The sequence below is a fragment of the Pacificibacter marinus genome, assembly GCF_900109555.1.
Taxonomy (GTDB): Bacteria; Pseudomonadota; Alphaproteobacteria; order Rhodobacterales; family Rhodobacteraceae; genus Celeribacter; species Celeribacter marinus_C.
This window is the reverse complement of record NZ_FNZV01000002.1, coordinates 57,461-113,999: the sequence shown is the minus strand read 5'-3', so window position 1 is coordinate 113,999 and position 56,539 is coordinate 57,461. Positions and strand designations below refer to the sequence as shown.

57 protein-coding genes and 2 pseudogenes (2 of these 59 cut by a window edge) are annotated in these 56,539 nt (G+C 52.4%); 13 read left to right on the top strand and 46 right to left on the bottom strand.

The genetic code is table 11. The features are described from left to right. The 17 genes from cysE to BM025_RS03675 form a co-directional block, all read right to left on the bottom strand. Window positions 1-13: the start of a serine O-acetyltransferase gene (gene cysE / locus BM025_RS03755; protein ID WP_085847855.1), read on the bottom strand. The gene continues 800 nt to the left of window position 1, outside the view; the window shows 13 of its 813 coding nt (coding positions 1-13); its start codon is at window positions 11-13; the stop codon falls past the left edge of the window. A gap of 170 nt (window positions 14-183) precedes the next feature. Next, window positions 184-894, bottom strand: coding sequence for a DUF2793 domain-containing protein (locus tag BM025_RS03750; protein ID WP_170842111.1), 711 nt, complete (start codon window positions 892-894; stop codon window positions 184-186). Beyond that, the gene (locus BM025_RS03745; protein WP_085847857.1) at window positions 887-4,792 is read right to left on the bottom strand and encodes a baseplate multidomain protein megatron; all 3,906 of its coding nucleotides are present in this window, start codon (window positions 4,790-4,792) and stop codon (window positions 887-889) included. Before BM025_RS03745 ends, BM025_RS03750 begins: the two co-directional genes overlap by 8 nt. A gap of 3 nt (window positions 4,793-4,795) precedes the next feature. Beyond that, window positions 4,796-5,239, bottom strand: coding sequence for a C40 family peptidase (locus BM025_RS03740; RefSeq protein WP_085847858.1), 444 nt, complete (start codon window positions 5,237-5,239; stop codon window positions 4,796-4,798). Continuing rightward, window positions 5,236-6,144 carry a DUF2163 domain-containing protein gene (locus BM025_RS03735; protein ID WP_085847859.1) on the bottom strand — a complete coding sequence of 303 codons (909 nt, stop codon included), beginning with the start codon at window positions 6,142-6,144 and terminating at the stop codon, window positions 5,236-5,238. The genes BM025_RS03740 and BM025_RS03735 overlap by 4 nt, the downstream gene beginning before the upstream one ends. Beyond that, window positions 6,144-6,776 (bottom strand): DUF2460 domain-containing protein, encoded by a 633-nt coding sequence (locus tag BM025_RS03730; protein WP_085847860.1) that lies wholly within the window; start codon window positions 6,774-6,776, stop codon window positions 6,144-6,146. Before BM025_RS03730 ends, BM025_RS03735 begins: the two co-directional genes overlap by 1 nt. 57 nt (window positions 6,777-6,833) lie before the next feature. Continuing rightward, complete coding sequence (locus BM025_RS03725) at window positions 6,834-7,496, bottom strand: phage tail tape measure protein (RefSeq protein ID WP_085847861.1); 663 nt, start codon at window positions 7,494-7,496, stop codon at window positions 6,834-6,836. Next, window positions 7,489-7,725 (bottom strand): rcc01693 family protein, encoded by a 237-nt coding sequence (locus BM025_RS03720; RefSeq protein WP_085847862.1) that lies wholly within the window; start codon window positions 7,723-7,725, stop codon window positions 7,489-7,491. Before BM025_RS03720 ends, BM025_RS03725 begins: the two co-directional genes overlap by 8 nt. Window positions 7,726-7,730: 5 nt before the next feature. Further along, on the bottom strand, window positions 7,731-8,045 hold the full coding sequence (locus BM025_RS03715) for a gene transfer agent family protein (RefSeq protein WP_085847863.1): 315 nt from the start codon (window positions 8,043-8,045) through the stop codon (window positions 7,731-7,733). Window position 8,046: 1 nt separating this feature from the next. Next, on the bottom strand, window positions 8,047-8,460 hold the full coding sequence (locus BM025_RS03710; RefSeq protein ID WP_085847864.1) for a phage major tail protein, TP901-1 family: 414 nt from the start codon (window positions 8,458-8,460) through the stop codon (window positions 8,047-8,049). Window positions 8,461-8,483: 23 nt separating this feature from the next. Further along, window positions 8,484-8,894: a DUF3168 domain-containing protein gene (locus BM025_RS03705; RefSeq protein WP_085847865.1), complete on the bottom strand. Its 411-nt coding sequence runs from the start codon at window positions 8,892-8,894 to the stop codon at window positions 8,484-8,486. Next, entirely contained in the window at window positions 8,891-9,232 is a 342-nt protein-coding gene (locus BM025_RS03700; protein ID WP_085847866.1) for a head-tail adaptor protein, read from the bottom strand. The genes BM025_RS03705 and BM025_RS03700 overlap by 4 nt, the downstream gene beginning before the upstream one ends. Then, complete coding sequence (locus tag BM025_RS03695) at window positions 9,232-9,828, bottom strand: head-tail connector protein (RefSeq protein ID WP_085847867.1); 597 nt, start codon at window positions 9,826-9,828, stop codon at window positions 9,232-9,234. Before BM025_RS03695 ends, BM025_RS03700 begins: the two co-directional genes overlap by 1 nt. A 168-nt stretch (window positions 9,829-9,996) precedes the next feature. Further along, entirely contained in the window at window positions 9,997-11,223 is a 1,227-nt protein-coding gene (locus tag BM025_RS03690) for a phage major capsid protein (RefSeq protein ID WP_085847868.1), read from the bottom strand. A 49-nt stretch (window positions 11,224-11,272) separates the two neighbouring features. Beyond that, window positions 11,273-11,860 carry an HK97 family phage prohead protease gene (locus BM025_RS03685; RefSeq protein ID WP_085847869.1) on the bottom strand — a complete coding sequence of 196 codons (588 nt, stop codon included), beginning with the start codon at window positions 11,858-11,860 and terminating at the stop codon, window positions 11,273-11,275. Continuing rightward, window positions 11,853-13,097 carry a phage portal protein gene (locus BM025_RS03680; RefSeq protein ID WP_085847870.1) on the bottom strand — a complete coding sequence of 415 codons (1,245 nt, stop codon included), beginning with the start codon at window positions 13,095-13,097 and terminating at the stop codon, window positions 11,853-11,855. The genes BM025_RS03685 and BM025_RS03680 overlap by 8 nt, the downstream gene beginning before the upstream one ends. Window positions 13,098-13,576: 479 nt before the next feature. Next, window positions 13,577-14,998, bottom strand: a complete 1,422-nt coding sequence (locus BM025_RS03675) for a DNA-packaging protein (RefSeq protein WP_085847871.1) — start codon at window positions 14,996-14,998, stop codon at window positions 13,577-13,579. Window positions 14,999-15,478: 480 nt separating this feature from the next. Here BM025_RS03675 and BM025_RS03670 point away from each other — a divergent pair, with 480 nt between their 5' ends. Continuing rightward, window positions 15,479-16,288, top strand: coding sequence for a potassium channel family protein (locus tag BM025_RS03670; protein ID WP_244515437.1), 810 nt, complete (start codon window positions 15,479-15,481; stop codon window positions 16,286-16,288). A 6-nt stretch (window positions 16,289-16,294) separates the two neighbouring features. Here BM025_RS03670 and BM025_RS03665 read toward each other — a convergent pair whose 3' ends face one another. The 3 genes from BM025_RS03665 to fabF form a co-directional block, all read right to left on the bottom strand. Further along, complete coding sequence (locus BM025_RS03665; RefSeq protein WP_085847872.1) at window positions 16,295-17,485, bottom strand: hypothetical protein; 1,191 nt, start codon at window positions 17,483-17,485, stop codon at window positions 16,295-16,297. A gap of 66 nt (window positions 17,486-17,551) precedes the next feature. After that, window positions 17,552-18,727 (bottom strand): endolytic transglycosylase MltG, encoded by a 1,176-nt coding sequence (gene mltG / locus BM025_RS03660; RefSeq protein ID WP_085847873.1) that lies wholly within the window; start codon window positions 18,725-18,727, stop codon window positions 17,552-17,554. Then, window positions 18,727-19,989: a beta-ketoacyl-ACP synthase II gene (fabF, locus tag BM025_RS03655; protein WP_085847874.1), complete on the bottom strand. Its 1,263-nt coding sequence runs from the start codon at window positions 19,987-19,989 to the stop codon at window positions 18,727-18,729. Before fabF ends, mltG begins: the two co-directional genes overlap by 1 nt. A 266-nt stretch (window positions 19,990-20,255) precedes the next feature. Between fabF and BM025_RS03650 the strand changes: the two genes are divergently transcribed. After that, window positions 20,256-21,533 (top strand): PilZ domain-containing protein, encoded by a 1,278-nt coding sequence (locus tag BM025_RS03650; RefSeq protein WP_170842110.1) that lies wholly within the window; start codon window positions 20,256-20,258, stop codon window positions 21,531-21,533. Between the two features lie 82 nt (window positions 21,534-21,615). On the opposite strand, the gene BM025_RS03645 is transcribed toward BM025_RS03650, so the two are convergent. The 3 genes from BM025_RS03645 to fabD form a co-directional block, all read right to left on the bottom strand. Beyond that, window positions 21,616-21,849 carry an acyl carrier protein gene (locus tag BM025_RS03645; protein ID WP_009571390.1) on the bottom strand — a complete coding sequence of 78 codons (234 nt, stop codon included), beginning with the start codon at window positions 21,847-21,849 and terminating at the stop codon, window positions 21,616-21,618. A gap of 291 nt (window positions 21,850-22,140) precedes the next feature. Beyond that, window positions 22,141-22,878 carry a 3-oxoacyl-[acyl-carrier-protein] reductase gene (gene fabG, locus BM025_RS03640; protein WP_085847876.1) on the bottom strand — a complete coding sequence of 246 codons (738 nt, stop codon included), beginning with the start codon at window positions 22,876-22,878 and terminating at the stop codon, window positions 22,141-22,143. Window positions 22,879-22,930: 52 nt separating this feature from the next. Then, the gene (fabD, locus tag BM025_RS03635; RefSeq protein WP_085847993.1) at window positions 22,931-23,863 is read right to left on the bottom strand and encodes an ACP S-malonyltransferase; all 933 of its coding nucleotides are present in this window, start codon (window positions 23,861-23,863) and stop codon (window positions 22,931-22,933) included. Window positions 23,864-24,181: 318 nt separating this feature from the next. On the opposite strand from fabD, the gene rpsF reads away from it, so the two are divergent. From rpsF to BM025_RS03615, 4 genes are all read left to right on the top strand, one after another. Beyond that, window positions 24,182-24,535, top strand: coding sequence for a 30S ribosomal protein S6 (gene rpsF, locus BM025_RS03630; RefSeq protein WP_085847877.1), 354 nt, complete (start codon window positions 24,182-24,184; stop codon window positions 24,533-24,535). Between the two features lie 26 nt (window positions 24,536-24,561). Next, window positions 24,562-24,789, top strand: coding sequence for a 30S ribosomal protein S18 (rpsR, locus tag BM025_RS03625; RefSeq protein ID WP_005852865.1), 228 nt, complete (start codon window positions 24,562-24,564; stop codon window positions 24,787-24,789). A gap of 13 nt (window positions 24,790-24,802) precedes the next feature. Next, window positions 24,803-25,429 (top strand): 50S ribosomal protein L9, encoded by a 627-nt coding sequence (rplI, locus tag BM025_RS03620; RefSeq protein WP_085847878.1) that lies wholly within the window; start codon window positions 24,803-24,805, stop codon window positions 25,427-25,429. Window positions 25,430-25,613: 184 nt separating this feature from the next. Next, entirely contained in the window at window positions 25,614-26,102 is a 489-nt protein-coding gene (locus tag BM025_RS03615) for a lytic transglycosylase domain-containing protein (RefSeq protein ID WP_085847879.1), read from the top strand. Window positions 26,103-26,278: 176 nt separating this feature from the next. On the opposite strand, the gene tig is transcribed toward BM025_RS03615, so the two are convergent. Beyond that, on the bottom strand, window positions 26,279-27,607 hold the full coding sequence (gene tig, locus BM025_RS03610; protein WP_085847880.1) for a trigger factor: 1,329 nt from the start codon (window positions 27,605-27,607) through the stop codon (window positions 26,279-26,281). A 587-nt stretch (window positions 27,608-28,194) separates the two neighbouring features. Between tig and BM025_RS03605 the strand changes: the two genes are divergently transcribed. Continuing rightward, on the top strand, window positions 28,195-28,695 hold the full coding sequence (locus tag BM025_RS03605) for a MarR family winged helix-turn-helix transcriptional regulator (RefSeq protein WP_085847881.1): 501 nt from the start codon (window positions 28,195-28,197) through the stop codon (window positions 28,693-28,695). A gap of 23 nt (window positions 28,696-28,718) precedes the next feature. Here BM025_RS03605 and BM025_RS03600 read toward each other — a convergent pair whose 3' ends face one another. Together BM025_RS03600 and BM025_RS03595 are read right to left on the bottom strand one after the other, a co-directional pair. Beyond that, complete coding sequence (locus tag BM025_RS03600; protein WP_085847882.1) at window positions 28,719-30,686, bottom strand: TonB-dependent receptor plug domain-containing protein; 1,968 nt, start codon at window positions 30,684-30,686, stop codon at window positions 28,719-28,721. Between the two features lie 438 nt (window positions 30,687-31,124). Next, a complete protein-coding gene (locus BM025_RS03595) occupies window positions 31,125-33,638 on the bottom strand; it encodes a cation:proton antiporter (protein WP_085847883.1) in 2,514 nt (837 codons plus the stop codon). Window positions 33,639-33,968: 330 nt separating this feature from the next. Here BM025_RS03595 and BM025_RS03590 point away from each other — a divergent pair. Beyond that, a pseudogene (locus BM025_RS03590) lies at window positions 33,969-34,186 on the top strand (phosphopentomutase); the annotation flags it as partial. Between the two features lie 198 nt (window positions 34,187-34,384). On the opposite strand, the gene BM025_RS03585 reads toward BM025_RS03590, so the two are convergent. The 5 genes from BM025_RS03585 to BM025_RS03565 all read right to left on the bottom strand — a co-directional run bounded on the left by BM025_RS03585 (window position 34,385) and on the right by BM025_RS03565 (window position 39,137). Beyond that, entirely contained in the window at window positions 34,385-35,626 is a 1,242-nt protein-coding gene (locus BM025_RS03585) for an extracellular solute-binding protein (protein ID WP_170842109.1), read from the bottom strand. Between the two features lie 70 nt (window positions 35,627-35,696). Next, window positions 35,697-36,515, bottom strand: a complete 819-nt coding sequence (locus BM025_RS03580; protein ID WP_085847885.1) for a carbohydrate ABC transporter permease — start codon at window positions 36,513-36,515, stop codon at window positions 35,697-35,699. Beyond that, the gene (locus tag BM025_RS03575; RefSeq protein WP_085847886.1) at window positions 36,512-37,393 is read right to left on the bottom strand and encodes a carbohydrate ABC transporter permease; all 882 of its coding nucleotides are present in this window, start codon (window positions 37,391-37,393) and stop codon (window positions 36,512-36,514) included. Before BM025_RS03575 ends, BM025_RS03580 begins: the two co-directional genes overlap by 4 nt. After that, window positions 37,393-38,496 (bottom strand): ABC transporter ATP-binding protein, encoded by a 1,104-nt coding sequence (locus tag BM025_RS03570; RefSeq protein ID WP_085847887.1) that lies wholly within the window; start codon window positions 38,494-38,496, stop codon window positions 37,393-37,395. Before BM025_RS03570 ends, BM025_RS03575 begins: the two co-directional genes overlap by 1 nt. Further along, a complete protein-coding gene (locus tag BM025_RS03565) occupies window positions 38,493-39,137 on the bottom strand; it encodes a TIGR00725 family protein (protein WP_085847888.1) in 645 nt (214 codons plus the stop codon). Before BM025_RS03565 ends, BM025_RS03570 begins: the two co-directional genes overlap by 4 nt. A 354-nt stretch (window positions 39,138-39,491) precedes the next feature. Between BM025_RS03565 and BM025_RS03560 the strand changes: the two genes are divergently transcribed. Then, window positions 39,492-40,217: a DeoR/GlpR family DNA-binding transcription regulator gene (locus BM025_RS03560; protein ID WP_170842108.1), complete on the top strand. Its 726-nt coding sequence runs from the start codon at window positions 39,492-39,494 to the stop codon at window positions 40,215-40,217. Window positions 40,218-40,311: 94 nt separating this feature from the next. On the opposite strand, the gene BM025_RS03555 is transcribed toward BM025_RS03560, so the two are convergent. The 3 genes and pseudogenes from BM025_RS03555 to BM025_RS03545 form a co-directional block, all read right to left on the bottom strand. Next, window positions 40,312-40,737 (bottom strand): COG3904 family protein, encoded by a 426-nt coding sequence (locus BM025_RS03555; protein ID WP_139204529.1) that lies wholly within the window; start codon window positions 40,735-40,737, stop codon window positions 40,312-40,314. A 146-nt stretch (window positions 40,738-40,883) separates the two neighbouring features. After that, a pseudogene (locus BM025_RS03550) lies at window positions 40,884-41,249 on the bottom strand (hypothetical protein); the annotation flags it as partial. 230 nt (window positions 41,250-41,479) lie between these two features. Continuing rightward, a complete protein-coding gene (locus tag BM025_RS03545) occupies window positions 41,480-42,079 on the bottom strand; it encodes a DUF2306 domain-containing protein (RefSeq protein ID WP_085847891.1) in 600 nt (199 codons plus the stop codon). 100 nt (window positions 42,080-42,179) lie between these two features. Here BM025_RS03545 and BM025_RS03540 point away from each other — a divergent pair, with 100 nt between their 5' ends. After that, window positions 42,180-42,779 (top strand): TetR/AcrR family transcriptional regulator, encoded by a 600-nt coding sequence (locus tag BM025_RS03540; RefSeq protein WP_170842107.1) that lies wholly within the window; start codon window positions 42,180-42,182, stop codon window positions 42,777-42,779. Window positions 42,780-43,249: 470 nt separating this feature from the next. Here BM025_RS03540 and BM025_RS03535 read toward each other — a convergent pair whose 3' ends face one another. After that, the gene (locus tag BM025_RS03535) at window positions 43,250-44,359 is read right to left on the bottom strand and encodes a DegT/DnrJ/EryC1/StrS family aminotransferase (RefSeq protein WP_085847893.1); all 1,110 of its coding nucleotides are present in this window, start codon (window positions 44,357-44,359) and stop codon (window positions 43,250-43,252) included. Window positions 44,360-44,981: 622 nt separating this feature from the next. Between BM025_RS03535 and BM025_RS03525 the strand changes: the two genes are divergently transcribed. The 3 genes from BM025_RS03525 to BM025_RS03515 all read left to right on the top strand — a co-directional run bounded on the left by BM025_RS03525 (window position 44,982) and on the right by BM025_RS03515 (window position 47,830). Beyond that, window positions 44,982-46,019, top strand: a complete 1,038-nt coding sequence (locus tag BM025_RS03525; RefSeq protein ID WP_085847895.1) for a glycosyltransferase — start codon at window positions 44,982-44,984, stop codon at window positions 46,017-46,019. A gap of 19 nt (window positions 46,020-46,038) precedes the next feature. Then, window positions 46,039-47,055, top strand: coding sequence for a glycosyltransferase family 2 protein (locus BM025_RS03520; RefSeq protein ID WP_139204528.1), 1,017 nt, complete (start codon window positions 46,039-46,041; stop codon window positions 47,053-47,055). A 370-nt stretch (window positions 47,056-47,425) separates the two neighbouring features. Then, window positions 47,426-47,830 (top strand): sugar 3,4-ketoisomerase, encoded by a 405-nt coding sequence (locus BM025_RS03515; protein ID WP_085847897.1) that lies wholly within the window; start codon window positions 47,426-47,428, stop codon window positions 47,828-47,830. A gap of 309 nt (window positions 47,831-48,139) precedes the next feature. Here BM025_RS03515 and BM025_RS03510 read toward each other — a convergent pair whose 3' ends face one another. The 11 genes from BM025_RS03510 to BM025_RS03460 all read right to left on the bottom strand — a co-directional run. Then, entirely contained in the window at window positions 48,140-48,940 is an 801-nt protein-coding gene (locus BM025_RS03510; protein WP_085847898.1) for a crotonase/enoyl-CoA hydratase family protein, read from the bottom strand. Then, complete coding sequence (locus BM025_RS03505) at window positions 48,937-50,196, bottom strand: CaiB/BaiF CoA transferase family protein (protein WP_085847899.1); 1,260 nt, start codon at window positions 50,194-50,196, stop codon at window positions 48,937-48,939. The genes BM025_RS03510 and BM025_RS03505 overlap by 4 nt, the downstream gene beginning before the upstream one ends. An 8-nt stretch (window positions 50,197-50,204) precedes the next feature. Further along, window positions 50,205-50,534 carry an NIPSNAP family protein gene (locus BM025_RS03500; protein WP_085847900.1) on the bottom strand — a complete coding sequence of 110 codons (330 nt, stop codon included), beginning with the start codon at window positions 50,532-50,534 and terminating at the stop codon, window positions 50,205-50,207. Continuing rightward, window positions 50,531-50,719, bottom strand: a complete 189-nt coding sequence (locus BM025_RS03495; protein WP_085847901.1) for a hypothetical protein — start codon at window positions 50,717-50,719, stop codon at window positions 50,531-50,533. The genes BM025_RS03500 and BM025_RS03495 overlap by 4 nt, the downstream gene beginning before the upstream one ends. A gap of 19 nt (window positions 50,720-50,738) precedes the next feature. Further along, window positions 50,739-51,110: a YciI family protein gene (locus BM025_RS03490; RefSeq protein WP_085847902.1), complete on the bottom strand. Its 372-nt coding sequence runs from the start codon at window positions 51,108-51,110 to the stop codon at window positions 50,739-50,741. Between the two features lie 61 nt (window positions 51,111-51,171). Further along, window positions 51,172-52,131: a Bug family tripartite tricarboxylate transporter substrate binding protein gene (locus tag BM025_RS03485; RefSeq protein WP_170842106.1), complete on the bottom strand. Its 960-nt coding sequence runs from the start codon at window positions 52,129-52,131 to the stop codon at window positions 51,172-51,174. A gap of 68 nt (window positions 52,132-52,199) precedes the next feature. Next, window positions 52,200-53,699 carry a tripartite tricarboxylate transporter permease gene (locus BM025_RS03480; protein WP_085847904.1) on the bottom strand — a complete coding sequence of 500 codons (1,500 nt, stop codon included), beginning with the start codon at window positions 53,697-53,699 and terminating at the stop codon, window positions 52,200-52,202. Beyond that, complete coding sequence (locus BM025_RS03475; protein WP_085847905.1) at window positions 53,699-54,169, bottom strand: tripartite tricarboxylate transporter TctB family protein; 471 nt, start codon at window positions 54,167-54,169, stop codon at window positions 53,699-53,701. Before BM025_RS03475 ends, BM025_RS03480 begins: the two co-directional genes overlap by 1 nt. Before the next feature lie 57 nt (window positions 54,170-54,226). Continuing rightward, complete coding sequence (locus tag BM025_RS03470; protein WP_085847906.1) at window positions 54,227-55,261, bottom strand: Ldh family oxidoreductase; 1,035 nt, start codon at window positions 55,259-55,261, stop codon at window positions 54,227-54,229. After that, the gene (locus BM025_RS03465) at window positions 55,258-56,145 is read right to left on the bottom strand and encodes an alpha/beta hydrolase (RefSeq protein ID WP_085847907.1); all 888 of its coding nucleotides are present in this window, start codon (window positions 56,143-56,145) and stop codon (window positions 55,258-55,260) included. The genes BM025_RS03470 and BM025_RS03465 overlap by 4 nt, the downstream gene beginning before the upstream one ends. A 37-nt stretch (window positions 56,146-56,182) precedes the next feature. After that, window positions 56,183-56,539, bottom strand: the 3' portion of a protein-coding gene (locus BM025_RS03460) for an NADPH-dependent FMN reductase (RefSeq protein ID WP_170842105.1). 201 nt of this gene lie beyond the right edge of the window; 357 of the gene's 558 nt are visible here — the last part of the coding sequence; the start codon falls outside the window, past its right edge — the gene reads right to left on this strand; its stop codon occupies window positions 56,183-56,185.

Below are 56,539 nucleotides of genomic sequence, written 5' to 3'. Positions count from 1 at the left end.
GTGTCTTTGCCATCAAGCCGATCCTCTTTTCTCAAGTCTACTATAGATAGGCTCGCTGTCAAAAACACAAGTCCGCGCGCGAGATGAAATACACGCAAAACGATGTAGATATGCGTAAAGCCCCCCATACCAAACAGGCACAGGGGGTTTTAAATTTTAGTATTCCACTTTAAAATCAAACACCTAAGCGGCGGGCAAAGAAAACTGCGCATAGTGGATCGCCAAACGGATTTCACCCGTCGCAAAATCTCCACCTTCTGCCGTCAAAATCAAATCTTCGCCAGAATAATAGGTCAAGGGCGTGCCGGTGAGACCCCGCATCCAACTGCCAGCAGACAAAGACAGACCCGCCCCGTATCTATTTGTCGACCCAGACACCCCAACAGAATACCCCGTCAAAGTGCCCGTAATATCGTCCAAAACGCGGCCTGTGACACCGTATACAACGGCCTGTCCCGGCAACGCAGACGTCAACGCAGACGTGGCCCCAGCACCGATAATATGGTCGATTTCAGTGACTTTATGCTGCATCCCTGCACCGTTGCCAGACAAGGTTTGCATGCCCATGATCCAAGCCGTGCCATCAAACGCGGCCCAGCCATTTTGATCGTTCACATAGGCCCGCATGCCAAGCGTTACGGGCACGAAAACCCAACCATTGTTGACAAACAAAGCGATCTCGCTGTCGCGTCCAGCCCATTCATTAACGGCAGAGGTCGCAACACCGTATGCGTCCCCCTCTTGTGGAGAAAGCGGTGGCGTTGCGTCTGTCACGGACAACAAACTCAATTGCATCAGACCATCAAGGCGGGTCAAAGCTTCATTAACGGTGACATGTTTTTGCGCCTGAGCGGCCTGCAAAAGGGGTAGTGAAAAACGGGTTGTATCACTCATTGAGATCAATCCTTTTGAAAAGGCCCGCACCGAAACTATCGGAAATTTGGGCGATTTGAATGGTGTAGAGGCCAGACAGGCCATCTGCAGTTTTTTGAGACGCGAGGTACGTCCACGATGGGCTGCTCACGATGTCTTCGCGCACAACACTGCCGCCTTGCACAACTTGAACGACATAGCTTTGCGAACTTTCCCCCAAAGGCACCTCGACAGATTGCCAACTGTCACCATCAATGCGCGTGCGGCGCACCCACGTGAGGGTCGTATCCCCAGATGCATGGGGCACAGCGCGCAGATGTGCCGGCGCGTAGGGGCGCAGCCCGATGCCGTCAAAGGCTTGAACTGTATGCGCGTAGCTTGGATCATCATAGGGGCGCTGCGATGGACCAATCCGGTAATGCCGCGCAAGACCACGAGCGGACTGCGCGATATCAATCTGGCGCAGAGCGTCGTTGATCAACACAAAGCGCGATCCAATCGGCCATTCCGCCTGTAACGCATCCGTCCCCGCCTGCCCGCGCAAACGCAGGGACACCTCATAGGTTTCTGGCGCGACAAGTTCGGCAGTGGCGAACTGAAACACTTCCCATTTTGTGCTAGACCCATCGCCGATGACAGCAACATTCGCCCCATTTAGCACATCCGCTTGTGACACCGAATTCAACGTGCCCCGCACCAATTTGACCCGCAGCGCAAGACCACGATCCCAAAGGGCGGGGTCTGCGGTAGACAACTCAGTCTGTGTGGTGCCGATCGTCGCCCAACTTGGTACCAGCTTGTTCAACTCATACCCGCTGTCGGAACTTGAGCCATAGACAGCCGCCGATCCTGGCCAAGGGCGCGCAGTTGCACCGATGTAAGGCGCATAGGGCGTCTTGTCCCCTGTCAAAAGCGGCAAATCCAAGAACTGTGACACAACAGGGACAGGCGCGTAAAAGGGTTGCGCCTCAACAATTTCTTCAACCGTATCAGAGGGTTCATAAAGCTCTTCTTCGACACGCACAGCTTCCACTTCACGTACTGACCCCAAGGTCGCATGATCCACACGGTAGCGGGTTTTGCCCTCATCGCCCTCAAGTTCGATCACATCCCCCGCCCCAAGCGCGAAATCTGACGGGGCCAAAGCAAAGCGTGCCGTGTCTCGCGCCACCCGCGATTCTGCCAACCAACGTTCAACAATCTGGCGGCCTTCAGTGCGGGTCAGCGCCAAAGGCAACTCGGATTGAGACACCAAACGGCTGTCTTCATCAGGGAACATCGCTTCTTCTGCACGCGCACTGTAATCCGCATCAGCATCCACAAATGTCAGACGCACTTTACCCGCAACTTCTGCTTCGGGGGCGCGTGTCAATTCAAGCGCGCCCTCTTTGTCAGATGTCATAGCAAGTTGGCTTTGCTCAAGCGTTCTTTGTGATTTGCCATCGCGCGAGCGAAACGTCAGCACGCCATCGCGTTCAATCGCTTCAAATCCAAAGGCCAGCATCAAGGGCTGCAACGCTGAGCGCCCGCCTGAGATTTCACCCACAGTGTACCCGCGCACAATGCCGTAGAGTTCGGATGTTTCAACGTCGCGCACCCCAGAGCGGTCGCAGATTTCAGTGACCACATCCGCCAAAGATCGCGCTGTAGAACGCCCGTTTAACCAATGCCCTTTTGCGTAGTTTCCACCATCGCTCCACAAGGATGTCACAGATGGGAACGCAGGATAAGGACGCCCATCCCATGCCCAAACATGAGCACGGCTCATGTCAATCATCTGCCCGCCATAAATTTCAGACACTGGATTGGTATCGCTTTGGGCCCAATATTCGACCAGTGAGCGAACATATTGAAGCTGGATAAAATCATCACGGCGACCGTTTGAATAGGCTGGCAACGCGCTTTCAGATGATTTGGCATCCAAAAATTTGTTCGGTTGATTGGTGCCTTTGTCAATCGCGGCACAGCCAATTTCGGTGAACCAGATCGGTTTCGATTTTGGCTCCCAAAGTGTTGGTGTCTCTATGCGCACACCTGCAATGCGCTCGTGGTGGTCGTTTTCCCACCAGCCGCGAATATCTTTGTAGCGCCAAACCCAATCTTCGCCATATGCGCCATCTTGAATCGGAGTCCGAATTTGCGCTTTTGCGTGCTCATCAAAGGCGTAATACCAATCATAGCCTTCGCCACCTTCGATATTGGATTTCAGGTAGTCTAGATTATAGATCGACCCATAACTTTCATCCGCATGGCCATCTTCATCGCGCCAATCCGACAGGGGCATATAGTTATCGATGCCGACAAAATCGATGTTGTCATCGGCCCAAAGCGCATCCAGTGGATAATGCAAATCGCCGTTCAATGTATAACCAGAATACTCTGACCAATCAGCGGCATAGCTGATTTTACATGCCGCCCCCAGAACGGCCCGCACATCGGCGGCAAGCTGCACCAAGGCATCCACAACCGGAAAACCACTGGCCCCACGAATGCGTGTCAATCCGCGCATTTCAGACCCAAGACAAAAGGCTTCGACCCCGCCTGCCGCAGCGCAAAGATGCGCGTAATGCAAGATCATGCGGCGGTAAGATGCCTCATCAGGCCCCGCATACACAACAGTTTCACCGACAATATTAAAGTCATTGACCTGAGCCGCGCCCATAAAGGCGGCAACCTGTGCATCTGCCCCAGAAGTGCCATCTGGACTGCCAGCTTGTTGCGGGGCCAAGGATGTCGTAATGCGCCCACGCCATGGCAAAGCAGGTTGATCCGCCGCGCCAGACCATGGGTCTTGCAAGCCATTTCCGGCCAGTTGTTCCATCAAGATAAAGGGGTAAAACATCACCTCTTGGCCTGCGTCCTGAAGCGCTTTGATGGCTTCAACGACGGACTGATCCGACGGGGTTCCACCGTAGACAACGCGGTCATCCGTATCGCGTGGCAGCACCTGAGCCGTCGCACGCGTAAACCCGCCTGCGGTCCACGGCATCGATGCGCTGTCCACTTCGGCTTGTTCCACTTTGGGCAACAAATTACAGGTGCCACAGCGCAAATCATCACCGAACCAAGACACCACCAAAGAGGTCGATCCACAATTAGGCAACTCGTCTTTGAGTGCATCCACAGAGGTGTCAAAATCGGTTTTGCCCGACCCTGAATTCATATTGGCCGCAACAGTTTCACCAAGTCCCCCCGAAATATACACAGGCGATGTGGCCAAAGCATATTCCCCCGTGCCAGGGATCATCGCCACAGCGTTGACCAAATGGGTCAAATCGCTTTTGGGGCCTGTCGCCTGATCTGGGCGCATCACTTCGAATGTAAATTGCGGCACACGGTTGCCAAACCGCTCAAGGTTGAGATCCTCAAACACAACATAAGCAATGCCGCGATACGCAGGCACCTGACCCGCGCCCTCAACGGCTTCCATTTTCGGGTCAGGCAGTTGGTCATTGTCCCCAGCGTACACCCGCATGGTCATGTCTTCGGGGGCAATTTCGATGCCATCCGCCCAAATACGACCAACGCGGGAAATTTCGCCTTCGCACAGCGCGATGGCCAACGAAATCGAATAGCTATACTGCGTGACCGTCGGTTGAGATGGCCCGCCTTTGCCTCCGCCGCCCGTCGTGGTGCTTTGTTCGTTGAACTGTGTGGCCCAAATGATCTGGCCACCAACCCGCATACGGCCATAAACCTGCGCGATGGCAGTGCCCTCAGATGCGCCCGTTAAGCGAAACCGATCCACTTTGCCGGTTTCCACAACTTGGCTGCCCACGCCCATAACGCGCTGATCAATCGCACGCCCGATGGTGGCCCCAATCGCGCGGCCGATGACAACAGACGACAGGCCAAATATGCCGCCGCCAACAGAAGCCCCCGCCGCGGCCCCAACTGCAGAAAGTACGATCGTCGCCATGATTTAGCCTCCGAGGTTCGCAAATGAGAAACAAGCCGCCACACGGCGACGCCAAGGCAATGTCAGCGCGTTCTCGACAACGCTGTGCCCGCTATAGGCGTGAATAAATGTCGGTGCCTCGCCCGCCATCCCAACGATTCCAAGATGCTTGGCCACACCGCGCGCGCGCATCCGAAACAGCAACACGTCACCGGCAGCCAAATCGTCGATCGGCTTGCGCAATAGGTGACGATTGGCGGCTGAAAACAAACGTTCTTCGCGCTGCGGCTCAGACCAATCGGGGGTATAGGCGGGCACCAATTCGGGTTCCTGCCCATAGAGTTCACGCCAAATTCCGCGCAGCAAACCAAGACAATCGGTCCCTGCACCTTTGCACGATGCTTGATGCACATAGGGCGTGCCAATCCATGCGCGGGCATGATCTGCGACTGCTTTACCATCTATCATGCGTCACCATCCGAACCGCTGCCGTACAAGCTACCGCCTTCATTCAGGTCACTTGAGACGGGATAGGATGTTAGCCAATCTTCGCCTGGAATATGAGGGAAGCCCTGAAAGTTTTCGAAATTATCGAACTTGAGGCGACAGGTTTTTGCACGGCGATCACAGCCCGCCTCGATCCGAATTTGATCACCTGAGGTTAGCTCTGCCCGTAGGCTTTCCCACAGTTCAATCCGGCGACCATCAGCGCTCAATCGATCATTTTTGACAACGCCAACAAGGCCTTGCGCGGCACCGCTGAGGACAACAAATTTGCCGCGCTCGAACCAACGGTCATCAAATTCCGTCAGATTGGCAAAAGAAAACACCTTGGTATCTTCAACAGTTTCCACCGTAATTTCAGTGCTATACCCCAATTGATTGGCATCGAACCCACAGCTGGCATCGCCCAGAACAGCCGAACATCCGGACTGGTACACGCGCCCTTGCGGTTGATTCAAAGCCTCTGTCAGGCCACGCAATTCAGCGCGAAACCCACCAACTGCACGGGTGATTTCACCAAATGTGCCGTTGAACTGCAAAACACGCTCGTCCACATTGGCCCAATTGACCAACCATGATCGAACCGAAGCACCATCAAACCGCCCAGCTTGGATATCACTTTCGGTCACAGCCGCTGACGACAACGCGCCAAGCGCTTCGGTGTTGTCCACAGACAAACCCGTGGATTGCTCAAGCGCATTTGCCGTCATGCCGGTATCAGCGCCAAAGGTGATCTGCTCAAACGCAAGGTTTGTGTCATGATCAGTGAACCCATAGGTTTTCCCATCTTTTCGTACCACAGCCCAACATCGGCATACCGTTGTTGTTTTGCTTGCCAGATGTGCGCCAAGTGCAAAATTATCAGCCATCACACACGCACCTCAACGATAGGAACATTGGGCACTTCGCCGGCTTGAAAGGACGACACAGAGGTCGCGATACGGTCTGTATCAAAGCGAACTGGCACATCGAATTCGAACCCTGCGGACACCGCAATGCCCTCTTCTGGGGGTGTTTGAAATGTGACAAGTCCTGTTGTCGTATCGACATCCCAACCGATAGACTCTTGCATTTCAACACCTTGGGTGCCGACCTTAATCGTGCCTACGACAGGTTTGGTTACTGGGCGTACATAGGTCGCACTGCCCGAACTGTAACTTTTGTTCAGTTGAAACACAGTGGTTTCGCCATCGCCGATAGCGATATTTTGGTCTTCAAAATGGACCGCCTCTGATGACTTAGATGTCTTAAAATCCGACCAATCTTTCCACCGAAAGCCATAAAGCTGCCCTTGGCGTGCTTCAAAAAAAGCGATCAAAGCTTCGATGTCATCCAATGAACGCATGCCCAAACCCGCGTCATATCGCCTGCGCGAGTGAGCCCAAGGCGTGTTACGCTCTTCAAATCCGTTCGCCAAAGTGACGACTTCGGTGCGCCGCTCGGGGCCACCCACGGAGCCAAAACTCAGGTTCGCTGGAAATCTAACATTGTGAAAACCCATGTGTTTTCCCCTCCATCGGATGGTTGTACGGGCGACAGCCCTGCTTTGAAATTTGCGTTACTGGTTGCGCTGACCGCGCCCCATCGCGCGGCTCAGTTGAGCTGCGATTTGCGATTGCGACCGTTTGAATCCCGCAACATCTGGCGTCGAAATATTCATCGTGACATTGACGCTTCTGGCCCCGCCTTCTGCGCGCACCCCCAGCTTGCCGTTTGCCCCGCGTGACAAGGGCATAATCGCCTCGGGTCCCGCTTCGCCCATCAATCCCGTGCCGCCGCGCATCGGAAAATAGGTCGGGCTGGACACCACGCCCCCCGTTGCAAAAGGCGTCACGCGCCCTTGGGCAAAACTGCCACCATTTTCAAACGGCAAAAGCCCTTGAATGATGGCTTCAAGTCCGTTGCCCAAAGCCGACCCAACATGGTTGGTCACGGGTTTGACAGCGGCGTTATATGCAGCATCCAACATCGACTTCCCGACACCGCGCATCGCTTGTGCCAAAGTGTCTCCGTCGAAAACCAGCCCGTCTATGGCACGTTTCAGCCCGCGTGAAATCCCACGCTCCAACGTACCAACTTCGCGATGAGTTTCAGCTACAGTGGCCTGTAAGCGCACCATCTCTTGGTTAAACGCAGATGCCATCGCTTCTGCGCCGCCAATCGCATCTTCCATTTGCGACAGCTTGTCGTCGAATTTATCAAGACCGTTAATGTCAGCCATTTTCTTGCCCTTTCACCGCGGCACTATCCGACGTTTTATCGGGATAGGCCTGTGCCAATTCATCAAGTCGCGACCGACTGAGCGGTGCGGATCCAGATCCTGCGCCAAGCATCAACAAAAGCTCTGCGGGGGTCAGCGCCCAAAACTCATCCGGTCTAAGGCGCAGCCCATTCATCCCTGCCCGCATCAAGGCAGGCCAATCAAAACCACCATTTGAAATCAAAGACATATGATCTATCCTGGCACGGTAAAGGCGCGTGCGATCAGCGCAGCCCCCACCCGTGCTGCTTCCAAAGGGCCGCCCGATATTTCAGCCGTCAAAATATCATCGTAGCCGCCGTTCCAACCGCCCCCACGCAGGCCAGCAACGACCAGTCGCAACACGTCAGAGGTGGAAAAGTTGCCCACTTCATAGCGCTCAACCATCGCCACCAAAGTGTCTGTTTCCAGACCGGCCTCAAGCTCAGCCAAAGCACCAAGTGTCAGTTTAAGCACATAGCGTTTGCCATCCAGTGTCAGCGCCACTTCGCCTGCATAGGGGTTCGCCATCTTACACCGCCGTGAATGTCAAAGCGCCAGCAGAGGCCATGGACAGCTCATAGGTGGCCTCGCCATTGTGCGAGCCTGCGTATTCGATGGACGTCAATTGAAACGCGCCCTCGACAGTGCCAAAATCAGGAATGATCACTTGAAAATTGGGCACTTCGGCGTCAAAGAAAATCTGCCGCGCGCGCTCGTCGGTGTTTTGGTCTTTGAACACACCAGACCCTGAGATAGACGCGGATTTGACCCCTGCTCCACCCAAAAGCTCGCGCCAACCGCCAGAGCTTTCCAGCGATGTCACATCAACACTTTCGGTGTTGAATGAAATGCGCGTGGCCCGCAGACCCGCGATGGTTTCAAACTGACCAGCACCAGTCATATCGAGTTTGATAAGTAGATCTTTTCCGTTTTGAGCAGCCATTGCATAAGCCCCTTTAATGAAAATTAGATATCTTCGACGCGCGCCATGAAACGAATATCGATTCTGCGCACATCGCTGTCTTGAACGCGTCGCGCTTTGGCGGACACGAAATAAAGCCCGATCAAACTGCCGCGAGAGAGCGTTAAATCCGCATCGACCAGCACATCTGAAATCGCTGCAGCCACGCCTTTTGCAGTTAAAAATCCCGCAGTATCAGACACAACGCTGACCACAAATTCATGGCGTGCGCCGTGGCCTGTTTTGTCAGAGGCATCGACCACATCTTCAGGACCAAGGCTCACATAAAGCGAGGGCACAGTCCCTGCAGGAGCTGCATCGTAAATTGCGCTACCGACTAAGCTGCCGAGCGTCACATCATCGGAAAGTGCTTGAAATACAGCCGTTTGTAAGGCTGCTGAGACGCCGTAGCTCATGATGCAACCTCCTCACGCGATTGACAGACCAAGTAGTGCGCTTGCGCGTTCAACTCGACGACAGACAAGATACGAAACACGCGCCCACCCTCGATAAAACGCTGATCAGGCTTAGGGCGACGCGGCGAACCTATTGGGGCGCCACGCACAATGACTTTCATCGGAACACGGGACACAGTGAGAAAATCCTCAGAACGCTCCGTCCCCGTGCCGGCCTGAATAGACGCCCAAAGGGTGCCAAGCTGCGTCCATGTTTCCACATAGCCGCCAGCCCCATCCGACGTGCGCTGCGCCTCTTGCAGCACCAATTTACGATTGAGATGAACCCCTGCTGACATCAGCCGCGCCCTCCAAACAACCGCACGTTACGGTAGCGATCTAGCAAAGCGTTGACGCCAAATGGCATAGGCCCTTCACTGGTGCCCGCTTCATGGCGGTGCTCATAATAATGAGCCGCCAAAAGCATCACGGCATGGGCAAGATCGCTGGGCAGATCACCCCATGCGGGGCCAAATCCAGCGGTAAATTCAATCCGCACAGAGCCTGCGACAGGCACAGAAGGCAAAACAAATCCACTGGACACAATCCGCGGACGGTGTGTGTCTTTATCCAGCAAATATTTTCCTGCATCGATCACAGTTTCTGCGCTTAGGCGATCCACAATTACCAGTGCGGTGATCGTGGAAACGGGGGCAACAGGCAGCGTTTGCGCGCCAAGATCGCGCCACGCTGACAAGGTCCAAGCAAAATCACGTTCAATCAAAACTTTACCAGTCCGCGCCTCGACTGCTGCGAGTGCGACACGCAAGTACGTCTCAAGAACCCCATCCTGAACCCCGTCATCGCCAAAGCCTGTGCCCAGTCTCAAATGATCTTTGAACTGTGCGATCGGCAGCACCACGAGGGGTACTTGGCTTTGCTCCATTAACATCATGGTACATCTCCGATTTCCGGGTCCCCCTGCCACTTGTGATGATGGATGCGCGCCCCCGTGTTGCTCGGACGGAGGGGGAGCAGCTAGACAACACGTCAAACGAGACGCGCACCCACCGCTCGTGCCTGATCCGATCAGGACCAAACACGAACTCGTTCTTTCCGGGTCTTAAGCGATTGAGAACTTAAGCAACTTGATCGCCGCAAAGTCACTCACATCACCACCAACGCGTTTTGTGGCATAGAACAGTACATGTGGTTTCGCAGAAAACGGATCACGCAAGATGCGCAGATCAGGACGCTCAGCCACAGTGTAGCCTGCGGCGAAATCACCAAAGGCAATGGCAGCCGCATCTGACGCGATGTCTGGCATGTCTTCTGCGATCAACACGGGGTAGCCCATGAGACGTGCAGGTTCACCAGCGGCCAGACTATCAGACCACAAGAAACGGCCATCCGCATCTTTAAGCTTGCGCACTTGACCCGCTGTTTTGGAATTCATCACGAATGTCCCGTTGGCGCGGTACTGAGCACCCAAAGAGTACACAAGTTCGACAATCGCATCCGCGGGGTTACCAGCGTCAAAACCGCCATCCGTGCCTGTCGCGATGTACCCCAACGCGCCCCAGGCCCATGTGTCATTGTCGATCTGAGCGTGCGCCAAAATGCCTGTTGGCTTATCAACGCCGTCACCATTGATAAACGCGGATGCTTCTGAGGCCGCAAATTTATCGGCAATACGGCCCGCAAGCCAAGCCTCAATATCAAACGCAGCATCATCCAAAAGGCGCTGAGACGCTTTTGGCAAAGCAGACAATTCAAACAACGGAATTGAAATACGATCAATCGTCGGCGTGCCAGTGTCAGACACACCACCCGCTTCAGACACCCACCCTGTGCCAACATCAGTCGTGTCGATCAACACATCATATGATGTGGCTTCAACGTTGACGACGTTCGCAATGGACCGAATGGACGCCGTAGATTTCAAAACGGATTTGATCGTGTCCGCTGTTTGCGGGTCCACCAAATACCCGCCATCGCCATTCACGGCTGTGGACATCGCTTTGCCTTCCAGTGCAAGACCGCGCAATGCGTCATCATCACCGTTACGCACATATGTGCCGAATGCAGATTTATGGGACATGTCTACCTCTTGGGCTACGGAAAGGGCCGGACGGCCAAAATTGTGTGATTTACGATCAAGCATGCTCATGCGCTCTTCCTGTTCTTGAAACTTGGTTTTAATTTCGGTTTGAAACTCTTTGAGATCACTCATGAAACCGGCCAGCGCGGTCTTCACCTCAGTGGCAGGTCCCGTCGGGATCGGACCTGATTTGGCCGAAAAATCGGACACACCGATACCGGCCCGAGCCTTTGTCTCGGTTTTGCTCATCCAAACAATCCTTCGTGTTTTGTTGGTTTAGAGGGTGAAAGCGCTGACCTTAATCGCCGGCCAGCAGCTTGCGTGCGCTTGTGAAAGCGTCCGCGAGATCACGCATCAGTGTTTCAGTACCAAAGGGATCATCGCCCTTTTCCTCTGTCACCAGCCGCGCTTCTGGAAGCATGGGAAAGGTCACTAACGACACCTCCCACAGTTCCAATTCCGACAAAATCCTTGCAGCTTTGCCATCCTTTTGGTCATGGCCCTTTTGGGCACGCACCGTACGGTAACCAATCGACAATCCGTCAATCGCTCCCGCGCCAATCAAAGCCACAGCTTCGCGGCCCTTTTCGACATCCGTCAGCAGACGACCTTTGACATAAAGCCCCCGCGCATCTTCACGCACTTCGTCCCAAATTCCGATGGGTTGGGCGGGATCATGCTGCCACAACATCTTGACCGAACGCCCTTTGGCCTTCAGATCCGCGAGCGATTTTTTATAAGCACCCGCTTGCACAATATCGCCGCCTTGATCCACGTGGCCAAACAAAGACGCGTAGCCTTCGATTTCGACACCATCGGTGACTTTAATATCTTCGCCAAGTCGCATAAATTTATGCTCAAGGCCGCCTTGAAATTCTTTACGCATCTGGCGTCTCCTCAGTTTGCACATCGCCATCACCTGCGGGCATTTCATCAAAAACTTCGGCCTGCGCATTTTCTGTCAAAGGCGGCAATCCCAACATCGCGCGTTTTTCATCCGCCGTGAGAAAGTCAGCCTTGGCCACGCGGTTCCACTGGGCGTCACGTTCTGGCGCCAATGCCGAAACCTGATCCAAATCCGGTTTCAATTCGACCGCCTCACCCGTCATTTCAGACAACCAATGCCCGATAGAGCCCGCAACTTTTTGCACCAACGGCAACACCGTCAGGCGGTAAAAGGCGCGATTGGCCTCTTGATAATTGCCGTAAGTCGCATCGCCCTGAATGCCCAAAAGCATCGGAGGCACCCCAAAGGCGAGTGCGATTTCACGCGCTGCGGCCTCTTTGGTTTTTTGGAACTCCATATCTGACGGGCTAAAGCCCATCGGCTTCCAATCCAGCCCGCCTTCCAACAACATCGGACGACCCGCATTGCGCGCACCTTGGTGATGGCTTTCCATTTCCGTCAGCAAACGATCATATTGATCCGAACTCATGCTGGATTGCCCGTCAGAGCCGCCATACACAATCGCACCAGAGGGTCGAGCTGCATTGTCCAACAAGCCTTTTGACCAACGCGACGCCGAATTGTGCACATCAATCGCAGTCGCCGCCGCTTGGATCGGGGACAACCCGTAATGATCATCCGCAGGGTGGAATGATTTGATGTGGCAGACAGGCGAATGACCGTTTTCCACATGGAACCGATGCTTGCGGTTGCCAACAGCATACTCATAGGCAATCGGCCAACCATCTGTCCCTGGCACCAAACTCATCCGATCAGAGCGCAAGACATGCAACTCAGCCGGCACCTGCCCCCAGTCACCCACGGCTTCCAAATAGCCATTGCCCGACAGTAATATCTGCGCGTAAAGCGCTTCAAACAAATCCGAGCGCCCCTGCACAGGATTTGGCCGCGAAATCACCGACAACAGCGGGTGATCCTCAAAACGCGCTTCCCGGTTTTGCAACACCAAAGGCAAAGCACTGGCCGCTTCGGCGATCAATTTCACTGACCGAAACCCGACAGGATTGCCCGTAAATCCAACACGTGTCAGCGTGGTTGTGTCGCGCGGGCTCCATGCCACACGGCCTGCGCTTGAATAAGCTATTGCTGGTCCCGTGGCAGAGGCTTTCACCTCAGGCTGCGCTCCTGCGCCTCGCTTCATAAAGTCAAACACCATATCCGTGTCTCTCCTTAAAACTGTCCGCAGATGCCGAATGACACCCCGCAAAATGCACCCCTTGGGTCATCCCCAAACGCCGCATGGCTCACTGTTCAAACTTCGACCCTCAGGGGCTCTCGCAAGCGATGCCACCCGAGGGTCTGGAAAGGGGGCATGATCCGCATATCGCGCATCTCAGCCCAACGCGGTGCCCGCGCCTTCCCCAATCTCGTGACCTCTGACTGCGCTCACACATCGCTGTGTGCATCTGCGCGCCTTCGGTAGAAATAGTTTTACGGGATAGGGAAAAAGAACTTGCTAGCAGAGCGCGCGGCAGTCCATTCAACACGCAACACCAACACACAAGACATTGATAGTAATATAAAAATACAGAACCCCGCGATCAAACATGCGGGATTTGAATTAAAAATGGCCCCGTCTTCGACACAAAGGTGCAAAAACAGAGCCATCACGTTGGCAAGCTATTTAAATGACATTCAGCCCAAGGTGCGAATGCGCGGGCGCGTGTGCCCCGCGGCTGGCGCAATCATCAATTCATGAACGGCCCAAACCAGCGCATCCAAACGATCAGGCGACCCTGACGCTTTATAGCCCTGTGCTGTCATTTTGGTCATTTGATCCTCTAACTCACCAAGCCCACGGGTGTGAAACACGCGACCTTGATCATAGAGCGCTGACACTGGTTCGGCGCGCGCCGATTTGCCCCGCGTGGCACGCACAGATTTATAGGACACCATAGGATCAAGTTGTCGCACAACTTGTTCAACAAGATCGCCCCCTTGATTTACCTCTGCCACCATTTTATCGGCGTCCCACCGCTCCATCGCATCCAACGCAGCTTGCGCCCACACCGTTGGTGAAGACGCTGAAACAGTCGCATCCTCCAACACATAAGCGCGCCAATTTTGCGGCGTGCCTTGAGTGACGGCCCCGACCACCACGATACCGCAATCATCCGAGCCCTTATGACCTGTCACAGGCGGATCGACAGCGACCACGATGCGGTCAAATTCTGGCAACTCATCGGCGCGGTTTGCCTCTAGTTTTTCCAAAGACCACAATGCGCCCTCTTCCTCGTCCAGCAATATCCCGTCCAATTCTTGACGACCCAATCGCGTGCCTGCGTAGCGTGTGCGCACTTCTTCCAAAAACGACGGCGCTAAATTGGCCGCGTTCGCCTCAGTGGGCGCGCGTGTCACAGTGCTGGATTTCAACTCTAATATTTCTTTGAGAATGCCCACATTGCGCGGCGTTGTCGTGACCACTTGACGCGGGTCATCCCCCAAGCGCAATCCAAATTGCAGCATGTCCCACGCCTCACGCGGCTTTTTCCACTTGGCCAATTCATCAACCCATGCGGCGTCAAATTGCGGACCGCGCAATGCCTCGGGATCATTGCCAGAAAACACCATGGCTTCTGCGCCGTTTGGCCACGTCAATGCGCGGCGTGTTCCATTCCATTTGGGCCGACGATCGGGGGGCGAACAGGCCAGAATACCACTGTCACCAAACACCATGACCTCGCGCGCTTGGTCATACGTCTCACCGACCAGCGCCACACGTTTGGCGCGGCCCGGTTCCAAAGACCGCGATCCTTCGACCATGGACCGGACCCATTCAGCCCCAGCACGGGTTTTGCCCGCGCCGCGTCCGCCCATAATAACCCAAGTGCGCCAATCCCCAGATGGGGGCATTTGGTGATCCAACGCCCATGCTTCGAATAAAAAAGGGAGCGCCAAAAGCGCTCCCCGATCGTTGCTTTCCAGATCATCCAAGAACTGGGTTTGTACCGCAAGATCTTCGGACGCGATCCAAGCTATCCAAGATCGAAGCCCGCGCGGCGTCAAAATCGATGGCGCTGTCTGAAGTCGCAAGGTCGAGTTTTCGTCTGTCGTCATCAACTTTCTGCCTTTCTCTCAAAGCCGTGTCTTGAGTCTTGCGCATTTCTACGATTGCCCTTTGAATATCGGGCCCAACACTCAAGTCACCGCTTTCCAATCGGCACATCACCGCGTCGAGCGAAGCAATGGACCGTTCGAGGTTTCTATTTGCGGACCCAAGGATCTCTTTTGGGCCATAGTCATCCCCCACAGATGATTGCAAAGTCATGTCTTACCTGCCTCTCATGCATTCTCCGCACAAGAGACGTGAGACGGGCTCACCCCGTAAAACCGATTTGGGATTTTGTGATCCCCTCAGACCACGCCAAACCGCTTCCCACGCCTTCTAGCATAGGAAAAGGAATGGCATAGATAACGCATAAAGTCAATTTATTAATAGTTTTCAATAACTTAACTAAAGGATCGCACCCATTACCAAAAGATGAATTCATACCAAGGCACAGACCTTGCCCCTTGAAACAAAAGCGAAAACCTTACATGACAGATGAAAGCCGACAAAAGGATCCGCGCATCATGGCAGGCCAGTTTTCCAAGACGCTCAATGAACTCTACGAGGGCAACACGGATCGCGCGCATCGGTTTCGCTATGGCATTTTGATCTTTGACCTGATCACAATTTGCTTTGTGATTGCCACGTCTTTCATCACGCACACGCCCCTGATTGAAGCGCTCGACATGGTGTTTGGCGTGCTTATCTTGCTCGATTTCACCATACGGGTCTACACCGCAGACAGGCGGTTCCATTATCTCACACGCGGCTCAACCTTGGCTGATATCGCCGCGATGGTGTCGTTTTTGGCCCCCCTGGCAGGCGAAGGTCTTGGGTTTTTACGCATTTTGCGCACCTTGCGACTGCTGCACACTTATCAATTGATGAACCGTCTGCGCCAAGACTTTAAACTGTTTCGCAAACACGAAGAGATCGTCATCGCTGCGATCAATCTGTTGGTGTTTATCTTTGTCACCACAGGGCTGATCTATGCGTTGGAACACGATCACAACCCGCATATTCGCAACTACGCCGACGCGCTGTATTTCACCATCACCACGCTGACAACAACGGGGTTTGGCGATATCACGCTCGAAGGCACCACAGGGCGAATGTTATCCATTGCCGTGATGTTCTTTGGTGTCACGCTGTTTTTGCGTCTTGCACAGGTTTTATTTCGCCCCTCAAAGGTGAAATACGAATGCGAAACCTGTGGGTTGCTTTTGCATGATGCCGATGCAAGCCATTGTAAACACTGCGGCGAAACCGTGCATATCAATACCGAAGGATTGTATTAAACGCCGCTATTCTACCACGCTGCCAAAGATCACAGCACAACCTGCCAGCACGGCAACCAGCCCGAAAAACGCCACGCGCCAAAGCGACTTTTTATCGCGCAGGGCAAGTCCGGCTGCAATCAACGCTTGCAGACTGTAATAGGCGGCAAAGGCTTTGGATGCCCAAGCAATGATTTGAAAAATATCGGAAAACCACGTGAGCGCCAGCCCAAGTCCAACCAAAACCGCATAGCCTGTTTTGACCGAAATGCGCCCCTTGGTCAGCTCTTCGATAAGACCGCCCGCACCAGAGGTATCGGCAACAGCGGCTGAAAACTGCGCCGCAAGCGCTGCCAAAACCAACAAGGCGGGCAACACAGGCGCCACCAAAGCCATCATGTCAATAATTGCCGTTTCCGAGGTTTGAATTTGCTCAGGCAAAAACACATACGCCATCAACACCACGTAGATCATGTAGATCCCCGTCGACAGCCATTGCGCCAACCGCATAGATCGCACGCGTGTGGCAGCGCTGTAGTCATGCCCCAAATACCGCGACGTTTCAAAGCCTTGCACGGTGACCAACAGGCCAAGCAATAGCCCCACACTGCCCCATCCGGTCAACCGCGCAGGGGATAAAACCAATGCGTTCTCTTGCACTTTGCCAGCGAAAAACCACGCCAGCCCAAACAAAAGCCCACCGATAATGGCAAGCTTGAGCGCGACAGACACCTGTTCCATCCGCTCCAACGCGGCAAACCCTTTTGTCCAGCCAACAGTCAAGATCACCATGAACACAGCAGTGGTCACGATCCGTGCCCAAGTCACGGTATCAAAGGGTGTCAAACTGACAGCAAATGACCCCAACAGGTTCAAATAATAAGCAACCGAAATGATATAGGCAAAGGATAGCACCCAAGACGATAGGCTTTCCAAAACCTGAGTGCGCCCAGTGTGCGGCGCATGATCCAAGGCCAAAATGTTAAACCGTATCGCCCCGCCAATCGCATAAGCAAACAGGCACAAACCCGCCATCATCACAGGTGTCCAACCACCATAGGCCTGCGCCAGAATGGGCCCAAGCACCAAAAATCCGCTGCCGATGATCGACGCCAAAGGGGTGATCGTGGCCTTCCAAAGGGGCGCTTTGGCCAAACGCGGCCATGCCAACACCCCCATCAAAACCAATACAGTCAAAGCAATACCAAGGGTTTGCATGTCAGATCCTTTTCAACGCGAAAGGGCGCGATCCTCTCGCGCCCTTTTCATCATTTTATACCTGCGTTACTGACTGGTGCGCTGTGCTTCGATATCACGCCATTTTGCAACATTCGCGTTGTGATCTGCCAAACTCACAGCAAAAGCATGCCCGCCGGTCCCATCCGCCACAAAAAAGATATAGGGCGTCTCGTCTGGGTCCACTGCAGCCTGCAAAGACGCAAGCCCCGGATTGGCAATCGGGCCAGGCGGCAAACCTTCGACAACATAAGTGTTATACGGGCTTTTAGATTGCAGTTCGGATTGACGCAAACCACGCCCCAAAACACCATTGCCGTTGGTCACGCCGTAAACAACCGTGGGGTCTGTTTGCAAACGCATCCCTTGGTTCAAGCGATTGACAAACACGCTGGCCACTTGGCGACGCTCATTTGGAACACCTGTTTCTTTTTCGATGATAGATGCCAAGACCAAAGCCTCTTGCGGTGTGGAAATTGGCAAATCATCCGCGCGCTGCGCCCAGACATCCGCAACCCTTTGGGTTTGCGCCTCAGTCATCCGTGCAATCAAATCATCCACATCAGAGGCCACGCTGACCTCATAGCTGTCAGGTGCCAATGTGCCCTCGGGTGGCATCTCGGACTCTTCGATTGAGCCCGTGAGGAAATCAACGCCCTTAAGACTTTCAACGATACGCCAAACGGTTGTGCCCTCGGCCACGGAAATGCGATAACGCGTGTCATTTGCGCCACGCACTTGAGTGTATTTTTCAGGCACTTCTGTCGCGTCATTTCCCGTAACATCGGGGAAATACTCAGCAACTTTCATGTAAGATTGCGTCACAGGATCAAGTTCACGCACCAAAACATCCGTGCGCGTCACCCCAATGCGGTACACAACTTCGGTGCCACATGTCGACGCGCCGCCCCGGGTAACGATGTCGATAATCTCTTCCATAGATGCGTTTTCAGGCACCAAGAATGCCCCAGCTTTCAACTGGCTGACTTTCTCGGTGTAGTCCGCGCCCAAACGGAAAATCATGCCGCTTGAAACCGCGTCCAAACCTTCCAATTGCTTGGACACACGGGTCATGGTCGATCCGGGGGCAACACGCAAACAAATCGCAGAATCCAAAGGCCCCTGCGCTGTAAATTGCGCCTTTCCCCATGCAATTGCACCTGCCACCATGACAAGGGCAACAATCAGCAACGTCAAAGCATTAGATGCGATAGCACGCCACATCAGTCGGTCACTTTCTTAAGCACCAAGGATGCGTTTGTGCCGCCAAAACCAAAGGAATTGGACAAGGCCACATCAATTTTGCGTTCCACTTTTTTGTTTGGTGCAAGATCAAGTTTGGTTTCAACCGCTGGGTTGTCCAAATTGATCGTGGGTGGTGCGACTTGGTCGCGGATCGCTAGGATCGAGAAAATCGCCTCAACCGCGCCAGCAGCCCCCAAAAGGTGGCCAATTGACGACTTGGTCGATGACATCGTTGCTGTCGCAGCCGCATCGCCAAGCAAACGCTCAACAGCTGCAAGTTCGATGGTATCTGCCATCGTAGATGTGCCGTGCGCGTTGATGTAATCAATTTCAGATGGCTCAATGCCAGCGCGCTCCAAGGCCGCTTTCATTGCGCGAAATCCACCGTCCCCGTCAGAGGCAGGGGCCGTGATGTGGTACGCATCGCCAGACAGGCCATAGCCCACGACTTCGGCATAAATTTTCGCGCCACGGGCTTTGGCATGTTCGTATTCTTCCAAGACAACAACACCTGCGCCCTCGCCCATGACAAAGCCATCTCGGTCTTCATCATAAGGACGCGATGCGGCTTTGGGATCATCGCTGCGTTTGGTGGACAGCGCTTTACAGGCGTTAAAGCCAGCCATGCCAAGTTCGCAAATCGCCGCTTCTGCGCCACCGGCAACCATGACTTCTGCATCGCCCCATTGGATCAAACGTGCAGCATCGCCAATGGCATGTGCCCCTGTGGAACAGGCGGTCACAACAGCGTGGTTTGGCCCTTTAAATCCATACTTAATAGAGACTTGACCTGAAATCAGATTGATCAAAGACCCAGGGATAAAGAAAGGTGACACACGACGTGGACCTTTTTCTTTCAACAAAATGGCTGCGTCAGCAATCGATGAAAGACCCCCAATGCCAGAACCAAGCATCACACCTGTGCGCAGGCGATCCTCTTCATCTTCGGGTTTCCAATTGGCATCACTCAAAGCCTGTTCTGCGGCAGCAACGCCATACAAAATAAAGTCATCGACTTTCTTTTGATCCTTGGGCGCCATCCAATCGGTCGGATTAAACGTGCCATTGGTGCCGTCGCCGCGTTTGACTTCGCAAGCGTAATTCGTGGCCAAATGGCTCGCATCAAATCGCTGGATTGTTCCGGCGGCAGATTCCCCCGCCAACAAACGCGTCCACGTTTCTTCAACACCACATGCAAGTGGTGATACCATTCCAAGTCCTGTGACAACTACTCGGCGCATTTCGGCCCCCTCATTTATAATCTCTTTCTCAATACACGCCCTTGGCGAGTGATGAAAGACCCCGCTGCACGACAAATTTGGTTTCGGCGGAGACGTGTAAACCAGATATTGACCTTCAACGGCTAAAACAACGGTGCCAGCACATTTTTAGGCAGGAGATCCCGTTGCCCATTTTCGCACATTGGTGCGGTCCGTCGCACCTATATATGCCCTCACCACAAGCATATAATGCACTACGCTGCGGTGTTGTCAGATGTATCAGTCACATGAAATTGGCCTCTCGGGCTTGGTGTATGGCCCTTGTGCTGACGCTGACGTTATGGGCCAATCACGCTGTACAAGCGGCCCCTTCGTGTGGGCTAGAATCTTGGATTATTGGCCTAAATGCTGCGGCAAACACCTATATCAGTGTGCTTGGCACCTCAGAAGAACTCAGTGCCGAACGTGCCTTTCGCGCACAAATGGAACGCTATCCACGGGATCGATTGGTCAAACAAATTCAAAGCGCGCAGCTTGGGACCAATAAAAATGCGCTGAACGCGTTTATTTCTGCCCGTCGCCATCTTTACAATTTATCAAAGGACAATTGGTCTGAAATGGCCATGCGCTTTGGTACAGACCCGCTGTTTATCCAACAAAGCAAATCCATGGCAAATTTTTTATTGCACACTCACTGTGACCCCATTGCTGAGGATTTTTTAAACGAAACGAACAGTCACGCCTCTTTACTCAAGCGTATCAGCACGCAAGTCGCGAAACTTATCAAACCAACGCCCCACGCCAGCACACAGTCAGATTTAATCCTCAAATCCAGTACCTTGGATCGTTATCGCAGTCAGATGGGTCTGGCCCAAAATACAACCACGTCCACTGCATCGGAATCCTCTTCAAGTATGCTGATACTTTTGGGCATCTTTACCTTTGTCATATCTGCCGCGATCTGGTTTTGGATGCGTCTCGGCATCGCACACCGCCGCGCCTCGCGTTACCCGTGCAACCTTCCAGTTGTCATATTTGACGGCGCAATGCCAACATTAGGGGACTTGCGTGACATCAACCCATTCGGCGCAAAAGTGGAAACGCCGCTTAATGCCCAAATAAATTCCAAGCTTTTGTTGACCATGAATAAAACAAAGCGAAAAGTGAGAGTCATGTGGGCCAATACACATTTTATCGGTGTCAAATTCGACGTGCCCCTGTCCGAAGCAGAGATCACAGATCTTTTGGATGATTTTTCGGACAGCGCCACCCGATCCAAAGAAAGCTCCGATGGCTTCGCGGCATTTCTAGAAGAAACCTATAACCTGCCTGCGCAGCCCCTTACAGACTATCTGTCTTCTCCCACCGAAATGAGAGCACGAGAGATTCCCCCAGATGACGTAGAACCAGTTGTTGGAGAATATCGTGGCGTCACTCTTAAAAGCGCATTCAGTGACACAGAGGCACAAGCCCCCACACCAGAAGATGAAATCCCTAACAGCGAGATATCTGACGGCGAAACACCTAACGACATGAATCCCCTCAAAGAAGAAACCCAAAATTAAACAAGCATGAGCATTCGATGGCATAAAAAAAACGGCATCCCAAAGGAACGCCGTTTTTTATAATTCAGTCTAAGTTTAAAACTTAGGAAGCTTCAGTGATAAATTTCACTGCATCACCAAACGTTTGAATGGTTTCTGCTGCATCATCAGGGATTTCGATGCCGAACTCTTCTTCAAACGCCATAACCAACTCAACTGTGTCAAGGCTGTCAGCGCCGAGGTCGTCAATGAAAGACGCTGTCTCTGTCACTTTGTCTTCTTCAACGTCGAGATGCTCAACAACGATCTTTTTCACACGATCTGCGATGTCGCTCATGTTATTTCCTCATAGTTTATGGGCCCGGTGCCCAATTATAGTGGCCCTCGGGCCTTTCAAAACACTGCGCCTTCCATAGGAAAGACGCCGCACTTTATAGCGACGGCATTGTGCCCTCACTGCGAATTCTTGGGTGCTAATAGCACAAACTTTACCAGTGGCAAATGATTTGTCCGTATTTGTGCAAATCCCGCGTCTTGCTATATATCAGGCCTCAAATTCTGCCCCATGTCAAACACCATATCCGCCGCGACGCACAGGTTTTCAACGGCAAAGCCATAACGCAAGACTTTAGAGCATCGCCATGCCGCCATTAACGTGAAGCGTCGCCCCAGTGGTATAGCCTGCCTCATTAGACGCCAGATATAGAACCGCTGCCGCGATTTCAGCTGGTGTTCCCATACGGGCAGCAGGGATTTGCGTGTTGATTTTCTCTTTTTGATCATCGGTCAATTTATCAGTCATCGCAGTCGCGATAAAACCGGGCGCCACGCAATTCACAGTGATGCCACGCGATGCAACTTCGTACGCCAATGACTTGGACATGCCCACAACACCCGCTTTGGACGCCGCATAGTTGCCTTGACCGGGATTGCCTGTCGCGCCCACAATCGACGAAATATTGATGATACGCCCCCAACGCGCTTTCATCATCGGACGCAACACACCCTTGCACAGGCGCATCGTTGAGGTGAGATTGACGTTCAAAACGCTGTCCCATTCATCATCCGACATCCGCATAAACAGATTGTCGCGCGTGATACCTGCGTTGTTGACCAAAATATCGACCGATCCCATGGCCTCAGCCGCAGCTTTGGGCAAGGCCACGACGCTGTCTTTGTCGCTCAAATTACACGGCAACACAAAAGCGCGTTCGCCAAGCTCTGCAGCCAATGCTTCAAGCGGCTCAACCCGAGTGCCAGACAGACCGACCGTCGCGCCGGCTGCATAAAGCGCTTTCGCAATCTCGCCGCCGATGCCACCAGACGCCCCGGTTACCAGTGCATTTTTACCTGTAAGGTCAAACATTTATCATTCCTTTTTAGAGCAGGGCCAAGGCCCTCATTCACTTTATGTGAGATTAGCCTTTGAGCTTTGCAATATCATCAGGCGTGCCAATGGCCGTGCAAGCAATTGATTTTTCGATACGGCGGATCATGCCAGATAGCGCTTTGCCCGCGCCCACTTCATAGATCTCTGTCACACCATTTCGCGCCATATACATGACGCTTTCACGCCAGCGCACAGATCCCGTCACCTGATCCACCAACAAAGATCGGATCGTAGCAGGGTCGCTCACAGCACCAGCACTGACGTTAGCAACAAGCGGTACAGATGGCTGCGCAATTTCGACATCATCCAGTGCTTCGGCCATAACTTTCGCAGCGGGTTCCATCAAAGCGCAGTGGAATGGGGCAGACACAGGCAACAAAACAGCCCGTTTCGCCCCCTTGGCTTTGGCAATTTCACATGCGCGTTCAACAGCCGCTTTGTGACCAGAAACAACCACCTGCCCCGGATCATTGTCATTCGCAGCCTGAACAACTTCGCCATCTGCAGCGGCTTCGGCAGCAACCTCTTTGACTGTTTCGAAATCCAAACCCAGCAAAGCGGCCATCGCGCCAATGCCAACAGGCACGGCTTGTTGCATCGCCAAACCACGAGTGCGCAACAGCCGCGCGGTGTCTGCGACACTCAAAGCGCCCGCAGCAGCCAAAGCAGAATATTCACCAAGTGAATGCCCTGCCACATAGCTGGCCTGATCCAAACCAAACCCTTCGGATTCGAGTGCGCGCATGGCAGCCAAAGACGTGGCCATCAAGGCAGGTTGCGCATTTTGGGTCAAGGTCAACACATCAGCATCGCCTTCCCAAATCAGCGCAGACAGCTTTTCACCGAGCGCGTCATCAACCTCGTCAAAAATGGCTTTTGCGGCGGGGTAAGCCTCTGCAAGGGCTTTGCCCATACCAATTGTTTGGGCACCCTGCCCCGGAAAAACCAATGCGCGCGTCATGTTCGCCCCTTTGTTCATTTCTTTTGTGGCCTCAAGGGCCCCTTTTATGGGTCTAACAATCTGCGCGCGACACGGCAAGGCCATCTGAATTGTGCGTTTTTTGCCAGTCTCGCTTTATATGGATTACACCAAAGCTAAGCAGGGAAATTAAACACCCAAACGGGGCCCGAACCCCTTGCGCTCTTGGCTCTGATCCGTATAAGGGCACATCGTTTCCGCATGGATAAATGAACCAGCGCAGTCTCTCGTGGTCGGGCTCGCGGAAACGGGTAGTGTACCGACCTATGAAATGCGCTCGAAAATAGCACTGGAGCTTTCATGCCACTATACGAGCATGTCTTCATTTCGCGTCAGGACTTGTCCAACGCACAAGCCGAGGGTCTCGTTGAGCACTTCTCGACTGTTCTCGCAGACAACGGCGGCAAAGTCGTTTTCTCTGAGTACTGGGGCGTCAAAACGATGGCCTACAAAATCAACAAGAACCGCAAGGGTCACTACGCTTACCTGCGTACAGATTCCCCATCTGCCGGTATTCTTGAAATGGAACGCCTTATGCGCTTGCATGACGACGTGATGCGTATCTTGACCATCAAAGTTGACGAGCACGCTGACGGCCCATCCGTTCAGATGCAAAAACGTGACGAGCGCGAACCGCGCCGTGAACGTCGTTAATCGTCAGTTCAGGAAAGGACCACATCATGGCCGCTAAACCATTCTTCCGCCGCCGCAAAGTTTGCCCATTCTCTGGCGACAATGCACCTGCGATCGATTACAAAGACACACGTCTTTTGCAACGCTACATCTCTGAGCGTGGCAAAATCGTTCCATCCCGTATCACTGCAGTCTCTGCGAAAAAACAGCGTGAATTGGCTCGTGCCATCAAACGCGCTCGTTTCCTCGCGCTTCTGCCATACGCTGTTAAGTAAGGGAGCTTAGACAATGAAAGTTATCCTTCTTGAACGCGTCGCAAAACTCGGCCAAATGGGCGATGTTGTTGCAGTAAAAGACGGCTACGCGCGCAACTTCTTGTTGCCACAAGCTAAAGCTCTTCGTGCGAACGACGCAAACATCGCGTCTTTCGAAGCACAAAAAGTTCAACTTGAAGCTCGTAACCTCGAAACCAAAAAAGAAGCAGAAGCAGCTTCCGCGAAATTGGACGGACAACAGTTCGTCATCATTCGCTCTGCTTCCGATTCTGGTGCGCTCTACGGTTCTGTCACACCACGTGACGCTGCCGAAGCTGCTGAAGCTGAAGGCTTCACAGTGGATCGCAAACAGGTTGCTTTGAAAGCCCCGATCAAAGATCTTGGCCTTCACGAAGTTGCAGTTGTTTTGCATGCTGAAGTTGAAGCGACTATCGTTCTCAACGTTGCACGCTCAACTGAAGAAGCGCAGTTGCAAGCCGATGGTAAATCCATCCAGCAACTCGCAGCAGAAGCTGAAGCAGAAGCTGAATTCGAAATCGCGGAACTCTTCGACGATATCGGCGCAGCAGCTGCAGACGATTTTGGTGATGATGACGAAGCCCCTGCGGCTGAGGCACCTGAAGCCACTGAAGAAGACTAATCTTCTTTATATCGTTATAATTTTAAAAGCCTCGCGGTCTGCGGGGCTTTTTTTATGGCTGAAATCCCCACGCACAGCTCAGCAAAAACCCGCACACTGGCATGCAAGATTTTGCCGATCTAATTTTTTGGATTTGCCTTTAAACGCAACCATGGTCATTTGAGGCAACCATCTGGAGTGTCTCATGACCATATCCCTATCCCGCCGCGGCTTCATACTATCGTCACTGTCTTTGATCCCCCTCACGTTAGCGGGCTGCGCGCGCAAAGACAGTCCCACCAGTCGAGGCGCCTATAGCCCGCCGTTGTTTCCCAATGAGACCCCCACACTGCGCGCAAAGATCAACAAATGGGCGGATTACTATGAAATCCCCCGCGAGCTGATCCACCGACAGGCCATCCGCGAAAGCACTCATCGGCCTTGGGCGCGCAACGGGCCATATTATGGCCTGCTGCAAATTTTGCCCCAAACGGCAGGCACAATGGGGCACTCCGGACCGGCAGAGGAACTGCTCGAGGCTGATGTAAACCTGAAATATGCAGGGAAGTATTTAAAAGGCGCGTATCTAGTATCTGATGGCGATATCAACGACGCGATGAAATGGTATGCACGCGGGTATTATTACGAGGCGAAACGTTTGGGATTGTTGCACGAGACGGGACTAAAAAACTAATCCACACATCGCTATAGAGCAGCAAAGACGCCCCTGTTGCGCCGCCTGCCCCGACACCAAACACATACAATTACAAAAAGGCCGTCCCTATCGCTAGGAACGGCCTTAATTTTTGCCCTATCAGCAAGCCACCCAAAATTGGCTGGCCCGCTTCAGGGGGCACTGCCTATGGCAGTTTATTCTTCGTCGAGTGCTTCTACAGCTTTTTCGAGGTCTGCTTTTGAGACTTCTTTTTCTGTCACGTCAGCGTTTGAAGCAATCCAGTCGACAACTTTGTCTTCAAAGATTGGCGCTTGAAGTTGCTGGCGCATTTGTGGGTTTTGCTGAACGAATTCAAAGAACTGCTGCTCTTGACCTGGGTACTGACGCGCTTGCGTCATAACCGCTTGTGTCAATTCAGCGTCAGTGACTTGAATTTCTTGTTTCTGACCAAGGTCAGCCAACAAAAGACCCAAACGCACGCGGCGCTCAGCCAAAGTTGTGTGCTCTTCAGTTGTCTCGATCTCGGGGTGATCGTGACCTTCAACTTCAGGGTTTTCTTCGTGCCACAACTGGTGCGCAATTTGGTTTGCTTCTGCTTCAACCAAAGATGGTGGAAGTTCGAAAGAAACTTTGCCGTCCAGTTGGTCAAGAAGCGCGCGCTTCATGATTGCACGTGCCGCACCAGCGTATTCGCCTTCGAGGCGCTCAGTAACCTGAGCTGTCAAAGCTGCCAAATCTTCGGAACCGAATTTTTTAGCAAGCTCGTCATCAATCGCCGCATCCGCAGGCGCTTTCACGTCTTTGATTGTGCATTCAAAAACAGCCGCTTTGCCAGCGAGGTTTTCTGCGCCGTATTCCGCAGGGAATGTCACTTCGACGTTTTTCTCTTCGCCAGCTTTTACGCCAACGAGTTGTTCTTCAAAGCCCGGGATGAAAGAACCTGAACCAAGAACGAGTGGGTAATCTTCAGCAGCGCCGCCATCGAATGGCTCATTGTCAACTTTGCCCAAGAAATCAAACACAACTTGATCGCCATCAGCGGCAACGCCGTCTTTGGTTTCAAAGTTTTGTGCTGTTTTCGCAAGGTTCTCAAGAGCCTCGTTCACTTCAGCGTCAGATGCTTTGACAACGAGTTTTTCGAGTTTCACGTCGGACAAGTCAGCGTCAGGAATAGTTGGCAGCGCTTCGTACGTGATGTTGACGATAACGTCGTCGCCCTCTTTCCAATCTTCGCCGCCATCCATTTTCACGTCAGGCTGCGCCGCAGGACGGTCGCCAGATGTCTCAAAGTGATCGTTCATCGCCGCATCAACAGTTTCCTGCATCGCTTCGCCAAGAACCTTTGGACCGAATTGCTTTTTGAGCATCGCCATAGGCACTTTGCCTTTGCGGAAACCCTTCATTTCGATTTCAGGCTGCGCTTCTTTGAGTTTAGCGTTTACCTTTTCGTCGAGCTGAGCTGCGGTGATGGTGATCTGATAGCCGCGCTTCAGACCTTCGTTGAGGGTCTCGGTGACCTGCATGTTGGCGTCCTTATATTATACGTCTAGACTTTACGTCATCGTTAGACCACCCGCGGGCAGCCCTATAAATCAGGGGTTCTTCTAGGGGGTCAGCTGCAGTCATGCAAGGCGATTCCATTCCCAATGCCCCTGTCAGCGCGGTACAAAGCATTTTAACTGACGTTGTGCATCGCACTCATACCGATACCCCCGTGATTTGATGGCCATCACGGTGACCAATCTCAGCAATCTGGCGAATGTCATAGCTTTCGCCGTTATAAACCACCCAATCTTCGGTTGTGATCGGATATTAGGCGCGGGCCTTTCTTTAGCACTTTTACAAACCACTGGAAGCACTGCTCTGAGCGTCATCCGAATGAACTCCAGCCAGCAAAGCGACCGCAGCCAAGCAGCAAGGACATCAAAGCTATACATACTCATGGCCGACCTGCGCGCTTTATTTCAGAGGCTGTGGCTTTGATTTACACCAAGGTATATGTTTTCATATATCTTATAACATATTGTCATATATGAAATATTTACAAAAATGCCCGCTGGTGAAAATTTAAAAACGGCGTATAATCCTTTCAAAATCTGAAGGGAATTTTATGCCATATCCACCAAAAGATTGGTCGCATTTTTTTGGCGATGATGATCCCAAAATTGGCTACAATCGACTTTGGTTTTTTTTGATGCGGGCGCATCGTAAGATTTACCCCAAGATCTCCAAAGTTTTGCGCGATGAGGGTATGTCTGATCCGATTTGGTACGAAATTCTTATGTATGTTGAAAAAGCGGGTGATGCGGGCCAGCCGATGGCCTCTTTAGAGAATGAGTTATACGTGCCACAATATGCGCTATCGCGTCACATTTCTCGCATGGAAAAAGCGGGCTATATTCGTCGCACCTATTTGTCTGATGGACGACGTAAGCAAGTCCTATTCATTACAGAAGACGGTAAAGGTATTCACGGCCGCATTTGGCCCGCATACCTTGATGCGATACAAACCGAATTCTCGGAAAAACTCACCACCGACGAAGCCTATGATTTGGCGCATAAAATGGTAAAACTTTTTGTGCAGGGCGAGTCAGAACAACCCGCCCCATAAGCTTTCAATATCTGACGATAACCTTAGAATTCCACAGTCGCGATCAATGAAATTGTGCGACCTGGCTCTGCTAATGTTTCAAGACCATACTCGGCACCGTATGTAGCGCGATCAGCGTATTTTGCATCAAACACGTTGTCGACAGTGACGCGCACCACAAGATCATTCACATTTGGAACGTGGTACTCGGCAAAGAGGTCCAGAACGGCGTAACCCGCATATGAATAATCAGTGGCGTACTGAACATCATAGACGTTCATCCCGCGGGCCGCCTCGATTGCCCCACCAACGACAAGATTGTGATCGGGCAGTTCTTGTTGCATTTCAATGGCCAGAACTTGACCCAACGCTGTTCCGCTATCTAACACGGCGTAGTTAGACGTTGTTTCCCCATTCCATAAAGCTTGTGTGTCACTGAATGTCAGACGCGCGAAACCAGATGTCCAGTCATAGGTCGCGGAGAGATTGTAGCCACTGCTTTCATATGTACCGTGGCCCGCGACATAGGACCCAGAAGTTCTGTCCCAATCGCTGGTGCGTACATCGTTGAGGCGCGTTCTGAAAATTTCCGCTCCAAAGGTGAGATTTCCGGAGCCATAATCTGCACCGAGGATAAAGTTCTCACCTCGTGTGACTTCTACGAGGCCACTGTAGTCCCAATCATCGCTAAAGAGAAAGTTGTCTTCAATCGGAATGCCACCAAATACCGAGGAATAGCCGCCGCGCACAGTCCATGAAGGTGACACTTCGTAGGTTGCGGATATGTTGGTGCTCAGCCCTGTGTTACTGTATTCACCTCCATCCGTGTCGGTAAAGTTTTGGTGGTCGATACGCAGACCTGTGGAGATATCAAAGCCTGGAGAAAATTCGAAACGCGCTTGAGTAAAGATACCCACGTTGTCAAAAGATTCTGACCCTGAAACAACACCAGTGGATGCGGTGGAGTATGTACCGGTTTTGCTGATATAATCGACACCGGTCGTGATGTCGGCTCCGTTTGCAAGGTGGAAAGTATTTTGAATGGTTGCGCTCAGAGTATCTGTAATGCCGTTGCTGTCGTAATCTTCCGGCTTGAAAATCTCGGTGGAAGAGTATCCCAAGGAAATTTCAGGGTCCCAAAGACCGACCGCTTGAGTGTTCTCGTATTTCAAAGAAACAACGTTGCGCGTGGCTTCATAGAGATAAGTGGCTGCACTTGTTGAACCGAAGTTGGCTTTGGCATTTCTCGTCCCGGCGTCTGCCATTTGTTGTGCAGAAAATTCAAACCGATGGCCTGCATCGGCTTCATACGCTGCTTTGATGAGGCCAATTTGGAGATCGGTTTCTGTGCCGTTTTCGACATCGCCTTCTCCATCGGTATATTCGCCTCCGCTGACGTATTTTGCGTAACCGAGAAGTTCAAAACCTCCGGTCTTTTGGGCCAAAGTCAAAGATGTACCGAATATGTCACCGTTGTCAGAATAACTAAGGCGAGCTTGGCCGCCGAACGTTTCACCATCTTCGAGAATGTCATTCGCATCAATGGTTTCCATGCTCACTGCGCCAGCGAGAGCTTCAAAGCCAGCATCAGCAGGAGCAACGCCAGGATCGACCCGAACGTATTTCATCATACCTGGGTCGAACGCATTCGCAGACGCGTGGTGAAAAATACGGTTGTTCTGGGCAACACCATCAACGGTGACGGCAAGGTTGAGCATATCTACGCCGTTAACATAGATCTTTTGTGCCAGAGGAATGGCCCCCCCTACGGATACAGACGCGACACCTGCGAAAAGGTCTTTCAAATCGCCCATGGAAGCGCGATCAATCTCAGCATCTGCAACGTAAACCGAGCTCGCTTGATCTGCAGCATCGCCGAGCGGATCTTCGCGGCGTACCTCTATGGGATCCAGAGACACAACGTCTTGCGCCAATGCGCCTGTCGTTGTGCATAAGGGTAACGCTGTGCCGCACATAAGCAGGGCTACAACAGTGTTTTTTTGATGTGTCATACGAGAGCTTTCCAAGAGTTAGATTTGGCCAAGAAGATAGATTTGGCTCGAGAAAATCTCTAAAAGGAGTCTCTGGCTGGGCTGTTTTGCAGCTCACCCTTAAGTGCAAAAATCATCACATGCAAGTGCATGTTAAGGTGCTTTTAGTATCCTTAGTAAAATAGTCACATAATGGTGCCACTCTTAAATCAGAGTAAAAACCACAGAACGTCTTTGGTTCGCGGTGTCTTGATTTTGGCATCCTTCAAACTCAAGCTGACAAATTTATATCTGTGAAATTTTCACTATGAGTAAACCTAATTAAGTGTGAATAAATGATGCTTTTCAGTCGCTCCCCCAAAAAGCATTGGTCGAGCAATTGGGACGCCGTGGCGGGCTTGGATTGCCCACTTTCTGGAGCGACAAGTACAGCGACAAGTACAAAGAGAACGCCCACGTTTAATGTTCAGTTGAGAAGTCTTCCAACAGTGCATCCGGATCAATGCCGCGTTTTTCAGCACTGGCGCGCACAGCACTTCGCAAAGCCGGTATTTTGTTCAGAAGAATCTGAAACTGTGCCACGTCGAGAACGAGCAATGTCGTTGGGGCGATGGCGCGCACTTCGGAACGGGGCGCGTTTTTCATCAAGATGGAAACTTGCCCAAACATATCGGCCCGACCCAGCCGCGATATCTGGCCTGCAATTTCCAACTCGACCGCCCCCGATGCGATAAAAAATACGTGCTTCAATGCGCCGTCTTTGCGCAAAATAATGCTTCCTGCGTTGACATAACGGGTCTTCAAAGCGCGACCAAGTCGCCGCACGGATTTGGCGTCCAGATCCGCGAACGGCGGAAACTGTTTGATCAACTCAAAGCGCTTCACAGCAAAATCAAGAGGAGGACGGCCTTCTGCTGTGGCCCGCCGCCGCGTCAGGTCATGCATCAAAGTTGTATACACTTCTGCACCGATCAGCCCGTCTTCGCGCATGGCCTCGTATTCTCGCTCCTCAAACCGCAAGGTGGTACGCTTTATAAAACGGCGCTCCAATTCTTCGGCATATCCAGGGTATTGCAACCGCAGGCCGTCCAAAGCGGTTTCCACCAGCTCGATCCGCCGCGAAAGCATGTTTGATAAAAGACCGGCGACCCGTCGTCCGTGAATGCGGCGAATACGCCCTTCAATGAAAGAACCAAGATCACGCAGAGTAAGTCGTTGTGACAGCAAAAGCTCGAAACGGTCTGCCGTCAGACGCACCAGAGGCGCAGATAATCGCAACTTGCTGTGCAGCAGCCCCGCCGCTCGGAAAGCGCGCCCATATGCGATCGAACGACGCGCAGCCCGTTGATAGCCCGCCCGCCCATCCGAACGCGCGCCTTCAATCAGCCGATCAGCATCCAATAGAGTTTTCTCAGCCATGCGCGCCGAAATCGTGCGCTCATGTACTCGGTTCAAGATTGTGTCACGCTCGAATCCTGCCAACGCGATCAGCCCCAAAGTAATACGGTCACGATCAAGAATATCCTCGCTATCTTCCGCAGTTTTTACAGCGGTCTCTAGGCGGTCGCCAAACACCTTCGCCTCGGAGCGCACGACATCATGAGTGAGGGCGTAGTCCTCAGTCGTGCGCGCCACATCTTCGCGCACGGTTTGCAGTGCAACAGCGACGACTTGCCGCGACATCGCTTCGTCAATTGGTGACAGGCGATCAAGTCCCAGCCAGCCGATAACGGACCGTAGCGTCGTCCCCTGTACCAGCAAGGTAAATAAGGTAAAACCAGTGGCAAGAATACCGACCAGACGTTTGACTTCTACTGGTACCCGCAGGCTTTCGGTTACGGCGAGCGCCAGCGCAAGTGTCACAGCGCCCCGCAGTCCACCCCAAAGGATTGCGGTCCGGTAAGGCCGTTCAACAGCCGGCGAGACTCTGAGAAATGTCAGGAATGGCAGCAGCCCGAAAAGTATAACCACGCGCGCAGCAAACGCCGCGAGTATCACGACGCCAATGAGGGCAAAGTCTTCGATCCTGACATCTGCCAGCAACCGAGGAATCAGCAGTGCAGCAAGGATAAAGATCAAAGCGCCAGCCCAGTGGGCAAGTAAATCCCAGACCTCGCGCAAATTGACCCATGCGTGAGGTGGCAACCGCCCTGGACCGGTCAAGTTTAGTGTCAGCCCCGCCGCGACAACAGCGATCACGCCTGATGCGCCAATGATTTGTTCAGACCCGATATAGGCAAGATAGGGTAATGCTACAGACACAGAGGTCAGTGCCAATTCATGTGCGCTGAACAGGGACATTATCCAAACCGCAATGCGTGCTGCAAGCCAGCCTGCCAACGCCCCCCCCATGATCAAGACTGGGAACTGAGCAATGGCGTCGCCCAGTTTAGGGTCGGGTATGCCGAGCATAACAAACCCCATGAACAACCCGAACAGCGCGATAGCGGCTGCGTCGTTCAGTAGGCTTTCGCCCTCGATGATCCGTGAAAGCCTTCGAGGCGCCGAGATGGACCGAAAGATCGAAACAACTGCGGAAGGGTCAGTCGTCGATACGATTGCCCCGATCAACAGACACGCCGCCAAGGGCAGCGGACTTGCCCAAGAAAGTGCGTACCCAACACTGAAAGTCGCTAAGATCACCGCTAAGATGGCCAGAACCATAATAGGAACCCAATCGTCCAGCATCCGACGCAGGTTCATCCCCAATGTTGCCTGAAACAGCAGTGTCGGCAGAAAAACATACAGGAAGACGTTCGACCGAATTGGAAACTTTAAGATCGCCTCCGCGACTGGATTAAGCGCATCCGTCAGATCCGTGCGCAAAAAGAAAATCGCGCCCGAGCCGATGAGGATGCCCAGAACAGCGAGGATAACGCTATATGGCAGGCGCAATCGTGCAGCGAGCGGCTCAGCCGCGCCGATGACAACAAAAAGCGATGCGATGACCGCAGTGATCAGAACAATATCCATGATTTCAATTAACAGTTTTAAGAGTTTTTGGAAGAGGCAGAGTTGCGGTCGGACGGAAGTTATTTTCTCGAAAAAAGTCATCTGGCCGACCAAAGCCAAGGGCCACTTTGTCCCGCATTTCTGACCTTGCGCAGCGCGCAGTGAATGCCTGCATCAGGGAAACGGAGGGAACCATCGATACAATGTCCCCTCAGCCAGCTTTTGTGATTTGAGCTGTTGCACACAAAATTGGGCGCAACGTTCCTGTGAAACAATCCCTGATTATCAAAATCAGTTGCTGCGCAGTAAAACCGCCATCAACCAAGTGGTAGCATAAAAGCCTCCGTTCAAATTGACATCGGTAACTTTGTTGAATTTGATAGTTATACGGCCATCGACGAGACCCAAATAGCTATGCAAATGCTCTTGAAACGTTTGATTCCCGCATACCTGAAATTCTCAATGCAGCTTAAGATGGCGACTGACTCATATTAACTGCCGACCACGGGAATGATCCAACATGGCACGGCCACGACCATACACGGGAAAGAGTTCCCTTACTTATGGCTCAGAAATACGGTGATCCCACTTTCACTTTGCCTGATACTGTCGCGGCTTGATGCCGCTTGTATTGCACCGACTTGTGATTAATTTTAGTATTAACTCACACTGCAAACTTGACACGGTTCACAGCGACCACGCCAAAGCCATCCCCTTTAAAACAAAAAGCACCGCAGCCAAATAACCAAGGCTGCGGTGCGTATTTTCTATTTCATGCCAAGTTCGAGGCGAAGCGTTTCGGCAAGGTCATTTATTGTTGAGGTCACATCTGCGCCGTCAGTAACTTCCACCAAAGCTGCTGCGATCTGATCTGTTACAGCAACACCTTGTGGGCCTGGGTAAGAAAACCACGGGCCTGCATGTGCTGCAACTTGCGCATGGGCAGCCTTGGCATTTGGATTTGCTTCATAATAAGCGCCAAGATAGCTTTGGTCTTCAAGAACGATACTGTTCGCCGGCGCATAACCTGTATTCTCAACAACGATTTTTTGACCCTCTGGGCCTGTTACAAAAGACATGTAATCCCAAGCAGCTGCTTGTTTTTCAGCATCGTCTGTCAACATAACGATCGCTGATCCACCCGTTGGGAAGTATACATTTTCTTCTGCGGATACGGGCGTGCCCAACACTGTCACGTCAAAACGGCCATCTGCGCCTTCTTCAAATCGCGTCAAAAGAGACGACGATTCAAAGAACATTCCCAAAGTGCCTGCAGGGTAAGATTGGCGTGCTTCACTTTCTGACAAAGAGGACATACCACCCTCTGACGCAAAACGCTGGTACAGACCCGCAGCAGCCATGCCTTCATCGGAATCAAAAGTAATATCAGATTCATCTTCAAGCATTGGACGCCCGCCAAACGAGCCCAACAATGACTGAAAACGCCAGTCGTGACGGCCAATACTAATGCCTTCGATGTTATCGCCCAGTGCATCAATTTTTGCGGCCAGCTCTATGATACCGTCAAAATCAGTTGGGAAATCTTCCATAGATCCCCCAGCTTGCGTGACAAGGTCAGGGTTTACATAAAGGACCAATGTTGACGCAGAGGTGCCCAAAGCATGTTGAACATCTTGATATTGCCCCAAAGACAGTAACGCAGGTGTATATCCTGCTGCCGCAGTGTCAGCTGGTAAAAAGCCGTCCAGAGGTTGCGTCAGACCGCGGTCTTCCAAAATACGCCAGCGGTTTAAACCCACATAAGCAACGTCAGGTTCTGTACCCGCGATAGATTCGCGCAGCAGCCGCTGTACACCATCTGCATACCCTTCGGCGGGACCGTCGATGATAATTTTGACATCAGGATTGGCCGCCATAAATGCGTCAGCCAACATGTCTTGAGTTTCGGCCCAGATTGTCGGAATCGCATAATGAACGCGGATTTCCGTTTCTGCCATCGCAGTGGTCGCAGTGAGCGCAAGGCCTACAGAGAGAAGAAGAGATTTCATTGGTAGCTCCATGAAGTAGATTTTGTTAAGTCGAATTGAGATGAGATGTTTTGTTTCGTTTTGCTCGGCCTCATCCTTTAAGCCCCGTACTCGCCAGCCCTTGTGTGAAGCGTTTTTGAGCCATCAGAAATCCGATGATCAACGGGGCGGTTATCAGTGCGGCGCCAGCCATCAGCGGCCCGACGTCGTCGCCACTTTCTTGGTCCCGGAAGAAAAGGATGCCGCGCGGCGGTGTCGCAAGATCTGGATCCGTTGTTGCGATCAACGGCCAGAACAGATCGTTCCAATGCGCGGTGACGGAAAAGATGGCAAAAGCAATGACCGTTGGCATGCACAGGGGAAAACCGATGCGCCAAGCAATGCCCATTTCGCTCATGCCATCCACCCGCGCCGCGTCGATTATTTCGTCGGGGATTTGCGCATAAGCTTGGCGCAACAAAAACAAGCCGAATGCAGTTGAGACAAAAGGCAAGATGAGAGCCGTATAAGTGTTGAGAATTTTCAATTGCGCGAAGCCGATAAAGATCGGAATTGCAGTCACGTGAAAAGGAACCAAAAGTGCTGCGACAATTGCGCCAAAAAACAACTTTCGCCCCATAAAATCACGATGCGCCAATGCATAGGCGCAAGGAATGGTCACCACCAACTGGAGAACTAAGATAGAGCCGGTCACGATAACCCCGTTCAACAGGTAAAGTGGGATGTCCGTCTCAACGATGGCCTTCCAGTAATTCATTAGCGTTGGATGTTGTGGCAAAATCCGCAAATCCGCTGTGAAAATCTCGCCTTGCGGTTTCAAGGAAATTGAAATCATCCAAAAGAACGGAAGCAAAACCATCGCGGCACCAATGGCCAGAGCTCCCACGACAATGATATTTGAAAGTTTCATCGGTAATGGACCTTCCGCTCGACGATCAGCATTTGGATGGCTGTCAGTAAAAGGAGGGCAAGAAAGAAGACCACTGTGATCGCGCTGGCATAGCCTGCTTTGAAGTACACAAACCCTTCGCGGTAGAGCGCATATACGATTGTATCAGACGCATAAGCAGGACCACCGCCTGTCATCGCCGCCACAGTTTCAAAGATCCTAAACGCGGTTGCCGCAGTGACGATCATCACAAACATTGTCGTTGGCCCTAGCATGGGCCAGGTCACGATCCAAAACTTTGCCCAACCGCTTTGAGCCCCATCGACTTCAGCTGCGTCATATAGGGTCGATGGGATTGCGGCCAAACCTGCCAAAAACAAAACCATATTGTAGCCAACGCTTTGCCACACACCGATCACAGCAAGCGTATAGAGAACCAGATCGCGGTCGCTTAGCCATCTTTGTGGCTGCAATCCAAACATGCTCATCCAGTTATTGATCAACCCAAGGGATGGGTGTAGCAACATTTGCCAAGATACGGCCAAGGCGACCATCGTAGCCGCGACAGGTAAAAAATAAACTGTACGCAAGATGGCCGAGATGCGGGGCAGTGTCTTTGATAGATTGTGCAACCCAATCGCCACCAAAAGACCAAATCCCACAGAACAGGGGATCACAATGGCGGCATAGATCAACGTATTGCTCAGGGCCTTTCGCCCAATCTTTGACCCGAAAAGAGTAGAGAAATTATCAATTCCGATCCAGTTCGCCGAGCTGGCACCAAATTGATAATCCGTGAAGGCCAGTACAATCACAATCGCAACTGGCATAAAAATGAACACGACAATCAAGATCGCCGCGGGGCCAACCAGCATCAAGTCGGTAAGGTGTTTGCGCATCACTGTGGCACCTTCTGACGTTGCCCTTGGCGGTCAAAGAAATGCATGGCGCTTTGTTCAACGGCCAAACCTACGGTCTGACCTTGGCTTGGCAACGACTGTGTGCCACGCAACATCGTGCGCAGTGTCGTGTTATTTTGGGTTTTCATCCGTAGGATCGTTTCTTCACCGTGAAAGGCGATGCTTTCAACGACCGCCTCAAGCTTGCCATTTGGTGAAATACGCACATCTTCGGGCCGCACCCCCACATGACACTGTCCGCCTGCGGTATGCAGTAATTCCGCCTCCCCTGGCGGCACCATATTCATGCGGTGATTGCCTATAAATGTCGCCACAGCGATGTTGGCAGGGGTCTCAAATATATTCTTGGGTGTACCAAGCTGTGCAATCTGACCGTCAATCATCACGGCAATACGGTCCGCCATAGACAGAGCATCAGATTGATCATGTGTCACCAAAAGAAATGGGTATTGCGTTCGCCGATGCAATGCGCGCAGCTCGTCACGGGTATCGCCGCGCAGTTGCGTATCAAGGTTTGACAGCGGTTCATCGAGCAAAAAGGCAGAAGGATCACGCACCAGAGCGCGTGCCAAAGCAACGCGCTGCTGCTGACCGCCAGAAAGCTGGCTTGGCTTACGTTGCAACAACTTCTCTAGGCGTAAGGTTGTGGCCACCTCGAGCACACGTTTCGCAATTGCATCCTGCATGCCGCGCACAGAATTACTAAGAAGACCCGCTCCCGGTAACCTTTGGAGTGCTGACATTCGCCCAAGTCGCAAAGGCATTGATATGTTTTGGGCAACCGTCAAATGCGGATACAGCGCATAGGATTGAAACATCAGAGCAATGTTGCGTGCAGCAGGCCCCTCTTTGGTCACATCGCGCCCATTCAGCATGACCCGACCACTGGTTGCCGTTTCTAAGCCCGCAAGCAATCGCAACGTTGTCGACTTGCCACAGCCAGACGCGCCCAACAATGCAACGAATTCTCCTTTGTGAAGGGTCAGAGAGATATTTTTAATTGCTTCTGCTTCACCAAATTTCTTGGTGACACCCTCGAGCGAAATTCGACCAGAAACCTCGCTTTGAGTTACGGCGCTCATTCTGACACAGCCACGATCGGAGCTGAGGCCAGCAAGGCTCCAAGTGCCAGTTCGATACCTTCCTCTGCTTCGGATGCATGACACACACCTTCAACATCTGCGGCACCTGCAAGACCGATCACCGGTTTGGAGAAATGCAGGCCATAGGCGACCTCGCTCAGCGTGCCATATGAGCCGCCAACAGCGATCAAAACCCGTGCAGATTTGGCAATGATCATATTGCGCGCTTCCCCCAATCCGGTGGGAAGTGGAATGCCGACAAATTCATTCGCATCATCAGGCGAGCTGCCAGGCAAAATACCAATCATCAAGCCATTCGCCTGCGCGCACCCCTTAGAGGCTGCCTCCATCACGCCAGACCTGCCGCCACAGATTAATGTTAGCCCCAGCCCGCCAAGAACAAACCCTACGCGCTCAGCCGCAGCAATCTGCGCATCACTCGCATCGCGCGGTCCGATGATCCCAACAACGAGATGGCGTAAGTCCGCAATCTTGCCCAAGTGTATAAGGGCATCTTTTGCAGAAATAGAGGCACCTTGCTCTGCATTCTTTAGAGGCTGGCGTGTCCAGCTTTTTGCGTCCAAACTGAAAGTGCCAACGCTGATCTCGCCTCCTTGATGAATCCTGATCGTCTTTTCCATATGCCGTGTCTTCCAATGTGATGAGTCGCCTATTTGGAAGATTTCTTACATTTATAAGTAACAAATCGATGACAGTTTTGCGCATTTCTCAAACTTACCATCACCCCCTCCGCTTTGCTGATATTGAGAAGGAATGCATCGCCCTGAAAGCACAGAACTCTAAAGGCGTTGAAAATAAACCATAAGTATCTATAATTATGCTGAAAAATATACGCCCTGCGACCAAAAACTAAAACAAAATACTCTGAGTGCTATGCGGGCCAGTAGGAGGACCTCATGCATATGGTAACTTCTGTATTGAAATACCCAGAACACAATGTAAGATATCCAACACATTTAGGGAAGGCTGAGCGAATGACCAAACAAGTACAGACCCAAGCGCTTTCCCAGAGACAAGCAGCCATTTTATCCCAAGTTTCTCAGCATGGTTATGTGACCATTGATGCGCTATCGGCACAGTTCGATGTATCAGACCAAACAGTACGCCGCGACATTATCGAATTGTCGAACCAAGGCCGCATTCAGCGGTTTCATGGCGGAGCTGGACCAATTGAGTCTCTGGAAACCCAACGCCTTGATTACCTGCAAAAGCGCGGACAAAACCTTGCCGAGAAAGCGACAGTAGGTCGCAAAGCCGCTGCTTTGATACATGACGGAGCAGCACTGTATCTGGATGTAGGGACAACAATCGAAGCCTGCGCGCACGACTTAGCCAAACGCAAAGGTTTTACTGTGTTCACCAATTCGATGCGTGCTGCTATGGCGTTTGATCCCAAGCACCATCAGGTTTTTGTTTTGGGTGGGCGAATGGCGGGCGTAGACGGGTCGCTTGTTGGCAATGATGTGGTACAAAAACTATCTGAAATTCATCTTGATTACGCTTTGATCGCCTGCTCAGGCATCGACGAAAATGCACGAGTTATGGATTTTGACATATCCAAAATCGCAGTAAAAAAGGCCGCGATGGCTGCAGCAAAGCAGTCGTTCCTGCTCGCGACACTTAGTAAGCTGAACCGGTCTGCACTCGCGGTGATATCGCACATAGATGATTTCGAAACTGTTATTTCTGAAAGAGATTAAGCGTTCGACCCGTCGCATTTTAAGAAATGACATGCCTTCTGAGAAATCATTAGAAGCGTAAATGTGATATTCTGCATTATTGATTGCCAAACGATCACTCAATTGCCGCATCGGGCGTGAAAATCAATTGATAGTCACTCAATTCACTCGGCGGGTCGATCGCCATTTCGTTTAGGTAAGCCATGACTGCGCCTTGCCCCCTATGAATATCCTCAACGGCGAGGAATGCAGGCATGACCGCATTCACGTCAAAGAAATGTTCGTGTACGCCGACCTGCGCATCGATATCGACCGTGCGTGCGACACCGCTAGCAAAGATATACGGGGAGGCTGAGAGACAGATGTTCCCTGCCCCCAAGACTGTGTCCAAATTTTCTTGGCGCAGCCGCTGACTGATCAACAACGCGCCTGAGACCGACCCGCCGGGTGAATTGAGCCGCACCGTTCCGAAATCGGTTCCCTCGGCGTTTAAAAATGTCTCAAACCGTTCTGCATCACCCGCAGAAATAGCGCCGGTCATTGTTAATCCAGCACCGTCTCTGCCGAACACCAGCTGGGTTGGCATATCGCTGGTAGAAGTAAAAGGGCGTTGCGGATTTCCTTCGCGCGCAGGCGCGAGTGGCGTAATCGCAGGACGATACCGGCGCGTCTGATCGCCTGGGTTTAATCTTGAACGGTCGTGGCAAGGTGTTGTTCAACAGCAGCGGCCCCCGCCAAGGCTGCGGTATTCAGTCATGATGACACTGCAATGATCGCAGCCGATCCAAGCAGCATCGCCACAAACAAACCCAGTCGCGCTCCGACCGTGCGCACAGCTGGCAGCAAGCGTATGAGATAGGACCAAAAGACGAAGATACCGACCGAAACAGCGATGGAATAGCTGATCGCGGCGAAAAAGCTCAGCGCACCATTGTCGTCTAACAGCGACGTGACCCCAAGATATGTGTAAATCCCAGATGCGACCGCCAGCACACCGAGTACTGCTGCAGAGAAGCTTAATTGATTTTCATCAGCATCATGTAAGGTAGCGATTGAAACTGGACGCTTAGTGAATGGAAAAGGCAGCCGTGAAAAGCCCAAGTTAATCGTGAAAGTAGATGCGTAATTAAGAGCTGTCATTAGCCGATTGCAGCAACACCGGCAACTTTGGGCCGTTCCGGTAGCTCTACACAAAGGTCGAAAACCGGACCTTCGCTGCACCGCACACCAAGTTCCGCTATGCGGGACTTAGCTGCTCTTCGCGCACATGTCCCAATGGCGGCTTAAAGTTTAGCTTGTCGTTGCAACCAAACCTCAACAAGTAGCAGGTTCGGTACCCAGCATGCCCACGCGATGACTGCGTATGAAATCTCAAAAGGCCATCCGATCATTTGCGATATTGGAATATAAAGACGCAATGTGACTGCGGCGAATGTCAGTGCGGCAGACCGGAGTATCCACACTCGATGCTCAGGTATGCGGCGTGCGCGCGCAAGCCAAATTCCGCGCGCGGTTGTTCCAAGCCATGCAACTGCCAAAAGCCCGAAGCCCAGCCCAGCCACCGGTCCCGCATCGGTGTTAAGCGCCATGAACGCCCCCCCGATCCCAGAGATCAGTATCGCTAACCCATATACACGACCGGTCCAGCGGTGCAGGCGGGGGCGTCGCATTCGGAGGCCTGCCCAGAACTGAAATGGCATCAGCAATAGCGCCAGCGGCGCAAATCCGACGTGGGCAAAGAAGAACAATGGGCGTTGTTCCGCATGATATAGCATAAACGTCATACTGACCTCGACGCCGAGAACGATAAAACGCCATGACGCAAGCGCTACAAGGATGCTTAACAGCGCGACAAGTGATTTTGGAATAGTTGATAGGGACATATGGCTTCTTTGACGTTTGGGCCCATGAGGCATTGAACTTTACACCGTCAAGATTAACGCAAAACTTGACGCTGTCAAGGTGGCTGTTAGAATGAGATATATGGCAAAACAAAAATCAAAACATCACCACGGGAATCTTCGTTCAGCCTTGATTTCCGAAGGGATCCACATTTTGGAAGTCGACGGCGTTGCTGGGCTGTCATTGCGTAAGATTGCGACGGCAGCCGGCGTGTCACATGCCGCCCCAGCCCATCATTTCAAGGGTAAAACGGCATTGCTTGTGGCAATTGCTGCATATGGGTTTCGGATATTCACGGATTTCATGCAAGAAGGCCGGGAAAATGCAGGGCCAGGACCGCACGAGCAGATATTGGGGTTATGCCAAGGATATCTTGATTTTGCAGAGAAACATGGTGCGCTTTTCGAGTTGATCTTTTCAACCGAGATCAAATCCCATGCTGATAAGGACTTGCAAAACGCCTCGTTGCGGGCATTTCAATTGCTGGAAGAAACCTGCGCGCTATTTGAGCCGTCGCGATACGCTGAAAAGGGCAACGAGATCATGGTATGGTCCTTAGTGCATGGGTACGCCACACTGCGTATTCATAACAAACTGATGTTGCAGAGCGATGGTTCGGAAATGCCATTTGAATTGATCTTGCCTCGGTTGGACCCAAAAAATAGTAACTTGCTAAAATAGATGCGACAGCCGCACCCCATTGGCGATCAGAAATTGGCATAAGGTGCGCTATTTCTGACAAGCAACGCGATCACATCGTTTTGCTTGTCAGACATTCATGCAGCATAGGATGATGTGGGCTCGTTACGGTCATTCGCCGCAGGCAGATCGAACTTACGATATGCGGAACAGAGCTGCCTTTTGCTGGTGTGGCTAATGCTCACGCAGAAAATCTTCTCATGTGCAGCAGAGCATATTCGGCATTGTATCTTCTCTCGATATTTCGGGCGCAGAGGTGCCTCGTTGTGGGCATGACATGAAATGCACCGGCAGCTAACTGAAAGGTCGAAACAACGCTTTCCTCATTTATCGTGTTCGGACAAATGATTCACAAGCATATGGGAATGCACCGAAATTAATGGGTGCGTTCCCTATTTTTACTAAAAAGTTATGGGCCATAAGGTGCTACACGTATACAGATATGGCTCCATTTACAGCTTTGCAGCCAATCGATTAACGGCTTCGATGACCCGATTTTGATCCTCAATGGGCATTTGTGGCCCAATTGGCAAACTGAGCATGTCTTCTGCGAATTGTTCTGTCAGAGGGAAACTCCCTTTTTCATAGCAGGCCGTTTTATAAGCTTCCTGTAAATGAGGCGGGATAGGATAGTGAACTAATGTGGAGATCCCCTCGGCAGCGAGGCTCGACATAAGTTCATCACGTTTTTCATGTCGTATAACAAAGAGATGCCAAACGGGCACTGCCCAATCGGGTACAAACGGTAAGGTCACTCCACGTAAATTATCGAGGTAGTTTTTAGCAATAGCCTGCCTTTTTGACGTCCAATCGACAAGGTGGTCCAGTTTCACGCTTAAGATCGCGGCTTGAATTGGGTCTAATCTACTGTTTGTCCCTTGCTCCACGTTCACATATTTTTGGTTAGAGCCGTAATTTCGCAATGTTCTGATCCGCGCGGCGATATCAGCGCGATTGGTCGTAATTGCGCCCCCATCCCCCAAAGCCCCTAGGTTTTTTCCTGGATAAAAACTCCAGCAAACGACGTCGCCGCGACCACCAACTCGGGCTTTTTTGTATTCTGCACTGTGTGCTTGGGCTGCATCTTCGATTACAGAAATTCCATGCTTACGCCCAATCGCAATCAACGGATCAAGGTCACAGGGTTGACCATATAAGTGCACCGCAATAATCGCGCGTGTCTTCGATGTAATTGCTGCAGGCACAAGCAAAGGGTCAATATTGTAAGTTAATGGATCAGGTTCCACAGGGACAGGTAGAGCCCCCACAGCTGACACCGCAAGCCATGTCGCAATGAATGTGTTTGATGGTACAATGACCTCATCCCCGGGGCCAACATCCAATGCACGCAAGCTAAGGATTAAGGCATCAAGCCCGTTGGCCACTCCGACACAATGTTCGGCTTCGCAAAATTTGGCAAAGGCGGTTTCAAACGTTTCGACTTCGGGCCCCAAGATATACCAACCGCTGTCCAAAACACGTGAAACGGCCGCATCAATTTCAGATTTCAAGGCCAAGTAACCGGCCCGTAGATCAAGAAAAGGAACAGATTTTCCGGTCATATATAGGCTCTTCCAAATATAACTAATTCCAACATTCATACCACGATCCACCCCCGTTACAAGCGGGTGGAATTACACGTGACAGGCCTTCAACCCTACGAAATTCGCGCCCTCCAAAATAGGAAACCCTTTCACGTAAAGATACAAAGTAAATATGCATACAGTCGCGCATGGGGTATGATAGCCGCACAAAGCATTGAAACCCCGTGCAAAGCAAACGGCAATGGTCATTTAAGAATTGCGTCCCATGCGCACTACAGATCGCAACGCCCTTCGAATATCTACCCTTGTCGGTGAGCATGCAAAAAGATAGTCATAACTATCCGTTTCGAAGTGTATTTTGGAAAAAGACATATCATGCATCACTCTGCAGCACAGATTTCCCCATCGGGTTTGATAGAGGATAATGTCGTGATAGGCGCGTTGGTTGGTGCCCATAGTTCTGTATCGCGGAACGTAGCACCTGATACAATTGTTGTTGGGTCTCCCGCGAAAGAAATCGGCCAAACAAGTCTCATAAAACTCAAAATCAAAGATAAGACGCCCGCTTCCCCCTGGCGTTGCCATTTTCATCGCGGATCCCCATCAGACGTTGTTCAGAAGTGGCAACAAGAGTTTTCAAATGGATGATATCGGTCAAAGCCAATCCGCGCACAGCATCACAAAGTTAGGATTACAAGACATAGGGCATTCAATGGACGACAATGCGCTTTCGTGTTCATATATGCTACTTACATATAACCAAGAAAAAACCGTCGCGGCAGCCGTCCAAAGCGCGCTGGAGCAAACTGGTCTAGCAATCGAAATCGTCATTTCAGACGATTGCTCTGTCGACGGGACTTTCGAAGTCATCAAAAAAACTGTCGCTGATTATAATGGTCCCCATCGCATTATTCTAAATCGAAATGATTCTAATTTGGGTCTCGCAGGTAATATCGCGAAAGCGCATGAGATCAGCACGGGTGATGTCATAATTGCAGCAGCAGGTGACGACATGTCATTTCCGCAGCGGAGCCAGCGGATCATGGATGTATTTGCAAATGAGCATCCCTTGCTAGTGTGTTCGTATGCAAACGTCATAGGTCCCGATGATCAGGATATTCCTGGGAACTCTCGAACTGCCCTATTTTACCACACAACTGATCTTAACAAAGTAGCTCGCTCAAAATCACTTTATATTGGTGCAACAGGCGCTTGGCACAGAAAGTTATATGAAAAATACGGTCCACTTGACCCTGATGCCTACGAAGACCTTGTACTTGGTTTTCGTGCGGCGCTTGAAAACCGCATAAGCGTTATTCAAGAAGAGCTTGTAAATTATCGATTGGGTAGCGGACTAACCAGTTCTGACAATTATTTCGAAGATATCGCTTCCTTCCAAACTCGGCGCATGAAAGGCTTTGTCGCCAATCAGGCTATTATGCGTCAGCGTCTAAAGGATGCCAAAACATTTAAGCTTCCAAGCAATTCAAAAGTTTGGAAAATTCTCAAAAAAAGCAGTGCTAAGGAAAATTTGAGCTTGTCCTACTATCAGGACAGTACATTTGAGTTTATTCTAAAATCGCTTCGTCATCCATTGTTCGGGCTGTCCATATGGTATTCCGAAAAACGACGCGAACGAAAAATGCAACGTCGCATAGATCAAAAAGTGGTGCAGTGATTTGGTCAAAATATCTGTCATGCTCCCCGTCTACAACGGTGCGGATTTCCTTGAGCTAACTCTTGCTTCGCTCGGTGAGCAAACCACTGACGCTTTCGAAGTGCTTTGTATTGACGACTGTTCAACTGACAACAGCGCAGAGATTATAAAGCGTTATGAGAAACAAGACCCTAGGTTTCGCTATATCAACACCGAAACCAATTTGGGTTCTGCGTCAAAATCACTGAATTTTGCAACCCGCTTCATAACTGGATCGCGCTTTGTTTACAGCTCACAAGACGATTTATTTTCAAAGGACTGGCTGCAGAAATTGCATGATCGCTCGATGGAAACCGGTGCCGACGCAGTTTTGCCCGATGTGGAATTTTTCTATGAATCTAGCAAAGCCAACCGACGAATATCAGGATACCATGGGGATCATAGCGCACGCATAACTGGGCGTGACGCCTTCGCTGCTTCATTGGATTGGAGCATACCTGGCAACGCGCTGTGGCCTGTCGAATTCCTAAAAGATCAAGGTTTTTATGAGTTTAACGCCTTTTCTGACGAATACACTGTGCGCAGTTGGTTTCTAAAAAGCAAAGAGGTCGCGTTTTGTGATGGCGTATTTTTCTACCGTCAAGATAATCCTAACGCGATCACAAAAAAGCCCAGCCCCAAACGACTGGATGAGGTATACACCAATTTAATGGTTTGGCGTTTGGGAAAAGAAAATAATTTTGATACTTCGGTGCTTGGGCCATTTGCGCTTCGGACATTTAGATCGCTTATTCGGGCGCAGGCGACGATCATTAACAACCCCGAACTTGCCGGCGAAACATTGCGGATGACGCAGATTTGGGATGATTTGCAATCACCCGCTTTCCGAACCTCATTAGAGGCAGGTGTCGCAGACAAAAAGAAACCATTGATCGGCATGATCTATCTGAAAGCACATCGTTCACTACGATGGTTCAAACTGTTGGTGCGACTGTCAGCTGCCACAGCGCGCATCAAAGATAAACGTGGCAACAAGGCGTCCCCTACGAAGCCTTAAGCCTGATCCATAAATCGATAACACTAATCAAAATATTCGAAGGGGAAACGATCAAATGAAAGACGCCCGAAACGCGATGCTTGTATCACAGACAACACGCCGCATACTGCAAACAACCAGATGATCCGAACTCTCTCTTAGTTTTCGCCGCCTTTGGTGCCAAACCCCCTGACGACGGACACCAGATTTGGTGATCTACCAATCTGTTGAACGCGCACTCCTGCAACACAATTTTTCTTTGGACTAATTTCAAGAAAACCCATTGAATTTATATCTTCAAGATTGCACTGGTGATGTTCCTTGCCCATGATCGTTTGTGAGGGAACGACCCGTCGGTTATGTGACACCCATTCAAATCGAGTATGAAAATATGCCAATATCTGATTGTCGAATAATTGATCTCCCAAAGATAACCGACCAGCGCGGAAATCTAACTTTTGTTGAGGGCGGCAATCACATCCCATTTGATATCAAGCGAGTCTACTATCTTTATGATGTCCCGGGTGGATCTGATCGCGGCGAACATGCACACAAGAATTTGCATCAGTTTGTGATCTGTATGTCGGGCAGCTTTGATATTTTGCTCAATGACGGGAAAAATGAACAACGGTTTCATCTAAATCGATCCTACTTCGGTCTTTATATATGTCCAATGATGTGGCGCAATTTGGACAACTTTTCATCTGGAGCCGTTTGTATGGTTTTGGCCTCTGAAGTTTACGATGAAAACGATTACATCAGAAATTTAGACGAGTTCAAATTGGCAACCAGCTAAACCTAATATCAAGATATACAGTCATAGCTCCGCATTTGATCACTCTTCAGACACTATCCCACTAAAGTCGCATAGCAGAATTGGACCTTGGCGCAAAGCGCGGCTAAAGGCTGGAATGGGCCCAATATGACCAATGCTTTGTGGTCAATGAATGATCGCTTAGGAGTAAACTGGAAATCAATTCAGAGCTAACGGCGCATAGTTTCCATGCAGTGATTTTGATTTATTCTGCTAGGCGTGCTCCTTATACTTAGCCGATGAATGTCTGATTCAGAAAATTCTGCCGGCACTCAACCCAATACACCTAGTTCAGGTCCCATTAAATTTCCCCTCCCTGCGTTCTAGGAGGGCTGAAACAGCTTCGGCATGATCTTGTGTTTGGTGAGCAGCTCCTTGGTAGGCAGCGGACAGTTCGAGGACCTGATCCAGCGTTGAATTGGTTCCCTCGCGCATCAAGCGTTTGGTAAGCCTTAGTTGGCGGGGCGGGTTGCGTGCAATGCGCTTGGCCATGTTCATGGCTGCGTCCATCAAGCCTTCGGGCGGCGTGATCTGCGACACCAACCCCCAAGCCAAGGCCGTTTCGGCATCGATGGGGTCTGCGGTAAAGGCCATCTCTGCCGCGCGGGACAGGCCGACCTGACGCGGCAAAATCCAAGACCCACCGTCGCCCGACACAATCCCCACATTGACGAAGTTTTCGGCAAAAACCGCCGTTTCAGACGCAATCCGAATATCGCAGAACAGTGTCAGATCACAGCCTGCGCCATAGGCCGGACCGTTTACAGCGGCGATCATCGGTACTTCGACAGACCAGACGGCTTTGGCCACGCGCTGGATACCGGCGCGGTAGCTGTTGCGCACAGCGATGGCATCTCCGTTGAAAATGCCTTCCTTGTCACGCATATGTTTCAAGTTGCCGCCCGATGAAAACGCCTTGCCCGCGCCCGTCAGGATCGCACAACGGATCGATTGGTCGCTGTTCAGCCAATCCATCGCAGCGCATATTTCTTCGACGACATCTGTATCGGTGATCGGATTGCGTAGATCGGGCATGTTTAGGGTCAGCGTCGCAATGCCGTCTTCTTGAGTGATCAGAAGCTTGTCGGTCATTGTTGGTTTCCTTTCAGCACAACCGCACCGGCGGCCTGAAGCTCGTTTATATCAAATTCGCCTTTATCGAGAAGGTCGGTCAAGACCGACAAGGTATCAGCCCCCAAATCCGGTGCCGCCTTGGGCGGGATCGCAGGCGTACGCGAAAGCTTAAGCGGGGAGGCAACCCCCTGTAACATGGCGCCCTCTGAATCGATTGGAGCCGTGCGCAATCCACGTGATTTGACCTGCGGGTCTTCGAAAACCCGTTCGACATCATTGATCGGCCCGACCGGAACGCTGGCCGCGTTTAGTCTGGCGATCCAGTCATCCATCGTGCGCCCCGACATGACGCCTTGCAGGATCGCAATGAGCGCGCCGCGATTGCGGACACGTTCGGGGTTTGTCGCGAAGCGCGGGTCCTCTGCCAGCCCCGGCATCCCCGCCACCTTACAAAAGCGCGCGAATTGACCATCATTGCCAATGGCGAGGATCACATGCCCATCACGCGCCTCGAAGGCCTGATAAGGCACGATGCTGGGATGGGAGTTGCCAAGCCGTGTTGGCGATTTGCCGGTGGCGAGATAATTCATGGCTTGATTGGCCAGAGTCGCGACCTGAACATCCAACAGCGCCATATCAATGTGCTGGCCTTCGCCGGTCGCATCGCGGTGACGCAGCGCGGCAAGAATACCAATGACTGCATAAAGGCCCGTCAAAATATCCGTCAGTGCCACGCCGACTTTCATCGGCTCCGCCCCCGACGTGCCATCTCTCTGGCCCGTGACGCTCATCAGGCCGCCCATGGCCTGTATCAAAAAATCATAGCCTGCGCGGTCGGCGTAGGGGCCGGTCTGTCCGAAGCCCGTGATTGAGCAATAGACCAAATCGGGTTTAACCTGCTGCAGGCTTTCATAATCCAGCCCGTATTTCGCCAATCCGCCCACTTTGAAGTTTTCAATCACCACATCCGAAGACTTTGCCAAAGCCCGCAATGCCCGCTGCCCTTCCGGATGGGCGATGTCGATCACAACGGATTTTTTGCCTCGGTTTGTACTGTGGAAATAGGCCGAGCCTCTGTCTTTTCCGCTGTCATCCGTGACATTCGGCGGACCCCAGCTACGGGTGTCATCACCGCCATCGGGGCGCTCAACCTTGATCACCTCCGCGCCAAGGTCGGCCATGATCTGGGTGGCCCACGGACCCGCCAGAATGCGTGTCAGATCGAGGATGCGGATACCCGAAAGAGCCGAGCCTTGTGCTGGATTACTGGTCATGGCGTTGCCTACTTCACGCTCGAAAAAGCAGTCGGCGTGAGAAAGCTGGAGGCAATATTGGCGACCACTTCACCATACGCTTCCTGATGTGCAGCGCGGGCCGCCAGCCACTCGGGGTCCGAGGCAAATGCATTCCAGAGCTGCTCTCTCTCTGCCAGCGACTCCCAGGCAAGAAAGTAAGTCAGGTCATGGTTTTTGGGGCCAACCAATGTGGTGAAAAACCCCGCCGGACGCAGCCCGAGCCTGCCCCAAATTTTCAACGTCGTGGTCTCGAACCGCTGTAAGAGTGCGGGCATTCCACCCGGCACACAGGAATAAACCCGCATTTCGTAAATCATGTGACTACTTTCTCTTTGCTACGCTCAGCCTTGGCTGTTTTGATCGCATCCTGCGCCTGCGCCTGCGCCTCGTTCGCGCGGGCGTAGAGGCCGATGATATCCGCGGTATTGGACGGGTTGATATTGGCTCTGGCGTCGCCCGCCCCCCATGATCCGCCAATAAAATTCTGTTTTTGATCCGACATATCGGTCTCCTGAGCGGGGTTAGCCTATTTCAGCGGTTTGGTCTGAGTAGCGCACCGTAAAACTTATTGCGCCTTCGTTGAGCATCCAACGGTTCACTGTGTAGCTACGCAAACCGGCAGCGTGGAATGGATCGGCATCCGCAAGGGCGCGGGCTTCGGCTTCATCCTTAGCGCGCACAATGATCATGCCGCCGTAAGGGATTGCCTCACCCTCTTCGAATAGGGGGCCGGCACCGAACAGGATGCCGTCGCGCTCCATTTTAATCTGATACTCCAGATGGGCGGGCAGCAGGTCTTGCATCGCTTCGCCGCGCGCCGGAGTGGTGGTGATAACATAAAGGGACTGGCGCAACATGCTGGCATAAAGATCTTCGGGCTTTGTCTTGCTCATGATGCAACTCCAGAATTGGATGGGGTTGGCCCGCCAACTGACCGTCGGCGGGCTAGTTAGATTAGCGTTTCTCGATGCCTGCGCTTTCGATCACATCGGTCCAGACCGAAATCTGATCTTCGATAAGCGCTGTCATTTCCTCGCCCGTGGAGGGGGATGGCTGCGCACCGAGCGACGAGATCATGTCGTTCACAGACGTCGCCGCCAAAGCCGCGTGGACTTCGCTGCGGATACGATCAGCAATCTCGTCAGGCACACCTGCGGGCATGCCAATCCCTGTCCATGACACAACGTCAAAGCCTTCGGCGACGGTCTCGGACACGGTTGGCACATCGGGGGCATCAGGCCAGCGTTCGCCAGATGTGATGGCGAGGATGTCATAGACGCCTGCCTCCGCCTGTGGGCGGATGACCGTGCCTGTGTCGATGACAACATCGACTTCGCCACCCATCAAGGCGGTCGAAGCGGCGGCACCCCCTTTATAAGGGATATGCAAGAAGTCAGCGTCTGTGCGCAGGTCCAGCAATTCGCCGGTCAGGTGCTGTGTAGACCCAACACCCGAATGGCCGATTTTAATCGTCCCCGGCGCAGCAGCTGCCGCGGCAATCAAGGCCTCCATGGACTCGTATTCGCCAGAACGGGCTGCGACGATGAAGGGGAACTGCCCAAGGGTCGAGATGAAGGTAAAGCCGTCTACGGATTCGTAAGGCAGGCTTTCATAAAGTCCTGCCGCGACAGCGTGGCCTCCGACCATCAACTGCATGGTGTAGCCATCTGGATCTTCATTGGAGACATAGCCAGAGGCCACCGTTCCACCTGCACCGGGGCGGGATTCCACCACAACAGGTTGTCCAAGTCCTTTGGACATCTCTTCCGCCACGATCCGCGCAACCGTGTCAGCGTTACCGCCCGGGCCAAAGCCGTGAACAATGCGCAGCGCTCGGTCAGGAAATTCCTGTGCCGCTGCCGGCAAGGCAAGCGCTGCCATAAGGGGTAGCGTCGTCAGTAGTTTCTTAAACATTTGGTTTCCTCCCAATTGTTGAGCCCTTTTTTCAAGTTTCACCCTAGGCTCGATAAGGTGTGCCGCGCTCATGGTGACGTGCGCGCGACTTTCCGTCGTAGTGATAGACATGACCAAAGAGCCCAAACGATCAAAATAACTGAGCAGACGAACAAAACAGCGCTGATCGGGCGGGTTACAAAAATTGTGAAATCACCACCATAAAGCAACATTGTCCGGCGGAAATTATCCTCAAGCAGCGGACCAAGCACAAAGCCCAGAAGGACCGGCGCAGGTTCAAAGCGGTAGTTTTTCATCAGGTATCCGAGGATACCGAAGGCCAGTGTCAACAGCACATCCGTCACGCTGGTTCTATGTGAATAAACGCCAACACAGATCATCAGCAGGATCATCGGGTAAAGCTTCTGGTATGGAATCCGTAGCAACAGCACCCAGAGTTTGATCAGCGGTATGTTAATCAGCAGCAGGATAATGTTGCCGACAAAGAAACTGGCGATCACGCCCCAGAACAGTTCCGGTTGATCCACCATCAAGCGCGGGCCGGGGATGATGCCATTCAAAATCAGCGCGCCGATGATCAATGCCATCACCGCATCACCTGGCACTCCAAGCGTCAGGGTCGGGATAAACCCTGTTTGGGACGCCGCATTGTTCGCGGACTCTGGGGCCGCAAGGCCAGGCAGATGCCCCGTGCCAAACTTCTCAGGCTTGCGTGAAAACCGCTTTTCAATCGCATACGCCATAAAGGACGCAATCGCAGCTCCTGTCCCAGGTAGGGCACCAAAAAACGAACCGATGCTTGAACCGCGCACAATCGGAAAGACCAGCGACTTGGCCTGTGCGCGTGTCGGGATGACATCACGCATGCTTACGGACAGTGGAGCTGCACCGCGCATAGGTCGGCGCGAGGCGTGGCGGATGACTTCACTCACGCCGAAAAGGCCCATCGCGAGCGACACAAGACTAATGCCATCGGCGAGTTCAGGCATCGCAACGAAACGATAGTATCCGGTTGTCGCGTCCGCACCAACCAAGCCCAGCGCAATGCCAAGAACAACCATCGCAAGCGATCTGATCTGTGATCCGGTCCCGATCATCGAAGCCGCCAGAAGCCCGATGATAACAAGCATCGCATATTCAGGCGCGCCAAATTTTAAAGCGATCACCGTCATCGGAATCGCGGCCAAAACCAGAACCGCCACTCCGACCATACCCCCCAAGAAGGATGAAAAAGCCGCAACGAATAGGGCAAGCCCCGCACGGTTACTCTGGGCAAGTGGGTAGCCCTCCAGACAGGTCACAACCGAGGACGGCGTTCCTGGCAAATTCAGCAGGATTGACGCGATGGAGCCGCCGTATTGGGACCCGTAGTAAATGCCTGCCAGCAGGATCATCGACGTGGTGGCATCAAGGTAAAACGTCACCGGCAGCAACAGCGAAATCGCCGTGATCGCCCCGACACCAGGCAGAACCCCGATAAGCTGTCCTAGAAATACGCCGAAAAACGCGTAGATTAAAACGTTGGGTTGCATCACAACCGAGAGGCCAAGGATGAATTGATCCAGCATTACAACCTCCAAAACGCTGGAATTGGCAGCTCAAGCCCTACAAGGAACAAAAGCCAGCCCAAAGCCGCCGCGGTAATTGCATAGATCAACACGGTCAGCGGCTTGGCCTGATCATCGGCGAACATCGAAACGCCAACCGCCAGAAACATCGACGGAACAAGTCCCGCGCGCTCGACCAACAAGGCAAAGATAATAATACCCACCGAGACAAAGCAAAGACCCCGCCACTGAATTGCGCTAGGGCGCTCCAACGCAGGGTGGCGCAGATCAACGATCAAAATGGTGACGGCGAGAAGGGAAATCAGAATTCCGATGGTCTGCGGGAAAAAGCCGGGCCCCATCTGATTAAGCGACCCCGTTGGGTAGCCCCAAGCAAAAAACGAAATAACCAGACCAGCCGCCAAAAGCACGCCCCCGCTCACAGCGCGGGCCGCTTTGCTCTGTCCTCCATGATCCTCAATGTTTGCCAAGGTTCCCTCCCAAGAACGCGAATTGCCAGTTCTTTAGTTACTTTCTGCTGTCTCTCATTATTCGATCTGCATTGTCTCTGGTTGCGCCACGCCGAGCCTGTCCCCCAAAGCCGTCAGCCGATCTAACGTGCCGTCGGTCAAGGGGATGCCTGCCTGCATCCGCGCCTTCGACATGTGAAAACCGCGTTCACCGGGCATGAAGATTTCCTCGGTGCCAGGGGCCTTGGGTAGGCCCTTTAACCGTTGTCCAAGCTCCGCGATCTGATTTGCAAAAACATCTGGTGCCCCAAAGGCGTCAATCTTTATCGCCAGCGCCGCGCCATTCATCGCGCCCTCGCCGCCGCCCAGCACGGTCGAGATAACTGGGTTTGCCACCAGCACGCTGCACAGCACTTCGATCATCAGCGACAGGCCCGATCCTTTGGGGCCGCCAAGCGGTGTCAAAGTCGCGACCCGTGATGGATCCGTCACCGGATTGCCATTTGCATCAATCGCCCATTCCGGCGGGATCGCGGTGCCGGCATCCTTGGCATGCATGATCTTGCCCAAGGCGGCGGTGGACGTGGACATGTCCAACAATAAGGGCAGGTCATTTGACGGCGCGGAGATAGATATCGGGTTGGTCGACAACCCAGAAACCTTTGAACCATGGTAGGCCATAAGCGGGCCAGATGCTGTCATAACGATGCCGATGTAGCCGCGCTCTGCGGCCCGTAACGCGAAGTATCCGACAGCCCCAGCATGTGTGATATCGCGCGCGGAACACCAGCCGATGTTGAATTTCTCGGCAAGGCCAATTGCCGTGTCCATTGCCGCGACCATCGCAGAAGGGCCCGGTGCTTTTGCTGCATCTAGAACGGCAATGGCTCCGTCACGGGTTTCCAACTTAGGCACGGCGGTTGGGTTGATCAGCCCCGTCTCAACCATCTCAATATAGCGCGGTATGCGCAGCACCCCATGGGAATTCGCCCCGCGCGCATTAGCCCACACCAGAATATCGGCCGTGCGCTCCGCGTGCGCTGATGCGTAGCCACCCGCCTGCAAAAGGGCCGAGGCATACGCCTTTAGGGTCTGCGCATCCAACAATTTCATGACGCGTCGCTTAGCTGGACGGGGAAGAACTTGTTCAGCCAAGCCTCGACCAAGGCTTGCGTGTGTGGGCGGTCTTCGTCTGACACGGGGAAATGTGACATGCCGGTCGGAATCATAAGTTCGGCATTCGCGCCGGCTTTTTCGAACAGCCGGATGGACTGCTCCATCGGCGTAATCACATCGTGGGCCGTATGGAACAACAGCAGCGGACGCGGTGCGATAGAGGCCACAACGTCATCAGCACGGAAGTTATACATGCTGATTGCGGTTTCCACTGGAACCTTGAACTGCGCCTTTGGCGACAGGTTGACCCGCAGTTCTGGCGGGATCGGCACCACGTCGAAACGCGACACCCACATGCTTTCGCCAGTCTCGGCCTTGTGTTTGCGGCCTTTTTCCAGAATGCCTGTGAACTTTTCCCATGCTTCCGGCGTCGGATGCTGGCCGCGGAACTTGCGCTCTCCGTCGCCCCAACCACAGAACGACATGACGCAGGCAATCCGCTCGTCCACACCGGCTGAAAAGATCGCAACCGCCGCGCCAAAGCTGTGTCCCGTGACACCGATGCGCGCCGGATCGACTTCTTCGAGCCCCGACAGGAATGTGACGGCATTGCGCGTGTCAGCCACCTGATCGAAACACCGGACCTCGCCGCGCGCGCCTTCGCTTTCGCCACAGCCACGGAAATCCATACGGAACACACAGTATCCAAGGTCCGCAATCATGCGGGCGATGATTTCCACGTGTGATTTATCCTTGGTGCCCACGAAACCATGAAGAACGATAAACGTCGGCAGGCGCTCACCGGGCTTGCGGGTCTTGGGCACATGAAGCACGCCAGAGAGTTTCAAGCCATCGGACATAAAGGTATGCTGCTGTTCCATGTGGTCATGCCTCTTTCAAGTCAGGTCGGGGCTGCGTTCAGGTCGCGGTCCATGTGTTGCAAAATGCCGTGAAGGCAGAGAGGTGACCGCGCAGAAAGGCTTCGGTCTCGGGGTTGGTGGTGGCGCCTGCGTCCACATCCAGTTTGCCTATGGCCCCTGCGATCTGCACCTCGGGCTTGGCCATCACGATCATGTCCTGCGACAAAAGTGTCTGGCGCAGGCTTTCATGGACGCGTGCACCACCAAGAAGGCCGGGCGAGACGCTCCAGATCGAAACCGGTTTGTGCGCCAAGGGACTCGGGTTTTTTCGTGACAGCCAGTCGATTGCGTTCTTTAGACCGCCGGGGATGGACCAGTTGTATTCAGGGGTCACAATCAACAACGCGTCAATGCC

Excerpts from the sequence above, each read along its gene's own strand:
- BM025_RS03545 (WP_085847891.1), bottom strand. The coding sequence starts at position 42,079 with ATGTCCCTATCAACTATTCCAAAATCACTTGTCGCGCTGTTAAGCATC.
- fabF (WP_085847874.1), bottom strand. The coding sequence starts at position 19,989 with ATGCGCCGAGTAGTTGTCACAGGACTTGGAATGGTATCACCACTTGCA.
- BM025_RS03510 (WP_085847898.1), bottom strand. The coding sequence starts at position 48,940 with ATGACCGACAAGCTTCTGATCACTCAAGAAGACGGCATTGCGACGCTG.
- BM025_RS03700 (WP_085847866.1), bottom strand. The coding sequence starts at position 9,232 with ATGTCAGCAGGGGTTCATCTCAATCGTAAATTGGTGCTGCAAGAGGCG.
- BM025_RS03675 (WP_085847871.1), bottom strand. The coding sequence starts at position 14,998 with ATGACGACAGACGAAAACTCGACCTTGCGACTTCAGACAGCGCCATCG.
- BM025_RS03615 (WP_085847879.1), top strand. The coding sequence starts at position 25,614 with ATGACCATATCCCTATCCCGCCGCGGCTTCATACTATCGTCACTGTCT.
- BM025_RS03575 (WP_085847886.1), bottom strand. The coding sequence starts at position 37,393 with ATGCGCAAACACCTTACCGACTTGATGCTGGTTGGCCCCGCGGCGATC.
- BM025_RS03525 (WP_085847895.1), top strand. The coding sequence starts at position 44,982 with ATGGATGATATCGGTCAAAGCCAATCCGCGCACAGCATCACAAAGTTA.
- BM025_RS03480 (WP_085847904.1), bottom strand. The coding sequence starts at position 53,699 with ATGCTGGATCAATTCATCCTTGGCCTCTCGGTTGTGATGCAACCCAAC.
- BM025_RS03585 (WP_170842109.1), bottom strand. The coding sequence starts at position 35,626 with ATGAAATCTCTTCTTCTCTCTGTAGGCCTTGCGCTCACTGCGACCACT.
- BM025_RS03600 (WP_085847882.1), bottom strand. The coding sequence starts at position 30,686 with ATGACACATCAAAAAAACACTGTTGTAGCCCTGCTTATGTGCGGCACA.
- fabD (WP_085847993.1), bottom strand. The coding sequence starts at position 23,863 with ATGACGCGCGCATTGGTTTTTCCGGGGCAGGGTGCCCAAACAATTGGT.
- BM025_RS03515 (WP_085847897.1), top strand. The coding sequence starts at position 47,426 with ATGCCAATATCTGATTGTCGAATAATTGATCTCCCAAAGATAACCGAC.
- rpsF (WP_085847877.1), top strand. The coding sequence starts at position 24,182 with ATGCCACTATACGAGCATGTCTTCATTTCGCGTCAGGACTTGTCCAAC.
- BM025_RS03665 (WP_085847872.1), bottom strand. The coding sequence starts at position 17,485 with ATGCAAACCCTTGGTATTGCTTTGACTGTATTGGTTTTGATGGGGGTG.
- BM025_RS03580 (WP_085847885.1), bottom strand. The coding sequence starts at position 36,515 with ATGAAACTTTCAAATATCATTGTCGTGGGAGCTCTGGCCATTGGTGCC.
- BM025_RS03725 (WP_085847861.1), bottom strand. The coding sequence starts at position 7,496 with ATGGCTGACATTAACGGTCTTGATAAATTCGACGACAAGCTGTCGCAA.
- fabG (WP_085847876.1), bottom strand. The coding sequence starts at position 22,878 with ATGTTTGACCTTACAGGTAAAAATGCACTGGTAACCGGGGCGTCTGGT.
- BM025_RS03720 (WP_085847862.1), bottom strand. The coding sequence starts at position 7,725 with ATGTCTTTGATTTCAAATGGTGGTTTTGATTGGCCTGCCTTGATGCGG.
- BM025_RS03745 (WP_085847857.1), bottom strand. The coding sequence starts at position 4,792 with ATGGCGACGATCGTACTTTCTGCAGTTGGGGCCGCGGCGGGGGCTTCT.
- BM025_RS03670 (WP_244515437.1), top strand. The coding sequence starts at position 15,479 with ATGACAGATGAAAGCCGACAAAAGGATCCGCGCATCATGGCAGGCCAG.
- BM025_RS03645 (WP_009571390.1), bottom strand. The coding sequence starts at position 21,849 with ATGAGCGACATCGCAGATCGTGTGAAAAAGATCGTTGTTGAGCATCTC.
- BM025_RS03680 (WP_085847870.1), bottom strand. The coding sequence starts at position 13,097 with ATGGTGTTTGACTTTATGAAGCGAGGCGCAGGAGCGCAGCCTGAGGTG.
- BM025_RS03730 (WP_085847860.1), bottom strand. The coding sequence starts at position 6,776 with ATGGGTTTTCACAATGTTAGATTTCCAGCGAACCTGAGTTTTGGCTCC.
- BM025_RS03740 (WP_085847858.1), bottom strand. The coding sequence starts at position 5,239 with ATGATAGATGGTAAAGCAGTCGCAGATCATGCCCGCGCATGGATTGGC.
- BM025_RS03500 (WP_085847900.1), bottom strand. The coding sequence starts at position 50,534 with ATGATTTACGAAATGCGGGTTTATTCCTGTGTGCCGGGTGGAATGCCC.
- BM025_RS03490 (WP_085847902.1), bottom strand. The coding sequence starts at position 51,110 with ATGAGCAAGACAAAGCCCGAAGATCTTTATGCCAGCATGTTGCGCCAG.
- BM025_RS03715 (WP_085847863.1), bottom strand. The coding sequence starts at position 8,045 with ATGGCGAACCCCTATGCAGGCGAAGTGGCGCTGACACTGGATGGCAAA.
- BM025_RS03555 (WP_139204529.1), bottom strand. The coding sequence starts at position 40,737 with ATGACCGGCGCTATTTCTGCGGGTGATGCAGAACGGTTTGAGACATTT.
- BM025_RS03520 (WP_139204528.1), top strand. The coding sequence starts at position 46,039 with ATGCTCCCCGTCTACAACGGTGCGGATTTCCTTGAGCTAACTCTTGCT.
- BM025_RS03710 (WP_085847864.1), bottom strand. The coding sequence starts at position 8,460 with ATGGCTGCTCAAAACGGAAAAGATCTACTTATCAAACTCGATATGACT.
- BM025_RS03695 (WP_085847867.1), bottom strand. The coding sequence starts at position 9,828 with ATGATGTTAATGGAGCAAAGCCAAGTACCCCTCGTGGTGCTGCCGATC.
- BM025_RS03685 (WP_085847869.1), bottom strand. The coding sequence starts at position 11,860 with ATGCGTAAAGAATTTCAAGGCGGCCTTGAGCATAAATTTATGCGACTT.
- BM025_RS03570 (WP_085847887.1), bottom strand. The coding sequence starts at position 38,496 with ATGAGCGCCGTAACTCAAAGCGAGGTTTCTGGTCGAATTTCGCTCGAG.
- BM025_RS03750 (WP_170842111.1), bottom strand. The coding sequence starts at position 894 with ATGAGTGATACAACCCGTTTTTCACTACCCCTTTTGCAGGCCGCTCAG.
- BM025_RS03485 (WP_170842106.1), bottom strand. The coding sequence starts at position 52,131 with ATGTTTAAGAAACTACTGACGACGCTACCCCTTATGGCAGCGCTTGCC.
- BM025_RS03535 (WP_085847893.1), bottom strand. The coding sequence starts at position 44,359 with ATGACCGGAAAATCTGTTCCTTTTCTTGATCTACGGGCCGGTTACTTG.
- BM025_RS03650 (WP_170842110.1), top strand. The coding sequence starts at position 20,256 with ATGAAATTGGCCTCTCGGGCTTGGTGTATGGCCCTTGTGCTGACGCTG.
- BM025_RS03605 (WP_085847881.1), top strand. The coding sequence starts at position 28,195 with ATGCCATATCCACCAAAAGATTGGTCGCATTTTTTTGGCGATGATGAT.
- rplI (WP_085847878.1), top strand. The coding sequence starts at position 24,803 with ATGAAAGTTATCCTTCTTGAACGCGTCGCAAAACTCGGCCAAATGGGC.
- rpsR (WP_005852865.1), top strand. The coding sequence starts at position 24,562 with ATGGCCGCTAAACCATTCTTCCGCCGCCGCAAAGTTTGCCCATTCTCT.
- BM025_RS03690 (WP_085847868.1), bottom strand. The coding sequence starts at position 11,223 with ATGAGCAAAACCGAGACAAAGGCTCGGGCCGGTATCGGTGTGTCCGAT.
- BM025_RS03465 (WP_085847907.1), bottom strand. The coding sequence starts at position 56,145 with ATGGAACAGCAGCATACCTTTATGTCCGATGGCTTGAAACTCTCTGGC.
- mltG (WP_085847873.1), bottom strand. The coding sequence starts at position 18,727 with ATGTGGCGTGCTATCGCATCTAATGCTTTGACGTTGCTGATTGTTGCC.
- BM025_RS03735 (WP_085847859.1), bottom strand. The coding sequence starts at position 6,144 with ATGGCTGATAATTTTGCACTTGGCGCACATCTGGCAAGCAAAACAACA.
- BM025_RS03560 (WP_170842108.1), top strand. The coding sequence starts at position 39,492 with ATGACCAAACAAGTACAGACCCAAGCGCTTTCCCAGAGACAAGCAGCC.
- BM025_RS03470 (WP_085847906.1), bottom strand. The coding sequence starts at position 55,261 with ATGAAATTGTTGGATGCGCAGACCCTAAAGGCGTATGCCTCGGCCCTT.
- BM025_RS03565 (WP_085847888.1), bottom strand. The coding sequence starts at position 39,137 with ATGGAAAAGACGATCAGGATTCATCAAGGAGGCGAGATCAGCGTTGGC.
- BM025_RS03540 (WP_170842107.1), top strand. The coding sequence starts at position 42,180 with ATGGCAAAACAAAAATCAAAACATCACCACGGGAATCTTCGTTCAGCC.
- BM025_RS03595 (WP_085847883.1), bottom strand. The coding sequence starts at position 33,638 with ATGGATATTGTTCTGATCACTGCGGTCATCGCATCGCTTTTTGTTGTC.
- BM025_RS03705 (WP_085847865.1), bottom strand. The coding sequence starts at position 8,894 with ATGAGCTACGGCGTCTCAGCAGCCTTACAAACGGCTGTATTTCAAGCA.
- BM025_RS03505 (WP_085847899.1), bottom strand. The coding sequence starts at position 50,196 with ATGACCAGTAATCCAGCACAAGGCTCGGCTCTTTCGGGTATCCGCATC.
- tig (WP_085847880.1), bottom strand. The coding sequence starts at position 27,607 with ATGCAGGTCACCGAGACCCTCAACGAAGGTCTGAAGCGCGGCTATCAG.
- BM025_RS03495 (WP_085847901.1), bottom strand. The coding sequence starts at position 50,719 with ATGTCGGATCAAAAACAGAATTTTATTGGCGGATCATGGGGGGCGGGC.